Below are 57,671 nucleotides of genomic sequence, written 5' to 3'. Positions count from 1 at the left end.
AAATTTAAAAAGATATGAGATCTGAATAAATTATAATCAACCTTCAACTTTATAAACAATTAGATGTTAACAACCCAAAAAACAAGGTAAAACTAGCTCTAAAATTAAAATAAAAGCTTCTATTTAATCATTTTTTAAAAGATGATTAATGAGGTGGAAGAATTAAAAAATTAGCTTAAAATCAATTTATGGAAGCTGATTTTAATCTACAAAAACTATTAATTTCCATTTATCAATAGAAAACATAAATAATAAAAAAAGCGCTTATAAAAAGCGCTTTTCAATAGATTATATTGATATTATATCTTTACCATTTCCTTAAGAATTTCAATTTCTCTCTCAGAAGCATTTTTTGGAGGATTTGAAAAAGATTTCAAAATTTCGTCTTGAAACTGATTTCTTAAATCTAAATCTTCAATATCTCTTAAATTCAAAAGTGCTTTAGATCGAACATAAGTTGACTCACTTCTTAGAGACATTGTATATAATTTTTTAATATCATCTTCTTCAAAATCCTTAGATTTCAAAATTGAATATTTCAAAATAAACTGAGCAAATAACAATGAACCTTTATTATTGTTGATATTCTTCTTTAATGAATTTTGCAATAAAGAGAAACTGGAAACATTTTTGATACTCTCCCCTATTGCACTTTCGATTGCAATACGTTCCGGTTTGGTCTCAACTTTAAAATATTTGTTTATATCTTTTAAAGAATTATTGATGCTGTTTTCTTCTTTTTTACCTTTCTCTTCCCAGGCATCTTTCAATCCAACAGTTTTGTTAAATACTAATTTTGAAGCAGTTGAATCTTTATCAACAGTAAAATAACCCAAACGTTGAAATTGGAATTTATCTTCGTTTTGAGCTGTTGATAAACTTGGTTCAACAAAACCTGTGATAATTTCTAGCGAATTTGGATTTACAAAATCCAGGAAATTTTTGTCTTTATAACTGTCCGGAGCTTCATCTGTAAACAAACGATCGTACATACGAACTTCTGCTTCAACGGCATGCGAAATAGAAACCCAATGCAAAGTTCCCGATACTTTTCTTTGGCTTGCTTCTGTCCCACTTCCGCTCAAAGAATCGGTATCATAAGTTACATGAATCTCTGTAATATTTCCTTCTGTATCTTTTATAACACTTTCACCTTTAATGATATAGGCATTTTTAAGACGTACTTCTTTTCCTAAAGTCAAACGGAAAAACTTCGCCGGAGCTTCTTCAAGAAAGTCTTCTCTTTCTATGTATAATTCACGAGAAAAAGGCACTTTTCTGAAACCTGCATTTTCATCTTCCTGATTATTTTCAGCTTCCAACCACTCCTCTTTTCCTTCAGGATAATTTGTAATTACCAATTTTACAGGATCTAAAACAGCCATTACACGAGGTGCAATTTTGTTCAAATCTTCACGAATACAAAATTCTAAAACCGATACATTGATTAAATTATCACGTTTTGCAATACCAATTGTATTGGCAAAATTACGTAATGAAGCAGCCGTATAACCACGTCTTCTTAACCCTGAAATGGTAGACATTCTAGGATCGTCCCAACCGTTAACATGCTTTTCCTTAACTAGTTGCTGTAATTTTCTTTTACTAACAACGGTATGTGATAAGTTACGTCTTGCAAATTCTCTTTGCTTCGGACGCAGTTTATTTTCTTCTAAAATCTGGTCTAAAAACCAATCATATAATTCGCGGTGAGGCAAAAATTCAAGCGTACAAAATGAGTGTGAAATTTCTTCAAGATAATCACTTTGTCCGTGTGCCCAATCGTACATTGGATATATTTTCCAGGCATCTCCGGTCCTGTGATGTTCTTTATGTAAAATCCTGTACATGATAGGATCACGCATCAACATATTGGTAGATTTCATATCTATTTTAGCACGAAGAATATGAGTTCCAGCCTCAAATTCACCGTTTTTCATTCTTTCGAATAAACCTAAATTTTCTTCAACAGAACGATTTCTGTACGGACTATCTGTTCCAATTGTAGACGGCGTTCCTTTTTGAATCGCCATATCTTCAGAAGACTGACTATCAACATAGGCTTTATCTTTTTTAATTAATAAAACTGCCCAATCATACAATTGTTGAAAATAATCTGAAGCATAACGTTCTTCTGCCCAGGTATAACCCAGCCATTCAACGTCCTTTTTAATGGCGTCAACAAATTCCTGTTCTTCTTTTTCAGGATTGGTATCATCAAAACGTAAATTTACAGGTGACTGATAATCAATTCCTAAACCAAAATTTAATGCAATAGAACTTGCATGACCAATATGTAAATAACCATTTGGTTCTGGTGGAAAACGAAAATGAAGTTTACTTTGCGAAAGACCTGATTTAAGATCTTCTTCTATGATTTGTTCAATAAAATTGAGTGATTTCTCTTCTGATGCCATTATTTTATAGTAATTTTAGCAAAGATAAAAAAAAGGTTTCAGGTTTCAGGTTTAAAGTTATTTAAGTGGCGGAAAACCTGAAACTTTAAACTTGAAACAATAAGAAAATGGGAGTTATAAAATTAAAAAACATCCGTACTTTTTCGTACCACGGATGCATGATTGAAGAAGGAAAAATTGGATCTGACTATACGGTTGATCTAAAAATTAAAACTAATTTACAGCAATCAGCCGACACAGATCATCTTGCAGACACTGTTGATTATGTACATTTGAACAAAATTGTGACAGAAGAAATGGCCATTCGTTCGCATTTATTAGAGCATGTAGCCAAAAGAATCAATATTCGAGTACTTGCTGAAATAGAAACTGCAAAAAAAACTACAGTTTGGGTTTCTAAAATAAATCCTCCTATTGGTGGTGATGTTGAATCAGTTACTATAAAAATGACGGAAATGAGAAAGTAATTCTTTCAAGAAAAAAAGTAATTTTTTAAAATACTTCATTTTAAACTTTTGAAATTTAAAGATTTTAGTTACTTTTGCCATCCGTTCAACTACGGCGTCGTGGCCGAGCGGCTAGGCTGGGCTCTGCAAAAGCTCCTACTCCGGTTCGAATCCGGACGATGCCTCTAAAAGAGATACAGAAATGTGTCTCTTTTTTTTGTGCTTAATTTTTAGAAAAAATTAGATAAAGTTTACGTTCGAATCGGGAAGATCCCTTTAAAACCTTAAAAAAAATTTGAAGTTTAATTCTAATTTTCCACAATCTTGTCATTTCGACGAAGGAGAAATCCTCGTAAGTAACTCCGCAGCGAAAATCAAATCTTTGTCGAGCTTCTCGCGAGGATTTCTCCTTTTTCGAAATGACAAACTATACGTTTAATGTAACTATTAAACACAAAAAAACCTCTGAAATTCAGAGGTTTTTATATATTATATTTGAGTTATTAACAACTACTTTTCAATCTTCTCAAAAGCATTTCGAACCATTTCCTTTTCTTTTGGAAACCAACCCTGAGTTATTAACACAAGACCAAAAACCATTAAAACAATACTAATCGCTTTTTTGATTTTAAGAATATTGGTTGGAGTCATTTTTGTTTTTAACTGTTTGGCTAATAATATTTTAAGACAATCAACAGCTAAATAAGTAATAATTACCGAAGCAAAAAAAGTAAACATTCGTGAGTTTTGCATTTCTAATTTTGGCCCTACAGAAATGATCACTGCTAACCAAAAACCTAATACACCAATGTTGATAACGTTGAGTAAAAAGCCTTTTACAAACAAACTGCCGTAGTTTCTTTTGATGATATCACGATCAATTTCTTCATCATCAATTTTTTCTTCATTTTTTAATCTTATGAAAGAGATTATGCCGTAAGCCAGCATAATGATTCCGCCAAAAATAAAGAGTGCCGGTTTATCTTTTAAACTCTGAATCAGTCTGTAACTTCCTAAATACGCAATTCCTATAAAAAAAATATCACCTAATACTACACCAAGATCAAAAACTATTGCAGCCCTGAATCCTTTTGTAATACTGGTTTCCAGTAGTATAAAAAATACCGGACCTACCATAAAACTTAAAAAAAGTCCCCATGGCAGTCCAGCTAAAATATCATTTATCATTCAAATACGATTTATTTTACTTCTTCTATTTTACCCCCAAAAACCGTTTTCTGATTAATTTGTTTCGGTTTTCCATAAATGTAAATAGAGCCTCCTGCGCTTACTTTAGCGTCGACAAGGGTTGATGCATTCACATCTGCTTTTCCGCCCGCAGAAACGCTTACTTTAGTCTGAGACGTGGCTAATTTACTTCCAAGGAAATATCCTCCAGCTCCTAAACTTGCATCAAGATTGGCTGCTTTACCTGTTGCAGTAATTTCACCTCCTGAAACTGAACTTACTTTTAGTTTATCAACATCTAAATCTACATTGATTTTACCGCCTTCCTGTGCACTAACTTTAAAAGAAGTTGCCTTTATAGTTCCGTCGCTTTTTACATCGGCACCTTCATTAACATCAATCAACTCTATATGTTTGTAATACAAAGTTACCTGAAGATCATTTCCTGACAAAAGTTTAGGAAAAGGCATTCTTAATTTTAATATTCCGTTTTTGTTTACAGCTTCCAGTTCTGCTTCTCTCGTTCCTTTTATAACAACTTTATTTTCAGACGACTGAACTAATTTTACGCTTAATTTATCGTAAACTTTTACAGTATCAAATTCACCTAACTCTTTGGTAACCTGACCAAAAGACATTTGAACAAATAAAATTGCCGCTCCTATAATTAACTTTTTCATACTTTTATTTTTATAATTAAACCTCTATTCTGCTCTTCTCAAAAAATGAAAATCCAGTTGTTTTTTCACTAAATCTGCATTTTTTACTTTAACGTAAATTTCATCTCCAAGTTGTAAAATACTGTTTGAAGTCGCTCCTACTAAAGCATATTGCTTTTCATCAAAAGTATAATAATCATCTTTTATCTCTCTGATTCTTACCATTCCTTCGCACTTGTTCGAAACAATTTCAACATAAATTCCCCATTCTGTAACTCCTGAAATAACTCCAAGGAATTCTTCGTCCTGGTGATCTTGCATGTATTTAACCTGCATGTATTTGATACTGTCACGTTCAGCATTTGTTGCTAAACTTTCCATGTTTGAACAATGCTGGCATTTTGTTTCATAAACTTCTTCGTCTACAGATTTACCTGCATCCAGATAAAATTGCAGCAAACGATGTACCATAACGTCAGGATAACGACGAATTGGCGAAGTAAAATGACTGTAATAATCAAAAGCTAAACCGTAATGACCAATATTTTCTGTCGAATATTTGGCTTTACTCATACTTCTAATCGCAAGAGTATCAATTAAATTTTGCTCTTTTTTACCGTTTACTTCTTCCATCAATGCATTCAAAGACTTCGAAATATCGCCTTTGTTACGGAAATCTATTTTATAACCAAATTTAGCAATTACGGTTTGCATCGCAATCAATTTATCTTCATTTGGTTCATCGTGAATTCTGTAAATAAATGTTTTCTTCTGTTTACCAATGTATTCCGCCACTTTTCTGTTGGCTAAAAGCATAAATTCTTCAATCAGATGATTGGCATCTTTTGAAACTTTGAAGTATACTCCTTCTGGTTCTCCTTGCTCATCTAAGTTGAATTTTACTTCGACTTTATCAAAAGAAATTGCACCATTTGCCATTCTTTTCTTTCTTAGAATCTTAGCTAATTCATCTAATTTTAAAGTAGCTTCGGTAATTTCATCAGAAACAACATAAGATTCTCCCGTGATCGAAATATCAACAGGAATTGTATTGTCTTTTGTTTCAATGATATATTGTGCTTCTTCGTAAGCAAAACGCTGATCTGAATAAATTACAGTTCTTCCAAACCATTGGTTGATAACTTGTGCAGTTGGAGAAACTTCGAATATTGCTGAGAATGTATATTTCTCTTCATTCGGTCTCAAAGAACACGCAAAATTAGATAAAACTTCCGGAAGCATTGGTACTACTCTATCTACCAAATAAACCGAAGTTGCACGTTGATACGCTTCATCATCCAGGATTGTTCCTTCTTCAAGATAATACGAAACATCGGCAATATGAATACCAATTTCGTAATTACCATTTTCTAACTTTTTGAAAGACAAGGCATCATCAAAATCTTTTGCATCTTTCGGGTCAATCGTAAACGTTAGCGTATCACGCATATCACGACGTTTTGCAATTTCAGATTCCTGAATGGATGTATCTATTTTTTGTGCATAAACCTCTACTTCTACCGGAAAATCTGATGGTAAACCATATTCAGCCAAAATAGCGTGAATCTCAGTATTGTGTTCTCCTGGTTTTCCTAAAACTCTAATCACAGATCCAAACGGACTATCTGCTCTTTTTGGCCAGTCTTCAATTGTAACCAAAACAACATCACCGTTTTCTGCTTCTCCAATTTTATCTTTTGGAATAAAAATATCGGTATACATTTTAGGATTTGCAGTAGATACAAAGGCAAAATTGGCCTGAATATCAATAACTCCAACAAACTCTGTTTTATTTCTTTCTACAACTTCAATTACTTCGCCTTCAGGTCTTTTCCCTTTTCTTCGGTTATAAACATAAACTTTTACTTTGTCTTTGTCTAAAGCACGATTCAGATTATTGGTTGGGATAAACACATCTTCACTAAAATCCGGACAAACAAAATAAGCCGTTTTTCTACTGGTCATGTCTATTGTTCCTTCGTAATAATCCTGACTCTCTGCTTTTACTAAATATTTACCAGGTTCAGATTCTATAATTTTTTTTGAAGCAGCCAGAATTTTTAAATCTTTTATAATCTGGTTTCTGCTTTTTGTATCATCAAGTTCGAGCTTTGCTCCTATCTGTTTGTAATTAAATGCTTTATTAGGACTTTGCGATAAAATTTTTATTATTTTACTAGAGAAATCTTTCTCATTTTTTATCGGCTTTCTAATTTTCTTACTCATATATCTTTTCTTAAAAAGTTAAAATTACAAATAAGATATCAGATTATAGATTTTAACAAATAAATTATTAAAAATATAACTTTCAAAGAGGAGATTTTATACTGATTTTTAGAGGTCATTTTGTAATTCGAATTTTCAAAATTATTTGCGAACGACAAATTTTTAGTAAAGCTCATTTCGTATATTTACAAAAAGACCCTTTATGGAAAGCTTTAAAACTATTGCCGTTTTCAATTATCAGCACGAAACAATCGTTCTAAAGCACTTATTAGAGCAAGAACAGATTCCGTATTACTTTGAGAACGAAATAACCTTATCTGTCGTCCCAATGTACACCACAGCGTTGGGCGGAATCAAACTGAAAGTTCATCCCAACGATTTCGACGAAGTTCAGCAAATTCTTGACAATCTTAATAACCCACTTAAAATTGTTTAAACTCATCTAATTTTTCAATTTCAAGATTTTTTTTCTTTTAAAATTTTCAAAGTTGTCAACATATATTAAATACAACAAAAAGAAAAATTTAAATTAAATTAATTTTTGTTTGTTATTATAGCTTGTTAATATGTGCTATAAATTTATTTTTAAAAGCATTGAAATGAAGTTTCTCTTAGTTATCTTGAGTTATCAACATACTTATATTTCGTTAAAGGATTCATTTATAAGACTTTTTGTATTTTAATTAACAATGGTTGACAACCTAAAATCGATTCATTTTGTAGATAAGTTCACATGTTGATATTTGTTGAAAATGGCATTTTTGATATTGATAACTTTTCTAAAAATTCATCAAACTTTATTAGGTTATTTCATCCCGGTTTTGGATTAGGTTTTTTTTCGACACAACCAAAAAAAACTTCTAATTTTCTATCCGAACTTATTAACAAATAATGTTAATTTAAAGTTAACTGAATATCAACGAATTACGTTTTGGTATTAACAATATAAAATTTTAACAAAATACATGAATATTATTTATTGATTATGAGGTACTTACATAGTTGTTAATAATGTTGATAAGTGTTAAGTTTCTGATATTATGGAAGTTCTGATTGAGTTTGTTTTTTATTCGATTCTATTTAAATTTTGAGGAATCTCATTTTGTTTATACTCTCCTAGTTTTCGATAAAATTTTCCATTAGTTTTTATAATAATGTAATTTCCACAATCAAAGTGATATTTAAAAAGAGTCTTTCTTATTAAATCATTTGTATCTTGGTAAACCTGCTTGTCTTTATATTTATAATCTTTCTGGGTGATAAAAAACTGATTTATAGTATTATTTTTATCTAAGAATTTTTTGTAGGCTTTATCATTAACATAATAGTCAATACAACTTCCGTTTGGTTCCGGATTATCTTTGTAAAAAAAATTAATTATTATAGTTTTTGAAGTATCAATTTTTTTACCCGTTAGTTTTTCCAGCTCTATTTGAATTTTTACTTTTTCAGATGGCGATAAAACACCAAAATCATCTTTTCTTAAAAATCTTCCTATATAAGCAGTATCAACCTGATAAGTAATTATTTCTAATTTTTTATCCTTTAATTTATTATTGAATTGGTCTTGCGTTATTGATTGATCATTTTCATCAAATAGAAACTGCGGTTTAGAATTCTCTTGTGAAAAACAATTTAAACTAAATAGAATAAAGATGATATATTTCATTTTTAATGTTTTTAAAATAGGGTTACACTTATTATATGTTTTTGAAAATCAAAATATTATATTTTTTAAAAATAGTAAAAAACTTATATATAAATGGTAAAAAAAGATTTATACATTGTAAATTATCAATTCTCATTATTTTTAATTTTAAGTAAAAAATAAACAAATCTATAGTAAAGTATATATCATATACTTTAAGTAAATTTGCAAAACACAACTTAATAGTATTTAAATGAAAATTTCGATAGGAAACGACCACGCAGGACCAGATTATAAAAAAGCAATCGTTGCAATGCTTAAAGCAAAAGGATATGAAGTAACCAATTATGGTACAGATTCTGAAGATTCTGTTGATTATCCTGATTTTGGACACCCGGTTGCCAATGATGTATCTGAAGGTAAAGCTGATTTTGGAATCGTGATCTGCGGAAGCGGAAACGGAATTGCAATGACTGTTAATAAACATCCTAAAGTAAGAGCCGGTTTATGCTGGACCAAAGAAATTGCTTATTTAACGCGTTTACATAACGATGCTAATATTGTGAGTATTCCGGCACGTTTTACATCGATCCCGCAAGCGGTAGAAATTGTTGAAACGTTCCTGGCAACTGCTTTTGAGGGTGGAAGACACCAAAACAGAGTGAATAAAATCGCTTGTCAATAAAAGTCAAAAAATTGAGTGCTTCGCACTAATATAAATATCAAGCCGGGCGGATTTTTAAATTCATCCGGCTTTTTTTGTATTCAAATATCTTAAATTCAGATAATTATAAGGTTATTAACATTGTTAATTATCTATCATTAGTCAAAAATAAAGCAATATTAAAGACATCTACATTGTAGATAAACAAAAGGGCAGCAGTCAAGATCTGAATAATAACAATAGCCGAAAATTTTAAAATAAAAGAAGGTTTACTGGTTTTATGTCTAAAGATGATCATTGCCAATAGCAAACCTATAGAACCTCCAAAAGCTGCAAGTGCAAAAAGTGTATTTTCAGAAATTCTTCTTTTATGATTGACAGCCAAATACTTATCATATCCGGAAAAAATAAAAGCAGCACTGTTTATAAGTAGAAAATAAAGTAATAGAATATTCATTGGCTTAAAAAATAAAAAGCAAAGATATTATTTTAAGAAGCTAATGCAGTAAATGGCTGTATTTTCGCAAATAAGTTTATTTTTGTTAAAATTTAACTCCCCATATATTATATCAAAAACCTAATGAAAAGAATATTTTATCTGGCATTTTTCGCGTGTCATTTTTTGTGCGCGCAAGAAAAATCAAAAGTACTTTATCGGAATGAAATTGTTTATTTATCGAATAAAAGCAAATTAGAAATCGAATCTTTTATCGAAGAACAAAGAGAAATTGCGAAAAGTAAAAACGTAAATGAATACTCTATAAACATTCCGTACGATAATTTTAGTGAAATTTCGAGTATAAAAGGTGTTGCAATAAATGCGAAAACCAATAAAAAAAGTAAACTTTCGCAGTACGATATTAGTACAAATGAGTTGAAACAAAGGGATATTTTTTATAGCGATAATAAATACAAACACTTTGGTTTTAATAATGTTGAAGATAAATCGAAAGTTGAATTCTCGTATAAAGTAAAGCAAAACGAACCAAGATTATTATCTTTTTTTGCTTTTCAGCATGAATTGCAGACCGTTGCTTCACAATTTCAGATAAAATCAGATCCATCTATCGAAATTGGTTATAAACTTTTTGGCGATCATCAGGATAAAATTGTTTTCGAAAAAACGAAAGAAGGAAACCTGGATGTTTATACCTGGAAAGTGGCAGATATGCCCGCTTTTGAAGAGGAAAACAGAGCGCCAAATTTTACTTATTTCCTGCCTCATATTGTGTATTACATCAAAAATTATACTAAAGATAACAAGAAAGAAGCTCTTTTTCCGGATGTTGAGCATTTGTACAAATGGTATTATTCGTTGTTAAAAGATATCAACAAATTAGACCAAACAGCTCTTAAAACTAAAACCGCAGAATTAATAAAAGACAAAACGAATCCTAAAGACAAAGCAAAAGCAATTTACAATTGGGTTCAGGAAAACATTCACTATGTGGCTTTTGAGTACGAAATGGGAGGTTTTATTCCGCGTGATGCGGCATCTGTTTTTGATAAAAAATACGGGGATTGTAAAGACATTTCGAACTTATTAAATGAAATGTTTAAAACTGCGGGATTAGAGTCAAATCTAGTCTGGATTGGTACAAGAGATAAACCGTATAGTTTTACAGATGTTCCAACGCCTTTGGTAAGCAATCACATGATCGCGTCTGTAAAAATCGATAAACAGCGCTATTTTGTTGACGGGACCGATTCTTTTTGTCCGTTTACATTTCCGTCTGCCATGATTCAGGGCAAAGAAGGACTTATAGGAATATCTGAAACTGAATTTGTTATTGAAAAAGTTCCTGTTGTAGACAAAAAAGAAAATCATCTAAAAGTGGATATGAAGTTGAAAATCAATGATGATGGAGTTCAGGGCGCAGCAAAATTATTGCTTTCCGGTTATGAAAAAAGTGACTTTTTAAATGTTTTAGCTTCTAATAAACAAAAGCAGGACGAAATCTTAAAAAGTGGTCTGACCCGATACAATCAAAAACTCGAAATAGAAAGCACCGAAGTTAAAAAGAATGAGTATGACAACAAAGATGCGGAACTATTGTACAATTTTAAACTGGAATCCTGGACAAAAAAAATAGGGGACAAGATAATTGTAAAGCCTATTTTGTTAGCGCCTTTTAAAGAATATATCATTGATACTAAAGAACGAAAACTTTCTATTGAAAATGACAATGTATTTACAAATGAGTTTACTTATGTTTATGAAATCCCCGAAAATTATCAGCTTGATTTTATTCCGGAAAACAGTAAGAAAGAAAATGAGGTTTTAAGTTATGATATATCGTATAAAAAAGATAAAAAAAGCCTGATCGTATCTCAAAAAATTGCACTTAAAAAATTAGTTATCGAAACCAAAGATTTCGACAGCTGGAATGCATTAGTAACCGAATTAAACAGCCAATACAACCAATCTATCATCTTAATAAAAAAATAATGAAAAAAACATTACTAATCCTACTATTTACTTTTTTTATAAAAGCAAACGCACAAGAAATTAAAAGTTACTCCTGGGATGCAGTTCCGGCATTTCAGGCCATTCCTGAAGAATATAAAAAAGAACCCGCTGTAATTTTATTTGATAAAAGATGGGTTCATACCAGAATTAATCCCAATTTGTATGGTTTTGCAAAATTTAAAATGGAACATTTTGCAGTAAAAATAAATGAGTCTTCAGAAATCAGTAAATACAATAAAGTTACTGCAGACGATAATACCACAATTCGTGATACAAAAGATTTTCACGCAAGAGTTATTAAACCTAACGGAGACATAAGAGTTTTATCTGAAAGCCAGATTGTAAATTCGGATTTAAAAAACGTAAAATCGATTGTTTTTGAAGGAGTTGAAAAAGGCGATATTCTGGAGTATTATTTTATTGTAAAAGAAAATCCAACATCAAACGGAATTGAAATTTATCAAAAAGATGCGCCGGTATTGCATGCTGAGTTCACACTTACAGAATCCGGATCGGCTATGTCGAGAGTATATACTTCGGGTGAATTTCATTATAACAAAGTAAAAGGCAAGACTTTTTTTACTGCAGATAATATCCAGCCGCTTGTAAACGAAAAAAGTTCAAAGAAATTTAGAAATCTGGTTAAGGTATTGTATTTAATTACCGGATCTCCTGCCGAAATGAGTAATAAAAAATGGGAAACGTATTTTAAAAATTACATTAGAAACAAACCTTATGCTTTTTCTAATGGCGATGTTAAAAAGCTTGTTCAGAAATTGGATATAAAAGATAAATCTAACGATGAAAAATTAACCATTCTGGACGAATACATCAGAACCCATTTTGAACCTTATGCCGAAGGAGAAACAATTAATACTAAAATTAAGATAACCGAAGGAAATTCGAAATTAGCCAGTAGAGATTTTATTTTTCTGTACAAATATGCTTTTGACATTCTTAAAATTCCATACGAAATCATTGCGACTGAAGATCGTTTTATTGGAGATCTTGACGACGAGATTGTAACGTTTTATGAATTTACCGATATTAATTTTTATTTTAGAGATTTAAATAAATTTATCTCACCAAATGTGGTTTATCTTGCTTACGGAAAACCAAGTTACGAATACCAGGATACAAAGGCAAAAGGATATAATGTACAAAAGAAACAGGAAAGTTATGTGTATCCGCTGGTAGTTTCATCAGATTTTACTAAAATAGCAACAGAATCAGTTGTAAGTTTAAATCCCGATTTATCAAAAGTAACCATAGATAAAAAAATGTCAAGTACTGGTTATACAGGTCAAATGCTTCGTTATTCGTATAATGATTTGTCTAATAACGAAGAAAAAAAGGAGCTTACAGATTTTGTAAAAGATGTGTTACTTGATGATATCGATGTAAAGGTTTTAGAGCAAAAAGCCGAAAATTTAGAATTTAAAAATAATTATACAAATACGCCGTTTATTATTAATTCAAAACTGGAATCGGTAGAATCATTTACTGAAAAAGCAGGAAATCTGCTTTTGGTTAATCTAGGAAAGATGATTGGAAAACAGGCGAATCTTTATCAGGAAAATACCAGAAAAACAGATATTGATTTAAAATACACAAAAGAATACCATCATAGTATTGTCTTTAACATCCCGAAAGGATATCAGGTAGATCATTACAATGATTTAGTGATAGACAAAGAAATGAAATTTGATGAAAGCAAAAACTGTTCGTTTAAATCGACTGTAAAAGTAGATGGAAATCAGGTGATCATCACAATTGATGAAAAGTACAAAGCAATAAATTATCCAAAAGAGATTTATCAGGAATATAGAAAAGTATATAATGCATCTGCAGATTTTAGTAAAGCAAGTATTGTATTAAAGCCAATTAAGAAGAAATAAAATTGGGATGAGAAGAGTCCGATATTATCGGACGGTTGAAATAAAATATTAATTTTGATATTTTAAAACAATAAAATTAAAAAACCATTGCGAACTTTGCGAAACACTTTGCAATCTTTGCGGTTAAAATAAATAAGAATGACTAATATTCAATTCATTGCCAAGACTGTTCAAACAGCAGCAATTAACATTCAAAACACGGTAAAATTATTAGAAGAAGATTGTACTATTCCGTTTATTTCGCGTTACCGAAAAGATACAACCGGAAATCTTGATGAAGTGCAGATCGAGCAAATTGCAAAACTTCAAAAAGATTATGAAGCAATTGTAAAACGTAAAGAAGCGGTTTTAAAATCGATCGAAGAACAAAAAGCGCTTACGCCGGAATTGAAACAAAAAATTGAACAAAGTTTTGACTTACAAGAAATTGAAGATTTTTACCTTCCGTACAAAAAGAAGAAAAAAACAAAGGCAGATGTTGCGCGCGAATTTGGTCTTGAACCATTGGCAAAAATAATCATGTCTGAAAATGATGTTGATATCGATTTTATTTCGACGCAATATCTGAATGAAAATGTGATTAATGAAGAAGCTGCGATGCAAGGCGCCAGAGATATTGTAGCCGAATGGATCAACGAGAATATTTATGTTCGTAAGCAATTGCGAAGATTATTTAATAGAAAAGCAACAATTGGAACCAAAGTCGTAAAAAAGAAAGCTGAAGAAGAAGGAGCGCAAAAATTCAGTCAGTATTTTGACTGGGAAGAACCGTTGACAAAAGCACCTTCACACCGATTATTGGCCATGCTTCGTGCAGAAAACGAAGGTTTTGTCAAGATGAAAGTAGATGTTGATATCGATGAAGCCTATGATATTATTGATGAAATTGTCATTAAAAAACAAAATAGTACTACAGCTCATTTGCAATTGGCGATAGAAGATAGTTACAAACGATTGTTGAATCCGGCAATTGGAAACGAAACATTGCAAGAAGCAAAAGCCAAGGCTGATGCAAACTCAATTCAGGTTTTTGCCAACAATTTAGGGCAACTTTTATTGGCGCCGCCTTTGGGCGAAAAACGTATTCTGGCGATCGATCCAGGATTTAGAAGCGGTTGTAAAGTAGTTTGTCTGGATGAAAAAGGTGATTTATTGTATAACGAAACGATTTATCCGCATGCGCCTCAAAATGAAGAAGCAATGGCAATCAAGAAAATCCGTTCGATGGTAAACGCCTATCAAATTGATGCGATTTCTATCGGGAATGGAACGGCTTCGAGAGAAACTGAATTCTTCATAAAAAAAATTGCGTTCGACAAACCGCTGCAGGTTTTTATCGTTTCTGAGGCTGGAGCTTCGGTATATTCTGCGTCAAAAATTGCGCGAGAAGAATTCCCAAATTATGACGTTACGGTTCGTGGATCGGTTTCTATTGGCAGACGACTTTCAGATCCTTTGGCCGAATTGGTAAAAATCGACCCGAAAGCCATTGGCGTAGGCCAATACCAACACGACGTTGACCAAACCAAGCTAAAAGAAGAATTAGATAACACTGTAATTCGTTGCGTGAACTCGGTTGGAATCAATATCAACACGGCAAGTAAACATTTACTAAGTTATGTGAGTGGAATAGGAGAGAAGCTTGCTGAAAATATTGTACAATATCGTTCAGAAAATGGTCCGTTTGAAGACAGAAAGCAATTGAAAAAAGTGCCTCGTTTAGGCGAGAAAGCGTATCAACAAGGCGCAGCTTTTATTAGAATTTCGAATGCTAAAAATCCGCTGGATAATTCGGCAGTACACCCGGAAGCTTATCCGGTTGTCGAGAAAATGGCGAAAGATTTAAAACTTTCGGTAAACGACTTAATTGCAAACAAAGAGAAAACAGCCCTAATTAAGGCCGAAAACTATATTACACCTGAAATTGGTTTACTTACATTAAAAGATATCATAAAAGAGCTTGAAAAACCCGGATTAGACCCAAGAAAGTCGGCTAAGGTTTTTGAGTTTGATGCCAATGTAAAATCAATCAAAGATTTGAAAACGGGAATGATCTTACCTGGAATTGTGAATAACATCACCAATTTCGGTTGTTTTGTTGACATCGGAATCAAAGAAAGCGGTTTGGTTCATATTTCTCAATTGAAAGCGGGATTTGTGAGTGACGTAAACGAAGTGGTAAAATTGCATCAGCATGTTGATGTGAAGGTAACTGAGGTTGATGAGGACAGAAAGAGGATTCAGTTGACGATGGTACTTTAATAAATTCCAAATTCCAAAACTGGAGTAATAAATAAAAAACTCCCAAATTACAATTGTAATTTGGGAGTTTTTCTATTTTAAGCTTATTTCAAAATCACTTTTTTAGTAATACTTTTAAAATCATCATTGGATATTTTTATTAAATAAATTCCGGACGATTGATTAGCCAAATTAATCTCGGTATTTTCAGAACTTGTTTTTTGTTGATGAATAACAATCCCGGAAGGAGAAATTACTGAAATAGTCGATTGCTGAGGCGCTTTCACAGTAAATCGATCAGGACTTGGATTTGGGAAAAGCGTGACAGTAGATTTCTCGATATCAAAATCACCAGTAGATAAATTGGCAGTTGGAGGGAGATAAAAATTACCCGTTAGTAAAAAGGAATATAATGTTTTTAGAGTATGATTAAAGTAGCTGTTAGGCTCGTTTAAGTTATTTAAGTCATTATAAGAAGCATCTAAATGTGCCTGATTTTCGCCCGCCATTGCAGCGCAGGCAAAAGCCCCAACAAAAGTAGCGTTGTGCCATTGACCTATTGCATTTCCATTTTGGTTATACCCATCTTTTATATTTGTAGATCCACCAAGATTTACGCGCACAAAATCCGATGATTTTTTAGCATACAGTTTAGCATCGGGATTTCCAAACCACAAATAATCAACTGCTATTCTCCATGGCGTTCTTGCAGCATCATAAGTATAGGTTTTTCCTGCGTTATTATATCCTCCGGCTTGAGAAGAATACGCTCCGGATTCTGAACACCAGTCCGAAACTAATCCGCCAACAGCATTATTTACATTTAAGTTATTGTTGATAATTGTATACGATTTTGCAGCAACAGCATTCCAGAAAGAAATATCATTAGTAAAAGTTCCAAAAACCCTGTAATAAGCAGGAGAAAAATAAGAAGGATTGGTAATTTGGCTTCCGCCGAATTGATCTCCGGGTTTTAAAACAAAAGTATTGGCTTCGATTTCATGAGCTTTAACGGCTGCAATCAATGTTTTAGCATCATTTTTATAATTTATAGCGCCGGTACTTGCCCATTGATAATCGGCAACAATAAGAGCAAAAGCAGCGTCAAGTTCGGCATCTGTTGCACCATTGGCACCATTAATTCCGGAACAGCCGTTGATTTTCCAGTTCATCACGCCATTAGCATTTACATTGTCCTTATAATATAACCAAAGACCGTCAAATAAGGTTTTATCGCCTGAATAAGCTGCAAGCAGCATTCCGTAACCAATTCCTTCGGATACAGTTTCAGAAGGATTATCAAATTTTATTCTAAAACGGTTATTAGAACATGAAGTAACAAAATTGTCTTTCCAGATTTTATAATTGTTTTGGGCGTCGAGACTATTTCTTGTCGATGCCATAAGACCAGTTGTAAATACAAAATTTGCTGGAAAGGGCTGCTTTTGTGCATTACTTTTAAAGCACAACAAAGCAACAGTAATCAGAAGTAGGTTTTTCATAATTATTGTTATTTGATTTAGGGACTATAAAAGTAAGTTTTTTTATATAAAACAAAAACCCCAAACTACAATTGTAATTTGGGGTTTATAATAAGGGGTTAAATTCTTATTTAATTTCTTCTTCTTCTTTTTTAACAGAAGGTGCAGGTGGAGTTTGATCGTCTTTAGCAGCGTTCTTAAATTCCTTAATTCCGCTTCCTAAACCTTTCATTAATTCCGGAATTTTTTTACCTCCAAAAAGTAATATAACGATACCTACTATTACGAGGATTTCTGTAAGACCTAATCTTCCCATGGTTTGTATATTTAATGCCTAAGCAAATTGTTTTCTAATTGAACCGCAAATGTATATAGAATATACGAAGAACAACAAGATTTGGATTAAAATATTTGTTTCTGATAGCGTTAAATATTTTATAAATTACTGAAATAACGGTATTCGATACTTTCTGTCAGGCATCAACAACGCGATTAATTATTATATTTGCTCGTATAAATAACCATAATGACTAAGAAAAAATTCAATTTCAGAAAAAATTTATTCATCAAAAACCGATTGGTAATTTTGAATGAAGATACTTTCGAAGAAATTTTTTCATTCAAACTAAACTTAATGAATGTTTTTGTAACGTTCATGTTAGGAGGAATATTTTTAATTTTAATTACTACTTTTATCATTGCTTTTACGCCTTTACGCGAATTAATTCCCGGATATTCTTCGACTGAATTAAAAAAGAATGCGACTGAACTGGCGATCAAATCAGATTCGTTAGAAACCGCTTTAAAGAAAAATGAAGCCTATATAAAAGGAATTCAGAAAGTTTTAAAAGGCGAATTAGAATATGCAAAATTCAATAAAGATTCGATTTTAGCAGATGCTGATGAACCTTCACAAGTAAATATGAAAGCTTCTGAAGAAGAAATTAAACTAAGAGATGAGGTTGCAAAGATGGAGAAGGAGTCGGGCGAAAAAACTCGAAGTAAAAACAAAAGTGACAAGAAATAATACCATAACAAATGTCGATTAAGTCAGTAGCGGCAAAACTATTTGCCAGCAAAATATATTATAAAACACAGGCTTGGGCCAATAAACCGGTCGAAACTCAACAAGCGGTATTTAAGAGTTTAATAAATAGTGCCAAAGAAACCCAGTTTGGTACAGATCATCATTTTGATAAAATAAAAACGGTTCATGATTTCAGGAAACGTGTCCCGATTCGTGATTACGAAGATTTAAAGCCCTATATCGACAAAGTTCGAATGGGAGAAAAAAATATTCTCTGGAAAGGGAAACCGCTTTATTTTGCTAAAACATCAGGCACAACCTCCGGCGCAAAATATATTCCGCTGACCAAAGAATCAATGCCGTATCATATTGAAGCTTCAAGAAATGCAATTCTTCATTATATATACGAAACCGGCAATGCAGATTTTGTTGATGGAAAAATGATCTTCTTGCAGGGAAGCCCTATTTTGATTGAAAAATACGGAATCAAATTTGGAAGATTATCCGGAATAGGAGCGCATTTTGTACCCAAATATCTTCAAAAAAACAGAATGCCTTCTTGGGAAACCAACTGTATCGAAGATTGGGATACCAAAGTAAATGCCATTGTAGAGGAAACTATCGATCAGAATATGACCATAATTTCAGGAATTCCGTCCTGGGTTCAAATGTATTTTGAACGTTTGCAGGAAAAAAGCGGAGGAAAGAAAATTGGTGATTTGTTTAAAAACTTCAATCTGTTTATTTACGGAGGAGTTAATTACGAACCTTATCGCGCCAAGTTCGAAAAAATGATTGGGCGTAAAGTAGACAGCATTGAGTTGTTTCCGGCTTCAGAAGGTTTCTTTGCGTATCAGGATTCTCAAAAATCAAAAGGAATGCTGTTATTGCTGAATTCAGGAATTTTTTACGAGTTTATAAAAGCAGATGAATTCTTTACAGAAAGTCCAAAAAGCTACACTATTGGTGAAGTAGAAATGGGTGTGAATTATGCCTTGATTGTTTCTACCAATGCAGGACTTTGGCGTTATAATATTGGCGATACGGTTCAGTTTACTTCGTTATTTCCGCACAGAGTTATCGTTTCCGGCCGAATCAAGCATTATATTTCTGCTTTTGGAGAACATGTTATTGCAAAAGAAGTCGAAAGTGCCATGAAAGAAGCCACAGCCGGAACGAAAATTGTAATTAACGAATTTACTGTTGCACCGCAAATAAATCCGTCAAGCGGATTACCGTATCACGAATGGTTGGTAGAATTTGAAAATGAACCTGAAAATATTGAAGCTTTCGCCGAAGCAATTGATGATTCGATGCGAAAACAAAATATTTATTACGACGATTTAATTACAGGAAATGTATTGCGAAAAGTAGTTGTAACCAAAGTTTCTAAAAACGGATTTCAGGAATACATGAAATCGCAGGGAAAATTAGGCGGACAGAATAAAATTCCGAGGTTGTCGAATAATAGGGATATTGCGGATAATTTGAAGTAGAGAAAATTGGAAAATCATATAGCATACGAGAAGGTTAGAAATCGAGAATGTGATTTTATAGTCGAATATCGTTTTTTTTCTCCAGAAGAAGGAGGCAGAAAAACTGGAAATCCTATTCAGGGTTATCGTTCCGATTTTATGTATTCAGATGATGAAAATCTAAAAAAGTTATGGATGATCTGGCCAGAATTTTTAGATCATGAAAATAATATCATTTTAGATAAATCTATAAGTGTTCCAACTTCAGGAAAAGCAAAAATGTGGGTAATAAATGAAGCAAATCATGAATTGCACAAATCAAGAATAAAAATGGGATTAAAAGGATTTTTTATGGAAGGGCCTCATAAAGTAGCCGAATGTGAGGTAATTCGAATTGTAAATCTTAGTTTAAAATAAATGTTATTAAATAATGACATGAATAGATTTGAAGTGAATTGACATTTTAAATTCCTAATTTCGCTTAATAATATACATATTACATCTTCTCAAACAGAGGATTTTTTAAATAAAATAGCATGAAAGAAACCAAAAATATATCAAGATCAAGAGCGCAGGAATCATCTGCAGCCATCGAAAAAATGTACATTACAATGCGTCACCTATTCAATCGTGGTTTTTATAAACCAATGGGAGTTTCGGGTGATAGTTTACGTGAATCATTATTGGCATTACGTCCGGAAATTTACGGAAACATAGGCGAAGAAAAAGTAGAACTAAACGGACTTTTGTACGTTATAGAACGTTTACCAATAGGAATCGAACAATGCCGATTCATCAATTTAACTTCAGACGAAGGATATTCTAAATCGCATTTTCAGGCAATCGTTCCTCCAAAAAGGCGACGTAATTGTTACAGAATCGATGAGGAACAAATGAATGTTGAAATCACTCGCGGGAGATCAGATATTTATGATATCCTGACGCATTTGACATTTATTTTTATTGAATCTCATAAAATCAAAAACAGAGTTTTATTAGACGATGGTGGCGAAGTTTCGCGCGATTGGTTAAAATTAGAACAAGCCGTTTTACAAACCAAAAAGCTTTCTCAAATAGAAAAAGAAAAAGCAATTTCGCATGTTGCGAATATCTTAGCCCGAACTTTTGAGGAGGTTTTGGATATTTATGATGCTTTTGGTTCAGAAAATGCTCCTGATCGTTTCCTGCACGTTATTTATTGGTTAGGAAAATTAGCCATCGAAGAAGTTATCGAGAACAATAAGCGTACTATAACTTTTAGTCCTGTATTGAGAGAGCGTTTAGGACACCATATTCACGGTGAAATCTGGGCAACCAACATCAAGGAAGTGCTTAAGGCAAACAACCTGTTAAAGCGTCCAATTCACGTAATAAGTGCTAATATGCATAGCGTGATGAATTCTATTTTTGCAACACCGTTGTTGAAAACGAAATTCAAGGATAAGTCAGATTTTTATATCTATGAAGAATTAAGCAAATCAGGTGCAAAAGAAACCAGAAGCATTGTCGAGGAATTAGCCTTAAAAAATGGTATGATTTCACTACCTGATAGTTCAGGAACGAATATCGATGTTCAGATTTTTGATACTGCCAAAATTGACTGGGCAAAAACAGCATTTCCAAAAACTGTTGTTGATGAAGCAGCTCCTGTTATTATTGTAATGGATTATGCTTTTGGTGAGCAGGCTTACGAAACGATCGATGAACTTTTAAAACCATACAAAAAAGAAACTTTACTAAATGTAAAATCAGTTTCGATAATGGGTAAAGCAGGAATCCTTGAAGGCGGAAAAGGCGATATCATGATCCCTACAGCGCATATAAACGAAGGAACGGCGGATAATTATTTCTTCGAAAATGAATTAACTGGCGCTATGTTCGAAGGAAATGACATTGCCGTTTTTGAAGGTGCCATGGTTACCGTTTTAGGAACATCATTACAAAATAGAGATTTACTGAAATTCTTTCACGAATCGACCTGGGGAGTAATTGGTCTTGAAATGGAAGGATCTTACTATCAGAAAGCCATTCAATCGGCATCAAAAATCAGAAAAAGTGTTCCGCACGATATCAAAGTTCGTTATGCGTATTATGCCTCAGATAATCCTCTTGAAACCGGAAGTACATTAGCTTCAGGCGGATTAGGAACCACAGGTGTAAAGCCAACGTATTTGATTACTATTAAAATTTTGGAACAAATTTTCAACGTAAAATAAAAAAATAAATGAGTACAAAAGTACCCCAAAACAATGAAGATCAAGAAATTGATTTAGGTGTGATTTCAAAAAAAATAAATAATTTTTTTCTGGGAATTGGCACTTCTATTTTTAGAATAATTCAGTTTTTTATTCGAAACTGGATCATTGTTTTGATTTTAGTTCTGGCCGGATTTGTTTTGGGGTGGTTTTTAGATAGTACTCAAAAGAGTTATGAACATGAGATTATTGTAGCACCTAATTTTGGAAGCACAGATTATTTGTATGCGAAAATTGATTTAATCAATTCTAAGATTAAAGAAGTTGACACTCTTTTTTTAAAGAATAATGTGGGGATTCAGCAACCCAAAAATTTAAATATTATAGAAGTTAAACCAGTAGCTGATGTTTATAATTTCATTAAAAATAAGCCGGAAAATTTCGAATTAATAAAGTTGATGGCTGAAGATGGTGATATAAAAAAGGTGCTGGAAGACAATATGACCAGTAAAAATTACACCTATCAAACTATTATTTTATCGACTAAAAAGAAAATATCTGAAGATAATTTGATAAAACCACTTTTAAAGTATTTGAACACAACAGATTACTATAATAAAATTCAAAAAGAGGTTTATAAAAATATAGAAGTCAAAATGAAACAAAATGATTCTATAATAAAACAGATTGATGGCATATTAAGTAATTTTTCAAACTCCACAAGTGGAGCCCGGAAAAATGAAAAACTGATGTATTATAATGAAAACACACAGTTAAATGATATTTTAAAAACCAAAAAAGATTTGATTAATGAACAAGCAAATCATAGGATAGATTTAATTGGCTATGATAAGATTATAAAAGAAAATAGTGTTACTACCAATTTAGAATCTATTAAATATGTGAAAGGTTATTTAAAGTTTATATTGCCTATTTTATTTATTGTTCTATTTGGTTTTGTATATCTTTTTAAAGCTTTTTATAATAGGCAAAAGGAGTTAACTACTTTCTAATTCTTTTTAATATTAAAATTATATTTTTGTCAAAAAATTGAATATGAATATAAAAATAATAATTATAGCTTTTATTTTTGGATTGTTTTTCTCTTCTTGTAAAGAAGAAAAAAAAACTGTGGTAAAGAATGATTACTCTGTTACTATTGAGGGGGTCTTTTTGAAAAATGATAAACTGCAAGTTTTTTATTTAATAGATGGTAGCGATTGGAAAGATGAAAATTCTGTTTCGCAACCTATATATGCATCGAATGAAATGCAAAAAATTGTATTACATTTTCCTGAAAAAATAGTTCCTGTAAATATAAGGGTTGACTTAGGTTTTAATTCTACACAATCAAATATTACTATTAAAAATATTTCGGTTAAACATAAATCAAAAGTAATTAATGGTGATTTTGAAAAGTATACAAAATATTTTTATCCAAATGAATTTGTAACTTGGGACCCCAATTATTTTGGATATAAACTAAGTGTTGTTAATGAGAAGTATGACCCATTTTTAATGGGAAATGATGAACTGGTGATTCAATTAGTTAAAATAAGTGATGATTATAACTTGTAGACCAAAAAATAACTTTTTTAGCTGCAAATAGTCATGATTGACTTTCGATCTCTTTATTAATAAAGTAATGAATTTAAAAAAAATAAAAATTAAAGAGATTCGAAATTATATAATCTACGGCTCAGGTCAGTTTATTAATTTATTATCGCCTTTATTAATAGCTCCCTATGTAATTTCAGTTTGTGGAATCGAGCAATGGGGAAAAATTGGTGCTGCAACTTCTGTTTATATAATTCTGGGAATATTTATTGATTTTGGTTCTCAGCTTTTAGGTGTTAAAGAAATAAGCTCAAATAAAAACAACCAGGAGAATGTTCGAAACTATTTAAGTATAACTTATGCCTTCCGTTTAATCGTTCTATTGCTTATTTCTACAGGATGTATTTTGTTTTTTATTACGTTTCGAAATCTTGATTTCAAACTCTATTCTTGGGGTTTATGGGCTCTGATTGCGCAATTTTTTAATCCGATTTGGTTTTATATAGGAGTAGAAAATTTTAAACGAATTAATAAAATAATCATCGTATCTAAGACTGTTTACATACTCTTTGTGTATTTAATTGTAAAGCAAAAATCAGATTATATTTATGTTGTTTTTTTACTGGGATTATCAAATACACTTGTTTATTCTTATTATTACTTTAAGATATTTAAGACTTATGATATGTCATTGTTATCAGTTTCTAAGAGTAAATTGATCAGTAATGTGAAAAAAGAATTTCCTATTGTCATCTCAAATTTATCAATATCAGTTTATACAAATTTCCCCATTTTAATTATAAAATTTGTGCTAGGAGATTTTTATGCCGGAATTTATAAAATTGGAGACATGTTTTTGAATATCCTAAGAAGTTATTTAGTTGTTTTTTTTAATGTAAGTTTTCCTAAATTTTGTAACCTCTATGGGATAAATAAAAATGAAGCAATTTTGTATTTAAAGAGAATAAACATTGTTAATATTACCTTTTTACTATTAATGATTATTGTTTTATACTTTGTTTCATTTTTCTTAATTAATACATTTGAAATAGACCAAAAGCTTAAAGATTCTTTTTTATTTTGCACGAACTTTTTATTTATTTCATTGATAATTGCGTTAAATGTGCCTTTTTATCAAATACTATTATTGAAAAACCGTCAAAAAAATATTGCCAGAATATCCTTTTTTGGCGCAATGCTAATGTTTGTTAGCTGCTATTTTTTATCATTAAATTTCAATTTAAAAGGAAGTATAATTTCAATATATGTTGTAGAAACCTTTATTACAATTTGTATTATAATGGCTAGTATATCACTTAAAAGAAATGAATAAGTCACTAAATGTTCCGGCAGAATTAGATGCAGCTCTTTTGAATTGTAAAGTGTACATTGTACTTCTAAATTATAACGGATCTGCTGATACGATAGAATGTTTAGAAAGTTTACAAAATTTAAATTACTCAAATTATCAGGTTTTAATTATTGATAATAGTCAGGTAGATTCACCTTTTATAACTTTATTAAATTGGGCAATTCTTAAGAATATTAAATTTGATCAAACCACCGAGTCGGAACTTGATCTTGAAATATTTCAACAACAATTTGTTTTTGTAAAAGCACAACAAAACAATGGTTTTGCTGCCGGAAATAATATTGCTTTAATGGCGATTTTAAAGGTTTCCGGATTTGATGATTACGTTTGGTTGTTAAACAATGACACAGTTGTTGACAAAGAAGCTTTAAAAAATCAGATTTCATATGTACTAAAACCTGAGAATAAAAGAATCGGGATTTTAGGAAGTAAATTAATTTATTATTTCGATCAGGATAAAATACAGGCAATTGGAGGAAAATTTAATGAAAACTTTTATATCACAACACATGTTGGAGAAGGAGAATCAATAAAAAAAAATAAAGAAGAATTTCAGGAAATCGATTATGTAGTAGGAGCTTCAATGCTTGTATCGCGTCAGTTTTTAAAAGAAGTTGGTACATTAAATGAAGACTTTTTTCTTTATTATGAAGAATTAGATTGGGCAAATAGAGCAAAAAAACAAAACTGGACATTAGATTGGTGTGAAGATTCTATTGTTTTTCATAAAGAAGGAGCAAGTATAGGATCGTCGTATAAATCAACACAAAAGTCTTTTTTTTCTGAGATTAATATATTCAAGAGCAGAAAAATTTTCATTAAAAAATATTACAAACCTGGTCTGCGATTTTATGTCGCCAGTTTGCTATTGATTTTAAACAGAGTAAGAAAAGGCAAACTTAAATTAGGATTAGCGTTGTTAAAGATTACTTTTGAAAAATGAAAATAAGTGTAAAAACCGTAGTATTTTTTATTGTGCTATTAATGGCTATGTATCAAGATTTTCCTTTGGTAAATATCTTTGGAGAAATTGCACGATCGCCGATTGTTTTTTTTACACTTCCAATGTTACTGTATTTATTAATGCATCAAAAATTAATATTTTCTAAGTATACACGATATTTTATTTACTATTTGTTTTACCTGATTTTATTATCCGTAATATTTTTACCTATTGTTTACTTTGCTAATGGATCTTTTTTAGTCTTAAAAGAGAATATAATTATTAAAGCCATCAAATTATTAGTTTACCCAATCTCAATTTTGATTTTTTACCAGTTTGTTTATACATTGCTCATTAGCGGAAAAAACAGTTTTAATTCACTTTTTAATGCCGTTTTTAGTGTCCAGATTCTAACAGGTATTTACTTGATTTTTGAAGTATTTTTTTTAAAGAAAGCTTTAATTTTTGCTTCATTTTTGCATTCGAATAATATAAAGTATTACAGAGTCAGATTGTTTACTTATGAAGAAAGCTGGGCTGGTACAATATTGACATTTCTTATTTTTTTGCCTATCTTTTTAGTCAATTATTTAGATAAACCCAAAAAGATAAAACGCAGCGTTTACATAATTTCTGGTTTTATATTTTTGTTATATACATTGTTTAGCGAGTCAAAAGGATATTTATTACTGGTCGTTATTTCGGTTTTGCCAATGACAGTTAATTATTTGTATAAACATGAGAAATTCAAAAAATTTTTATTAGTTGGATCTCCAATTCTTATTTTAGTCATAATTTTTGTATGCATAATTTTGCAAAAAAATATTGACGAACAATTACATTCAAGTATAACATTTGGTACAAGATTTACATCGTATCTGGCCTCGATACAAGTTTTTTTAACGCATCCTTTTGGAATTGGCTGGTCAGGATTTATTTATTATTTTCCTGAAGCCATTAGAGATGTCATCAATACATCATGGGTAAGTACATTAAATTTAAACGAAATAAAAGTATACTTAACGACTACAAAAGCATTATCAACCAAGACAGATTTTTTTGATAATTTAATGTATGGAGGTGTTGCTTTTTTCATTTTTCACTATCAATTCTTTATTAAAAGATATTTTTTCTTTTCAAAATTTAATCAGCAAAATCTTTTTTTTGTAAAAGTTCCTTTATTATTTTGCATCTTGGCAGGAGTTATTTACATCACTTATTATATAAAATACGAAGTCTGGTTTTTAATGGCTTTTTTAGATGTATTGCAAAGTCGAATGAGTAATAAAAAATCAAATATTGATGAAGATAGTCGTTGTAGCTAGTTTTTTTCCTTATCCTGCTTATTTTGGTGGTGCTTATGATGTTTTAGAACGCATCAAAGGATTAAAATACTTAGGACATGATGTTGATTTGATTTGTACGTGCAAAGAAAAACCTGATGATAAAAACGTTCTTTTTATGAAGCAATTCATAAATGAGCTTATAATTGTTCCCAGAAAAAATAAATTAGGTTATATATTTTATAGTGAGCCACTTCAGGCTGTTTCCAGAAAATTGCTAAAAAAAATAACGTTGCAACGGGAATATGATTATGCAATTTTGGAATCTGAAAGCGTCGGAAAAATACTTGAGAACAATAGTTTAAAAGCAAAAAATATTATAATAAGAGTACATAACAATGAAGCTAATTATTTTAATGAATTATCAAAAAGCACAAAAAACTTCAAAAATAAAATATACTATTATCTTGAATCATTAAAATTTAAAAGTTATTCCAGAAATATTTTTAAGCAATCAGATCGATTATGGTTTATTTCGAATAAAGAAATAAACAACACAAAAGATTTAAATTTATCTAATAAGTCGATCCATCTTCCGGCATCTGTTAATAGTAAATTTGTAAAACAGGAACTATCTACAAAAAATGTACTTTATGTAGGCGCTTTATTTGTCCCAAATAATATGGAAGCTATTATTTGGTATTTAAAAAATGTACATTCTTTGTTAGTTGACGAACATAATTACAAACTGACAATCGTGGGAAGTACGGGAGAATTTGAATCTGAAACATATCAAAAAATATTGGCTGGTTATTCTAATGTTGAGATTTACTTAAATCAAAAAGATTTAAGTAATCATTATTCCAATGCAACAGTTTTTATAAATCCAATGTTACATGGAGCAGGGGTAAAGTTAAAATCGATAAATGCAATTCAAAATGGACTGGTTTTGGTTTCTTCAAAAACCGGAGCCGAAGGTATTGGTTTAATAAAAAATGAAATGTATCTGGAGGCAATGAGCCCAAACGATTTTGTAAAGGCGATTTTAAAAGTGTTTAAGATGAAAATAGAAGACAGACAAGAAATGGTTGGAAACGCACAGCAGTTTTTAAATCAAAACAACTATTTGTCTATTTTAAAAAATGAATTTCAGGATGAGCAAAAGTAAAATAGGCTTTTATAATTATGCAACGATATTTTTAGCATCGTTTCCAATACTCGGACTTAAAAAAACGACTTTGGCGGTTATTTTGTGGTCGTTTTTTTCGCTTATTATTTTACTTTCTGAAAAAACATATCGATCAGTTCTAAAAATGGACAAAATTAATATGTTGGTTTTATCAGCGTATTATTTGGCATTTGTAATTGGTTTTTTCTTTATCGAGGATAAAATTTTAGCAACTAAATTTTTAGAAAAAAACATCGCTTTTTTGATTTTTCCGGTTTTTATGATTGTAAATAAAAATTTGATTTATAACGATACTTTAAAAAAAACAATACAGGTTTTTATACTTTCCAATATTATCTTAGCCGCCTATATCTGGATTGTCATTTTATCTAATGGATATTTAAAAGTAATGCAATCAGATACTTATTACAATCCAATTATCAGAAATTTTTTTAGTGATATATCCGAAATTCACCTTCCTTATTTGGGTATTTTATTTGTGTTTTCAAGTTTAATGCTGCTGCAGGATATTTTTTCAAGTAAAATAAAAATTACGAATTTAAATATTTTGAGATGTTTAGGTATTGGTTTATTGGTTTTCTCCGTGATTAGTTTTGCGGCAAGATTAGCTCTTGTTTTATTTTTATTGATTTCGCTTTTTTTACTATTTAAAATAACTACTTCTATCTGGAGCAAAATTATTTTTGTTAGTGTTTTACTTTCAGTGGTTTTTTTAACTTTTGTAATTCCATCTTCTAAGAAGAGAATCGATGAGATTTACAACACGAAACTTATATTACCGAACAAAAATCAAAAATCAGAAGAGGTTAATTTTAGATATGGAATCTACCATTGTACAAGTTTAATTTTAAAAGATAATTGGATAACAGGCGTTGGTCCCGGAAACGTTCAAAAGGATTTAAATAGCTGTTATAGTGATTATACATATAAAAATTACGATGATTACTCCAAAATAGATTATAACTCACACAATCAGTATTTGGACATCTTGCTTAAATATGGTATTTTTGGTTTAGTCTTGTTTTTAGTTTTTTTATTTTGGGGAATAGCAAACACCAATTTGTCATATAGAATTTTTTTATTTTTAATATTGATGGCAATGCTAACCGAAAACATATTGGATAGACAAGTTGGAATTATATTTTTCACTTTCTTCAATTCTCTTTTTTTTATAAACCCAACAAATTATTTTGAAAAAAGCACTAATTAGCGATTGGTATTATGTAAACGGAGGTGCTGAAAAAGTAATACATTCGATAAATTCAATCTGGGAAGATTTTGATAATTTTGCCCTTATTGATTTTTTGAATGACGAAGATCGAGCCTATATTTTAAATGGAAAAAAAGCCAAAACAAGTTTTATTCAAAAGCTGCCAACTGCAAAACAAAATCATAGAAAGTTTTTACAATTATTTCCAATTGCAATTGAGCAGTTTGATTTAACAGATTATGAATTAATTATAAGTTCCTCATCATCTGTGGCAAAAGGGGTTAGGACTCATAAAAACCAATTACATATTTGTTACTGTCATTCTCCAATGCGATATGCCTGGGATTTGGAGGATCAATATTTAAAAGATTCAGGCTTAGACAAAGGTTTAAAGGGATTTTATGCAAAATATGTTTTGAATAAGATCAGAGAATGGGATGTTACAAATTCAGAAAATGTAGATTATTTTATTGCTAATTCCAATCATATCGCCCAAAGAATAAAGAAAATTTACAATCGTGAATCAACGGTCATTTATCCTCCCGTTGATATTGATTTTTTTACTTTAGAAGAACAAAAAAAGGATTATTATTTTACGGCATCAAGATTAGTTTCATATAAAAAAACACAATTAATTGTTGAAGCTTTTAATGAATTGCCTCATTTAAAACTGATTGTTGCAGGTAATGGACCAGAATTTGAAAAACTTCAAAAGATAGCCAAAAGCAACATAGAATTTGTTGGTTTTGTAGATATTTCGATATTAAAAGATTACATGCAAAAAGCTAAAGCATTTGTTTTTGCAGCCGAAGAAGATTTTGGAATTATTCCTGTAGAAGCACAAGCTTGCGGAACACCTGTAATCGCTTTTGGAAAGGGAGGAACATTAGAAACAGTTGTTGAAAATAAGACGGGTATTTTTTTTCAGGAACAATCAGCTAAAAGTATAAAAGAAGCAATAATTCTTTTTGAAAAGATAAAATTCGATCCAAAAATTATTAGAGAGCAGGCTTTGAAATTTTCGAAGCAACGTTTTGAAGATGAAATTAAAGACTTTGTTGAAGAAAAATTTAAAGTTTTCAGAGTTTTTTAATTTAGAAAAGATCACCCAAATACATTCCTATAATTTTCAAATCAGTTACATTTGCGATGTATAAATAATTACTATGAAAAGAATACTTATTACCGGAGCTGCAGGATTTTTAGGATCGCATTTGTGCGACCGTTTTATCAAAGAAGGATATTATGTTATCGGGATGGATAATTTGATCACTGGAGATCTTAAAAACATAGAACATTTATTCAAACTAGAGCATTTTGAATTTTACCATCATGATATCACCAAGTTTGTACACATTCCGGGTGATTTAGATTATATTTTGCATTTTGCTTCGCCAGCAAGTCCGATAGATTACTTGAAAATTCCAATTCAGACCTTGAAAGTTGGGTCTTTGGGAACACATAATTTATTAGGATTAGCGCGCGTAAAAAAAGCCAGAATTTTGATTGCTTCAACTTCTGAAGTTTACGGAGATCCATTGGTTCACCCACAAACAGAAGAATATTACGGAAACGTAAATACAATTGGGCCACGCGGCGTTTATGACGAGGCAAAACGTTTTCAGGAATCCATAACAATGGCGTATCATACATTTCACGGAGTAGAAACCAGAATCGTGCGTATTTTTAATACTTACGGACCAAGAATGCGTTTAAACGACGGACGTGTAATTCCGGCATTTATTGGCCAGGCTTTGCGCGGAGAAGATTTAACGATTTTTGGAGACGGAATGCAAACACGTTCTTTTTGTTACGTGGACGATCAGGTCGAAGGTATTTTCAGGTTATTGCACTCAGATTATGTATATCCGGTAAATATTGGAAATCCGGACGAAATCACCATTAAAGATTTTGCAGAAGAGATCATCAAACTAACAGGAACGAACCAAAAGGTAGTCTATCATCCATTACCAATAAATGATCCGTTACAACGCCAGCCGGACACTACAAAAGCAAAAGAGTTGTTGGGTTGGGAAGCAAAAGTGAGTCGTTCTGAAGGAATGAAAATTACTTACGATTATTTCAGGTCACTTTCTAAAGAAGAACTTTCAAAAGAAGAACACAAAGATTTTTCGAGTTATATAAAATAAAAAAACGGGCAAATATTCAATTAGATATTTGCCCGTTTTCATTTTATTGAAGTTGCTTAAAAAGCATTATTTTCGATTAATTCTTTCATTTGTCGATCAAGGTTAAAGTTTTCTTTTGCATGAAGAAAAATATCTTTTTTCATCTTTTGAATTTCAACTTTACCTAATTCGGAAATTTGTATTAAAGTCGCATTTAATTGCTGAAAATCTTCTACAGGAACAACCCAACCCAGATTATTTTCTTCGACAATATTTTCACCTTCGCCTCCTCCAAAATAAAAAACAGGAAAACCCAAAGCACTATATTCAAATATTTTTGAAGGAACAGAACCGTAAATTCTCGTTTTAAGCGGAACCAAAGCAATATCTAAATCCTTCAATTTCTCATGTAAAACATTGCGTTCTAACATGCCGTGAAAAATTATCTTTTTAGTGGGATTTTGATTGAGGTAATTCAAAATTTGAGTTTTCTCAGCACCATCACCAAAAATATGCAATTCGACATTTAAATTCTCCAAATTCAATTGCTGAATAAGTTCAAAAACTCCTTGCGCAACGCCCAATAATCCTGCGTAAAACAGTTTTATTGGTTCGGCAGAATTTTCTTTTCCTTCTGGAAAATCTTCCAAAAAATGATCCGGATAATTTCGATACAAAAAGCATTTTTTCTCAGGAAAAATCGAATGAATATGTGTAATAATTTCATTGGACTGACCAAAAATATGAGTAGCTTTTTTATAGATAAACCTTTCTATAAAAAGTAGGATTTTATGCGAAACACTGTTTTTCTTTAGCACTTCAAGTTCAATAGCAGCTGTTGGCCAAAGGTCGGAAACATTCAGTATAATTGTCTTTCGTTTTAACCAAAGCGTAAAAACAGAGACAAAAGAAAGCAATAAGGGCGGCGATTGCACAATTACTTTTTTGGGCGTTTTGGCAAATAATAAATAGAAAAATAAAGTTGTCGAAAACGAAAGCGTCGAAACAATTCGTTTAAAAATATTCGAACTATTACTCGGATAAATCCAGAGGCGTTTTAGTATAATATTCTGAACCTTTTCTGTAACAGAAAATTTGCCTTTATATTCCGGAAATAATTTGCCTTTTGGATAATTGGGCAACGGAGAAATCACCGAAACTTCATAGCCGTTTTGATTTAATTTCAAGGCAAGTTGTTCGATTCTATTGGCAGCGGCACCTTTTTCGGGTGGATAATAATTGGATATGATTAAAATGTCCTTCATTATTTTTTATCCAATAAAATTGAAATAATTCTTTCAGATGCTTTTCCGTCCCATAATTCCGGAATGCCACTTTTTCTTGCGCCATTTTTCAGGAACTCACCAAATACTTTTTGTAAATTTTCTAAAGAAGTTCCCACAATAGTATTCGACCCCACGGTTTCTGTTTCAGGGCGTTCGGTATTATTTCGCATGGTAAAACAAGGAATTCCAAGAACAGTTGTTTCTTCGGATATTCCTCCGCTATCGGTAATAACCGCAAAACTATTTTTGATCAAATACATAAAATTTAAATAACCTTGCGGTGAAACAAAAATGATGTTTTTGAATTTGATTTCGCTTTCGCCTAAAATTGCCTGAGTTCTTGGATGAATCGGAAATAGTATTTTTTTGTTGTCGACTAAAGTATCGATTCCGTGCAGAAGTTCGATCAAAGAAGAAACTTCATCGACATTTCCAGGACGATGTAAGGTTAGAATAATATAATTTTTTTCGTTTAATTGATGTTCATCCCAAAAATCAGGAGCAGCAATACGATTTAAATTTTGGTATAAAGTATCGATCATCACATTTCCCACAAAGTGAATGTGATCAGGATCAGATCCTAGCTTTAATAAATTTTCTGAGGCAGAAGTTGAGGTTGTAAAAAAGTAATCGGTAATACTATCCGTCAGCATTCTATTGATTTCTTCCGGCATTGATAAGTCGCCAGAACGAATTCCCGCTTCGACATGCGCTACTTTTGTGTTACATTTTTTAGACACAATCGAACACGCCATAGTCGAATTGACATCGCCAACAACCAAAACCAAATCACAAGGATTTTGAATCAGTTCTTTCTCAAAAGCAATCATGATCGCAGCAGTTTGTTCGGCCTGAGAACCACTTTTTACTTCGAGATTTACGTTTGGCTTCGGAATATTTAATTCTTCAAAAAAAGTATCGCTGAGGTTTTTATCATAATGCTGACCTGTGTGAACCAATCGAAATGAAACATCAAAACCTTGATTTTGCTTGTTTTTTATAGCATTAATAATGGGGGCAATTTTTATAAAATTAGGTCTCGCACCCGCGATTATGGTGATTTTCATAAGTAGATTGGATTCGGTCTAAAAACTTTCTTCTGGCAAAAGTAAAGTTTAAATTGGAATCTGGAGAGATTGAGATGTTTTCTTCAAAGTTTAATGGATTTTTTGAAGCAAATCTTAAAACTGTTTAGAATTGGAGGTCACAATTTGTGACCTCCAATTATTCATTAATTTTTTAAGGTCGCAAACTTCGACCTTAGAGAATTGTTATTTTTTATAGCCAATTTTTACTCTTTCGCTTTCTTCTTCTTTTTTCTCTGTTAATTCATCTAAATAAGAAAAAACCAATTCGATATTCTTATCATGGTTTTCTAACTTCTTCTGAATCTGCAGAATATCAACTTTAATTTCAGTTGTATCCAAAAGCATTTGTCTCACTTTCATGAAAATTCGCATGATTTGAATATTGGTTTGAATTGCTTTGTCACTTTTTAATATGCTTGAGAGCATTAAAATGCCATGTTCTGTAAAAGCAAAAGGTAAATATTTTTGATGTTCTCCTCGTCCTTTCTTTAAGGTCACAATTTATGACCTTAAAGAATCATATTCTATTTTATTAAGTTCAAACATGAAATCTTCAGGAAATCTTGATATATTTCGTTTTACAGCTTGTTTTAAAACCTTTGTTTCTACTTCGTAAAGAGATGCTAAGTCAGTATCAAGCATCACTTTTTGGCCACGTATAAAATATATTTTGTCTGAAATAGTTTCTTCAGAAAGTAAAGATTGATCGTCCATAAGTTTTTAATTAAAAAAAACAAATGTAAGATTTTATTTATATTATAAATAAGACTTGAATTGTTTTAGCTTTCCACTTTTACTTCTTTCCAAAACTGTTTTTTGTGAAAAAGTAAAGTTTAAATTGGGTTCAAGATATAAAGTAATTGCCTTTTCTATTTTTTGAATTTGATCTTTATCTAATGTTGTATCTGAAACATATTCAATTTCAAAGCAATCTATTTGCGTTTGTTTGATGATAAATTCCTTTACATTTCCGTCATCTTCAACGATGCTTTTGGTCACGTAATAAAAGGTTAATCCAGGCGATTTTTTTCCGCTTGGGAGAATTGCAATATCATTAGTTCTGCCAATTAGTTTTTTTAAGATTGGCTTTTGAGGAGAACTTTTTTCGTCTAAAATACCAATATCGCCAATTTCATATCTTATAAAAGGGTGCGCTTTATTAAAAAGAGAAGTAATCACAATCCGGCCTTCTTCCCCGTAAGGGAGAACATTATTATTCTCATCTAATATTTCGACGAATAACGTTTCAGCATTGACTTGCCATTCTCCGTTTGGATTTTCAAAAGCTATCAAATCTAGTTCCGAAGCGCCGTATTCATTGATAACCGGAACTCCGAATTGCTTTTCCAACAGTTTTTTATCCGATTCAAAAAGCATTTCAGATGTCACAAAACAAGCTTTTAAAGTCGGACAAATTTCATTTAAAATAATATTCTTTTGTTCTAAATATTTAGCAAATAAAACAATCGAACTCGTATAACCGTTGATATAATCGAATTTTTTAGTTTTAAATTTTCGAAAGAATTGCTCCAGAATTTCATCAGATAAATCGAAAACCGGAAAACGAAAACGATGCGTTAAAAAATCTTTAAATCGTTCTTTTTTGTATCCAATAAAATCCATCGGAATGCCATAAAAACGAGCCTGATATGAACGATTAAAATCGATTTTGTACCAGCCAAAACGCATAAAAATAGATCTCCAGGTTAAAGCGTGACAATACTTATCTTTAGCAAAAACAAACGGAGTTCCGCTGGCTCCGGATGTTTTGTTGAGGTAAATATTTTTTCGCGAGTAGCCTTTTGACAGTCTTTCGTCAAGAGGTTTTTGTAGATTTTGTTTGTTCAGAATAGGTAAGTCTTCCCATTTCAAATCCGTTTTATTCCCTACTAATTGTTGATAAAATGAATTGTTTTGAAGATGAAAATCAACAATTTCTTCTTTTTTATTTTGAAGAAAAACAGCATATTCCTCTTGAGATAAATTCACGATTTTATCCATTTCAGCTTTGGCTTTCTTTATAGGAAAACCATTTAGTTGAAGCGAAATATCAAAAATAGAAATCATTTGGGACTGAATTTTCATCAAAAATAATATTATCAAATTACTAACAGAGAAGAATCAACAACTTTTTAAGATTTAATTATTTTTTACGTACAAAAGCAATTATTTTTGCACCACAACTAAATACAACTACACATGACAATTTTACTATTGGGATCAGGCGGAAGAGAACATGCTTTTGCGTGGAAAATGATTCAGAGTCCGCTTTGCGAAAAACTTTTTGTTGCACCGGGAAATGCGGGAACGGCTGCAATTGCTACAAACGTGGCAATGTCTCCAACAGATTTTGATGCCATAAAAGCATTCGTAATTCAGGAAAATGTAAAAATGGTGGTCGTAGGGCCGGAAGATCCTTTGGTAAAAGGGATTTACGATTATTTTAAAAACGATGAAAGTTTACAGCATATTCCGGTTATCGGACCATCAAAATTAGGAGCTCAACTTGAAGGAAGCAAAGAGTTTGCTAAAGAATTCCTGATGAAACACAACATTCCAACAGCAGCTTATGATAGTTTTACTGCCGAAACTGTAGAAAAAGGATGTGCATTCTTAGAAACATTACAACCTCCGTACGTTTTAAAAGCAGATGGTTTAGCTGCAGGAAAAGGAGTTTTGATTATTCAGGATCTTGAAGAAGCAAAAACAGAATTAAGAAACATGTTGGTTCACGAAAAATTTGGAGCAGCAAGTTCAAAAGTAGTGATCGAAGAATTCCTGGACGGAATCGAGTTAAGCTGTTTTGTTCTGACAGATGGAAAAAGCTATAAAATTCTTCCAACAGCAAAAGATTACAAACGTATTGGCGAAGGCGATACAGGATTAAATACAGGCGGAATGGGAGCAGTTTCTCCAGTTCCTTATGTTGATGCTGTTTTGATGGAAAAAATCGAAACCCGTATCGTTAAACCAACAATTGAAGGTTTCCAAAAAGATGGAATCGAATATAAAGGCTTTGTATTTATTGGTTTAATCAATGTAAAAAACGAACCAATTGTTATTGAATACAACGTGAGAATGGGTGATCCTGAAACTGAAGTTGTGGTTCCAAGATTAAAATCTGATTTAGTAGCATTGTTTCAGTCTGTTGCAGATCAAAAATTAGATACTTTCGAATTAGAAGTTGATCCAAGAAGTGCGACTACAATTATGGTAGTTTCCGGTGGATATCCTGAAGATTTTGAAAAAGGAAAAGTAATTACGGGATTAGAAAATATTACAGATTCTATAGTTTTTCACGCAGGTACAAAATTAGATGGCGAAAATGTCGTTAGTAATGGAGGACGTGTATTGACTGTAACATCTTACGGAGACGATTTTCAACAGGCCATAAAAAAATCTTACCAAAATATAGATAAACTAAATTTTGATAAGATGTATTTTAGAAAAGATATTGGCTTCGACTTACTTTAAAAAAGAGTGAGCTGTAGTATCTTGATTTTCTGTTCCGGCGTCATCAAAAATGCGTAATTGTTTAATCCAGTAAACGATTGCGCATGCGCAGATGATCATAAAAATCCAGTTAATAGTATTAGCACCAAACCAAGTAACAAGTTCTAGGTGACGTAAAAAGTCAAGTGGAGCAAATAAAATGTTAACGAATAAGTATTGTATTCCTTCGAAAAAAGCTGTCATAATTTATAAAATTATATGTTATTTATTGTTGTGTAACGCATTGAAGTTAAAATTCAAATAATAGAATCTTTTTTCAACTTGTTGGGTTTTCCTTTTTAAACAAGTATTATATTTACAATCACAAAAGTATAAAATATCCTTATGATAACAAGTGTTTTTAAAAAATCTACGCCATTAAATTATTCATTGGTCGTAATTTTAATACTGGTTTTCTTTTTTATTTTTCAAATTAAAGATCCATCATGGGTGAGTTCTTATTTTTTGGCGTTTCAAAAAGTAAGTTTACTACTCTTTATTTTAGCCTCTTTTTTCCTGGTTAATTTTATCGTAAAAAAGAACGGACTCAGTAAAGACAATGGTTACGCGATACTTTTCTATTTATTGTTTATATTATTCTTTCCCACGATTTTTAATAATGCCAATGTCATATATGCTAACTTTTTTATTCTCTTAGCGCTTCGAAGATTAATTTCGTTACAGTCATTAAAAGCTTCAAAAGAAAAAATATTCGATGCTTCTTTTTGGATTTTAATAGCTGCTTTATTTCAATTTTGGTGTGTTCTTTTCCTAATTTTGGTATTTATATCGATTGTTTTTCATGCCTCGAGAGATTATCGAAACTGGATTTTACCTTTTATTGCGCTTTTGGCAGTATCAATAATTTTTTTATTGATCTCCTTAATCTTCCATATTAACATAATAGAGTTTTTTCAGAAACGTGCTGTAATCGATTTTAATATTACTTATTTCAAGAGTAATTACGAGAATGGAGCACTTTCAATATATGTTGCAGTTGCCTTATTTTTTGTCACATCAATGTTGATGACTTTGTCAAACAGACCACAAATTGTACATTCATCTTACAAAAAAATAGTAGCCTGTTTTTTTATTGCAGCCCTTGTTTATATTATTTCACCGGATAAAAGCAATGATTTACTGTTATTAAGTATTGCTCCATTGACCATTATGGCGGCAAGTCACGTAGAATATATGCAGCAAAAACTCAACAACGAAATTGTTTTTTATGTACTTATTGCGTGTAGTTTATTTACGTATTTCTCTCAACTATAATTTACTTCCGTAAGCAAGATCACCCGCGTCTCCAAGGCCCGGAATAATGTAATTTTTATCGTTCAATTTCTCGTCGAGAGCAGCCACCCACAAATGGCAGTTTTCAGGTAAGCTTTTTTCAAGAAAAGCAATTCCTTCAGGAGCGGCGATAACCACCACAATATGAATTTCTTTTGGAGTCGCATTCTGAATTAGTTTTTCATGCACCGCCACAATAGACTGACCTGTTGCCAACATTGGGTCAAGCAATAAAACCGTTTTATCATTAATGTTAGAAACAGCCTGATATTCAACCCGAATTTCGAATTCATGATCATTATTAGGATGGTACCTGCAAGCCGAAACAAAGCTGTTTTCAGCATGGTCAAAATAGTTTAAAAAACCATTATGAAGTGGTAAACCGGCTCTAAGAATAGAACATAAAACCAGATCACTTTCTATTTCGGTTGTTTTTTTAATGCCAAGCGGAGTCTCAATTTCAACCTCTTTATACGATAAATCTTTGCTCAGTTCATAAGCCATAATTTCGCCAATTCGCTCAATATTTCTTCTAAAACGCATACTGTCGTTCTGAACGTTTATGTTTCTGATTTGACCTAAAAAATGATTTAATACGCTATTATTTTCAGAAATATAATGGATTTTCATAATAAAAATTTAGAATTATCAATGGTTTACAGTACGATAACGAAAAATTCATCGTTTTATTCGCACGATAAAAGTATAAAAAGTATCTTTGTAACTCTAACAAATAAACACATGTTTTCAAAATTAGCCTATTCAGTTTTCGAACAAAGCATCAAAGATTATCACCAGTTTGATAATGTAGATCAACCTATAAATAATCCTTATCCGAAGGATAAATTCGAACATTTATTATATCTAAAAAACTGGATTGACACTGTTCAATGGCATTTTGAAGATATAATTCGTGATCCGCAAATTGATCCGGTAGCAGCGCTTACTTTAAAAAGAAGAATCGATGCCTCTAATCAGGAGCGTACTGATATGGTAGAATATATCGATAGCTACTTTTTGCAAAAATACAGCGATGTAAAAGCAAAAGACGGAGCAAAAATCAATTCTGAAAGTCCTGCATGGGCTTTTGACAGATTGTCTATCCTGGCCTTAAAAATTTATCACATGCAGGAAGAAGCGACTCGTGCAGAGGCTTCGCAAGAGCACAGAGATAAATGTCAGGAAAAATTAAACATCCTTTTAGAACAAAGAAGCGACTTATCAACAGCAATTGATGATTTGCTTGCTGATATCGAAAATGGAGATAAATTCATGAAAGTGTACAAACAAATGAAAATGTACAATGACGATGAATTGAATCCTGTTTTATACCAAAATAAGAAATAATTGGCAAAATTGTCCAATAAAATTAAGCATATAGCCGTCATGAGACTTTCCGCAATGGGAGATGTCGCCATGACGGTTCCTGTTTTACGTGCCTTTGTAAAACAGTATCCAGAGGTAAAAGTGACCGTAATTTCACGTCCGTTTTTTAAGCCATTTTTTGACGGAATTCCAAATCTTGACTTTTTTGCTTTTGATGAAAAAGAACGTCATAAAGGTTTTTCAGGACTCTTGAGATTATATCGCGATGTCAAAAAACTAAAAATTGATGCTTTTGCGGATCTCCATAATGTTTTAAGATCTAAAATCGTGAGTTTACTTTTCGCTTTAAGCGGAAAAAAAAGAGCAACGGTTGATAAAGGCAGAGAAGGCAAAAAGGAATTAACCCGAGCCGACAACAAAATTTTCAAACAATTGCCAACAATGTTCGAAAGACACGCAAAAGTGTTCGAAGAACTTGGTTTTCCTTTAGATTTATCAAATCCAACCTTCCCTGAAAAGGCAAAATTAAGTTCAGATATAGTAGAAATTATTGGCAATCAACACCAAAACTTAATTGGTATTGCACCTTTTGCACAATACGATTCTAAGGTTTATCCGCAGGATTTAATGCAGGAAGTTATTGCAAAACTAGCAGAAAATAAAAATAATAAAATATTACTTTTTGGAGGAGGCAAGAAAGAAATTGAAATTCTGGATTCACTTTCTCAACCTTATGAAAATGTAATCAATATGGCCGGAAAAATAAAATTCCAGCAAGAATTACAATTAATAAGTAATCTGGATGTAATGCTTTCTATGGATTCTGGAAATGCGCATATCGCAGCAATGTTAGGCGTAAAAGTGGTTACGCTTTGGGGCGCCACACATCCTTACGCAGGATTTTTGCCATTCAATCAAACGTTAGAAAACTCCTTAACATCTGATAGAAATCAATATCCAAAATTACCAACTTCTGTCTATGGAAATAAAATAGTTGAGGGTTACGAAGATGCGATGAGAAGTATTTCTCCAGAGAAAGTAGTTTTCAGTATTCAGTCACAGTTGTAGTAGAAAATTCCAATAAAAAAAATTCCAAATTCCAACTTTTACAATTGGGATTTGGAATTTTTTTTATGGAATTTAATTTCTCATAAATCAAGAAAAAGATAGCCCATTGCTTTCTTTTTGTTTCTATCAACTACCACTTTTACAAAATGATTTTCTTTTTCAGTAGCGAGTAAAATGTGTTCAAAATCTTGGGTTGAATTTCTGTAAACTTTATGAATCAAATCAGATTCTTTAATTTTTTTCGATAAAATTTCAGCTGCTTTCAATTCACTCACGTAAGGCCAAATATTAAAAAAATGATCATTAGAGATTGATATTTCGGTCATTCCATCGGTAATAAACGAATTGTATTTTTCTTCTGAAAGTAGTTTAGGCCCTTTTCTGTTTCTTCTTTTTTTAATTATGAAGTAGATACAAAAGCAGGATGTTATTACAAAAAGTAGAATAAAAGAGAGGCGGAGATAATGATGCATTGCCATAATATTTAAATTTTAGGTTGACAATCAGATATAGCTTTACAAATCTATCTTAGATAAAGAAAAATGATCAGCTTTAGTAATGTACTAATATACTAAATTTTAAGCGCTTTTTTTGAAAAATCGACAAAAACTTATGGGTTTATTTATGCATCTTAGCGGTATTTTTTAAGTTGAAAACTATAATTTAAATAAAAATTCAAATCCCAATTTTAGTTGGAATTTGGAATTTTGATTTTTTATTGGAATTTATCAAAGCCATATCTTCTCATCACGACATCTGCTATAAATATAATTTTTAAGATTCGAAATCGTAGCTTCATAATTAGGAGCTTCAAAACCAAATCTTTCGTGCTCCATTTGTTCTTTTTCGATGGCAGTGCAGCCTTTTATAACTTCTTTGAGCATGTCCAGCATCGCGATTTCTTTACTGTTCGTTTTCTGATATTTAAACTCGACAATTTCATCTTGAAGTTCTTCGCAATATTCTACAAGTTTCTCAACTTCAGGTTCATCTAAAAGATATTCCTTGCTTTTAAAAATTTCTCGTACTGATCTCATAAAAAAATAAATTACAATTTTAAAAATTCCAAATTCCAATTTTGGAAGGTGTAAATTGGATTTCGTCTTTGTTAAAGCTAGCTGCACATTTTTTGTCACCAAAGGAACGAGGGATCACCACAAGAAACTTCGCAATCAAAATCGCCAATCTTTGTAGAGCTACTTGCGGAGATCCCTCGTTCCTCGGGATGACAATAATTGAGGGTTATTTTGTGTGAAATATTTTAAACTTTGACAAAGATTAAAAAAAGTAATAATCAAACAAAAAAAAATCCAAATCCCAATTGTAAGTTTGGAATTTGGAATTTGAATATTTTGGAATTTTAACTATCTAGACATCATCATAATCTACATAAATAGACTCAGATGTTGGGTGCGCCTGACACGTTAAAATTAATCCTGAAGCGATTTCTTTATCGGTCAAGATTGAATTTTTAGTCATTTCGGCACTTCCGGAAGTTACACGAGCAAGACAGCTGCTGCAAATTCCGCCCTGACAAGAATATGGTGCGTCGATTCCTTGTTTTAGCGCAGCGTCTAATATGGTTTGTTTTTGAGACATTTCGAATGAAACTTCGTCATCATCTACTAAAACAGTAATTTTTGTATGTCCTTCTAATGAAGCTTTTATTTCGTTTTCCTGAGATGAAGAAGTAAAAAGTTCGAACTTAATCGCTGATTCTTTTACGTTTTTCTCTTTCAAAATGGCAGAAACCGTATTGATCATTTCTTCTGGTCCGCACAAGAAAAATTTATCAAATTGTAATTCTTTGTGTTTGTTATTCAAAACAAAATTTACAGATGATTTCTCGATTCTTCCAAACAAAGCGTTTTCGGCTTTAGCCTGACTAAAAACATAATGCACGAAAAAACGACCTACATATTGCAATTGCAAATCATGTAACTCCTGGTAAAAAATAGTTTCGTCAGGAGTTTTATTTCCGTAAACCAATACAAATGAGCTTTTTGGCTCACTTTTCAAAACCGATTTTATGATCGAAAGCACAGGAGTAATTCCGCTTCCGGCAACAAAAGCTGCGTAATTTTTTTGTCTTTCAGCATCTGGTTCAAAAGTAAATACCCCTTCCGGATGACCAACTTCAAGAACATCGCCTGCTTTAAGTCTCGTATTTGCAAACTGAGAAAACAAACCGTTTTTTACTGCTTTTACTGCAATTCGCAATTCGCCGCTTTCTGGTGCAGAACAAATAGAATATGCACGACGAATTTCTTGATTATCAAGAGTTAATTTTAAATTTATGTATTGCCCGGCTATAAATTTATAGTCTGGTTTTAGTTCTTCGGGAACATTAAAAAGTACAGAAACCGCGTCATTTGTTTCGCGTTTTACCTCTTTAATTATAAGTTTTAAGAATGAAGGCATGATTGTATATTTTATGCAAAAGTAGCAAACGGAGATTAAATGTCAGGCACGAAATAATTATTTTTAACTTTTTTTGTAACGTTTCCCTACATTTGATCTCTTACTACAAAACTGAAAACCAAATAACCATGATTAAAAAGTTTATTTATCTCGAATGGAAGGCCTTTACCAGATCTGCATCCTTTGGTGCAAATGTGGCAATGAAAATTTTAATGGGTTTTTTGATGGTCTATTTCTCGGTACTTTTTATCGGGATGGGCGTTGGAGCATTTTATGTATTACGAAAAATGAATCTCGAACCCTTATCGACTATCAATCAATTTCTAATTTATTATTTTCTGTTTGATCTTGTAGTGCGCTTGTTAATGCAGGCAATTCCGGTATTGAATATAAAACCATTATTGGTTTTACCTTTCAAAAAACCAACCATTGTTCATTTCTCTTTAGGCAAAACAGCTTTGTCTTTTTTTAATTGGGTTCATGCCCTTTTCTTCATTCCTTTTTCGATTGTGCTAGCCATGGAAGGTTATGATGTTACAGGAATTATTTTTTGGCTTTTAGCGGCATTTTCTTTAGTCTATATCAACAATTTCCTGAATATTATTTTAAGTAACATCGATAAATTGTTCGTTGTTTTTATTGGAGTTATTATGGCTTTGGGAGCAGCGCAATATTATAAAGTATTTGATATTACGAGTTTTACAACGCCTGTTTTTCAGGGATTCTATGAAACAAAAGGATTATTTATAATTCCAATTTTGGCATTAGCCGGATTGTATATATTTACCGTTAAGTATTTCAAAAACAATTTGTTTTTAGATGCCGGACTTTCTAAAAAAGAAGATATTGCTACAACCGAAAATCTTTCCTGGCTCAATCAGTTTGGAACTTTAGGAACCTTTCTAAAAAATGATATCAAACTGATTAAGAGGAACAAAAGGTCAAAAACGACTATATTTATGAGTGTTTTCTTTTTGTTCTACGGATTCATCTTTTTCGGAAACACACATCAGCCTGAGGTAATGCACATTTTTGCAGGGATTTTTGTTTCGGGAGGATTTTTATTTGTCTTTGGTCAGTTTGTGCCAAGTTGGGACAGTTCGTATTATCAATTAATGATGACACAAAATATCCCGTATCGCGGTTATATTACTTCAAAATGGTGGCTTATTGTTATTGGTACCATTATTTCAACGATTATCGCTTCGTTTTATCTTTTTTTCGGATGGGAAATTTATTTAACTATCGTTATTGGAGCCATTTATAATATTGGCGTAAACTCGCACTTAGTACTTTTAGGCGGAGCATTTACAAAAACGCCTATCGATTTAAGTTCGGCAGGTGGTGCTTTTGGAGATAAAAAAGCCTTTAATGTTAGTGCGATGTTATTGACTTTACCAAAGTTATTATTGCCATTAGGACTTTTTGCAATTGGTCTTTATTTAGGAAACAAAACCATCGGATTAGCGTTAGTTGCCGGAGCCGGAGTTTTAGGTTTTATCTTAAAAGACAAGGTATTTTCATTAATCGAAAAAAGATATAAAATCGAAAAATACAGTACCATAAGTGCTTATAAACAAAAGAACTAATTCGAGAATGTGCCAATTTGATAATGAAAATTTTATCCAATTGAAATCAAACTTAAACAACAAGCAAGAGATTTTTTAATCTAAAATCAACCATCTAAAATCTAAAATCATCATGATACAAGTAAATCAACTTTCAAAACAATATAACGGAACAACAGTTTTAAATATTAATAATCTTGAAATTCCAAAAGGACAAAGCTTTGGCTTAGTGGGCAATAACGGTGCAGGAAAAACGACTTTCTTTAGTTTGTTATTAGATCTTATTCAGCCTTCGACAGGAAATATCACAAGCAATTCTATTCAGGTAAATACTAGTGAAAACTGGAAATCTTTTACAGGATCTTTTCTTGATGAAAGTTTTTTGATAGGTTATTTAACCCCAGAAGAATATTTTTATTTTATTGGAGATTTACGCCATCAAAATAAAGCCGATATCGATGCTTTATTGAAGCAGCATGAAGAATTTTTTAATGGAGAGATACTGAATAATAAAAAATATTTAAGAGATTTATCAAAAGGGAATCAGAAAAAAGTGGGGATAATTGCCACACTTATAGGTAATCCTGAAGTGGTAATCTTAGACGAACCTTTTGCGAATTTAGATCCAACAACGGTAAGCCGACTTAAAAAAATAATAAAAGATTTAGCCGATAATCCAAATGTTACTGTATTGGTTTCCAGTCATGATTTGCAGCATACAGTAGAGGTTTGCGATAGAATTGTGGCTCTTAATAAAGGCGAAGTAGTAAAAGATATTCAAACTTCAAAAGAAACCTTACAAGAACTGGAATCGTTTTTTGCGGTTTAAATTTCTATATTTCAAAAAGAAGCGTATTTTTACAAGTCAATATACTAAAAAACCTTTTTAGAAGTTAATTGATTTAAACTCTTTTCTATTGAAAAAGAATACTCTTAAATATAGTTTTTTTCTGGTCTTTTTGTTTCTTTTGATAGCCTGTTCTACCAAGAAAAATACTTTTTTATCCAGAAACTCACATGCCTTAAGTACAAAATACAACATTTTGTACAACGGTGGCATTGGCCTTGACAAGGGGTTAAAGTCCATACAGGCCAATGATCAGGATAATTTCTGGAAGACTTTGCCTATAGAAAAAATGCAAGTCGATGAAAATTTTTCTGAAGAAGAAAAAGCTAAAAATCCAGACTTTGAAAAGGCAGAAACCAAGGCAACAAAAGCCATCCAGAAACACTCCATGAATATTGGAGGAAGAGAACGAAATTCACAAATTGATGAAGCTTATTTGATGCTGGGAAAAGCGCGATATTATGATCAGCGCTTTATTCCGGCTCTTGAAGCATTCAATTATATTTTGTATAAATATCCTAACAGCAGTAATATTTATACGGCAAAAATTTGGCGCGAAAAAACAAATATGCGTTTAGGGAATGAAGCTATTGTTTTAAAGAATATTAAGCTTTTATTAAAAAATATAGATTTAGACAAACAAACTTTTTCGGATGCAAATGCTTTATTAGCAGAAGCTTTTTTAAATTTAGAACAAAAAGACAGTGCAGTTGCCAAACTTAGAATTGCCGAAGAATTTACAAAAGTAAATGAAGACCGTGCGCGTTATCGTTTTATTTTAGGCCAAATGTATCAGGAAACCGGTAAAAAAGACAGTGCAAATTATTTTTATAACGGCGTAATCGACATGAATAGAAAAGCCGATCGTAAATATATGATGCACGCTTATGCCAAAAAAGCCGAAATGTTTGATTATAAAAATGATAATAAGCAAATGTTTCTTAAGGCTTATAATAATCTAGTTACAGATCGTGAAAACCGACCTTATTATGATATTTTGTTTTATCAAATGGGTGTATTTTATGATAATTATAAAGTACAGGATAGTGCTCTGATATTTTATAATAAATCATTGTTCAGGAAATCTAAAGATCCCTATTTGGTTGCTTCGACTTATCGAAATATTGGAAACATGTATTTTAAAAATACTGATTATACAATGGCAGCCAAATACTACGACAGCACATTGGTAAAATTAGACCCTAAAACCAGGGAGTATGCTTTTATTCAAAAAAACAGAAAAAATTTAGATAACGTAATTAAGTACGAAGGAATTGCAAAACGTAATGACAGTATAATTAAGGTATACGGTTTACCTGCACCCGACAGAAAATTGTATTTTGAAAATTACATTACCGAGCTTAAAAAGAAAGATGAAGCAAAACGTATTCTCGAAGAAAAAGAGAAGGAGAGATTAGCCAACATAGATCGTAATACAAATTCAGTTAATGAGCCAACGGCTATAAATCCTAATTCTATAGGTAAACCACCTTCAGATCCTGAAGGTATTTTGCCGCCATCAGGAAATAATACTGCAAGTACATTTTATTTTTATAATCCAACAACAGTTGCCTACGGAAAATTACAATTCAAGAAATTGTGGGGTAACAGAACTTTGGGCGGAAATTGGAGATTGGCTGCGGTAAAATCTGCCAATAATGCTGCAATGAATGATTCTATAAATAATGATCTGGATGCGGCGAATAAACCAAAAGATTCTATTGTTATTGAAAAATATACAACCGAATTTTACGAAAAACAACTTCCAAAAACGCAAGCTGCGATGGATAGTATTGGTATAGAACGTAATTTTGCCTACTACCAATTAGGACTTATTTATAAAGAGAAATTTAAGGAATATAATTTGGCTAGTGCTAAACTAGAACAGTTATTACAAAATAATCCGGAGGAGAAATTGATATTGCCATCGATGTATAATTTGTATAAAATATACGAGATTACAAATCCGGCAAAAGCCGAAGCTATAAAAATGGATATTAGTTCTAAATATCCAAATTCGAGGTATGCACAACTTTTAAACAATACCAACTCAGAAGATTTGGCATCTGCAGATAAAGAGTATAAAAAATGGTATAAACTATTTCAGGAAGAACAGTTTGATACCGTTTTGGATAATATTGATAATCTGATCAATCAGTATTCTGGTGACGAAATTGTTTCTAAATATGAATTACTAAAAGCAAACACTTTAGGAAAGGTAAATGGTCTTGCAGCATATAAAAATGGTTTAGAGACAGTTGCTGATAATTATCCAAATAGTGATGAAGGTAAAAACGCAAGAGAGATTTTAGAAAAGCAAATTCCTGGTTTAGAAAAACTGGATTTTACTTCAGTTGATAATAAAAACTGGAAAATTTTATATTTAGTTCCTAATAACGATTCTAAAACCCGTAAAAAAATCGAAGAGGCAATTAAAGTATTTTTGTTAGTTGAAAATTATGAGAGATTAACAACTTCTTTTGACAGATACAACAAAACAGAAAGTTTTATAGTGGTTCATGGTTTAAAATCAGAGGCTTATGCCAAAGATGTTTCAGGAGTTTTTAAGGATGATAAAAAGTATCTAATATCAAATCAGCCAATTATCATCTCGAGTGATAATTATAAGCTGATTCAAATTAAAAAGAATCTCGACGCCTACTTAGCCCCCAAAACCCCATAATCCCCATAATCATGTTTGATAAAGTTAAAAAAAACGGAACAGAACTCTTAGGTAAAACAAATAGAATTGTAGAAGGCACCTCTATAATAGGTGATATCGTTTCTAAAGCCGATTTTAGATTAGACGGTGAATTGATAGGAAATTTTACTTCGCAAGGAAAATTAGTTATAGGCGCCTCGGGTGTTGTAAGAGGAGAAATTGTTTGTAATAATGCTGATATCGAAGGAGAATTTCAGGGAAAAATTAAAGTTTTAGAAGTCCTTAATATAAAGGCATCTGCACAAATTCATGGTGAAGTTGCCGTTGGTAAACTTTCTATTGAACCCGGGGCTGATTTTACAGCTACCTGTACCATGTTAACAAATAATCCAAAAGAAGTAACGCTAAAAGATGGAAAAGGAACCGAACAAAAATAGAAGGAATAAATGGATGCCGCTTATTAATATTCCCGTTCAAATGGGAATCATTATTTTCGTGTTCTCATACTTCGGAACATGGTTAGATGAAAAGCATCCTAGTCCAAAAGTATATTACAATACAATTTTTGTAATGCTTGGTGTTGGACTTGCCTTATATAATGTAATTCGTCAGGTTAATGATATAAATAAAACAAAGTGATTTTTGTCATTAAAAACACTTGATAAAAATTGCATCTTTGCGTAAAATTATTTTCTGAATGCTTTTAAAAAATTACAAACCCATTTTATATTTATTCTTTTTTGCTATAGCAGCTTATGTGTTGCATAAAGCAGCTTTTTTAGTTTTGGATTTAAATACCAGAACCTTTTATTATGGTATTGAATTTTTGTATTTGATTTTTTTCGGATTATCAGCATTATTATACCTTATATTACTAATAGTAAAAAAGAAGAATTTTGAGATTGTGGGGATGGCATTTTTATTCGGAACTTTTACTCAAATGTTAATAGGATACTTAATTTTAAGACCGATTTTGGAAAACCATAGTGCAGAGGTCATGGTTGAAAAAATCAGTTTTTTTATAACATTTATTTTGTTTTTGTTATTTGAGACGCTTTTAACTGCCCGATTATTAAATGAAAAGCGTTAAAATAGCGATTCTGTAAAAGAAGGTTCAAAAATAATTTTTCATATCCTTTTGAATATTAATAAAAAATGTACCTTTGCACCAAATTTTAGAAACGTAAAAAATAAGATTTTTAACAGATATGGTGATTTCAAACAAACCGCTCAAATTTATTCTTGCAGCTTTAGTAGCTTGTTCTCCAGTAATGAGTTTTGCAAATTCAGAGAATGACTCAACGCATGTACAGACTGAAACTGCTCATGAAGAGAAAGTAATTTCACATAACGCTCCTGTAGAAGGTGAGCATGAAGCTCTGGATCCAAAAGCTAAAGTAGACGCTTTTATTGGTCATCACTTACAAGATTCTCATGATTTTGTTTTCTTTTCAGATGAAAAAGAAAATAAACATTATGGTTTCTCATTACCAGTTATTCTTATTGACGGAGGATTGAAAATTTTCTCTTCTTCAAAATTACACCACGGTGAAGAAGTTGCAGAAGTTGATGGAAACTTCTATAAACTAGTTCACGGTAAAATCTACAAAACAGATGCTGCCGGTACCATTACTTTTAATGAGCACGGACATCCTGAAAACGAAAAGCCATTAGATTTTTCTATTACAAAAAATGTAGTGTCAATGCTTTTTGTTGCAGTACTATTATTTATAATGTTTACTGGTTTAGCAAAATCATATAAAAAAGGACCAATCCCAACTGGATTTGGAAGAGTGTTAGAACCTCTTATTATTTTCATTAGAGACGAAATTGCTATTCCTAATATCGGAGAGAAAAAATACAGAAAATATATGGGTTACCTGTTAACTGTATTTTTCTTTGTATGGTTGTTGAACTTATTAGGTATGACTCCACTAGGAATTAACGTTACAGGAAATATTGCCATCACAGTTTGTTTGGCTGCATTTACTTTCATCATTACACAATTTAGTGCAAACAAAGATTATTGGGGACACATTTTCTGGATGCCGGGAGTTCCTGTACCAATGAAAATTATTTTAGCTCCAATTGAAATCTTAGGAACATTAACAAAACCATTTGCGTTATTAATTCGTTTGTATGCAAATATTACCGCAGGTCACGTAGTAATTATGAGTTTGATCGCAATGATCTTTGTAGGTAAAAATTTAGCTGCAGATTTGCCAATCTCTATGGGATTAACATTATTTATTTCTGTTATCGAAATTTTAGTTGCATTTTTACAGGCATTCATTTTCACAATGTTATCTTCATTGTTTATTGGTATGGCTGTTCAGGATCATGATCACGCACATCATCACGAAGATGAAACTGCAATCATTTAATTAGAAGTTTAATTTTATATATATAAATAGTTATGGGAACAATTCCAACTTTAGTAGGTGCTGGATTAGTAGTAATCGGAGCAGGTTTAGGTTTAGGTAAAATCGGTGGATCTGCTATGGACGCTATTGCTCGTCAGCCAGAAGCTGCTGGTAAAATTCAAACTGCGATGATTATTATCGCGGCTTTATTAGAAGGTTTAGCATTTGCTGCTTTAATCTTAGGAAAATAATAAAGAAAGAACTAACAACATCTTTAACGGTTGGTTAAAGGTGTTGTTACTTTTAAAAAAAGAAATTAAATATTTAATATAGTTATAAAATGGATAAGTTAATTAACGATTTTTCATTCGGTTTATTCTTTTGGCAAGCTTTAATCTTGTTGGTTTTAATTTTACTTTTAGTAAAATTTGCCTGGAAACCAATTATGGAATCTATCACCGCAAGAGAAGAAGGTATTAAAAATGCATTACTTTCTGCTGAAAATGCAAAGAGAGAAATGAAAAATTTGCAAGCTGACAATCAAAGAATTTTGAATGAAGCTCGTGCAGAACGTGACGCGATGCTTAAAGAAGCTCGTGAAATGAAAGAGAAAATGATTGCTGATTCTAAAAACGAAGCACAAGAAGCTGGTCAAAAAATGATCGCTCAGGCGAAAGCGGCTATCGAAAGTGAAAAAAATGCTGCTATGGCTGAATTGAAATTACAAGTTTCGACTTTATCATTAAGCATTGCTGAAAAATTGTTGAAAGAAGAACTATCTAACAAAGAATCTCAAACTAAATTAGTTGAGAAAATGTTAGGTGACGTAAAGTTAAACTAAGATTATGGCAAGTACAAGAGCAGCAATTCGTTATGCAAAAGCAATTCTAGACTTAGCAAACTCTAAAGGTGTTGCCGAAGCTGTCAATAACGATATGAAGTCGATTGCAACAGCAATTGATACAAATCTGGAATTGAGTACATTTATTCAAAACCCAACTACAAAAGTTGAAGTTAAAGAAAGTGCTCTTACAGAAGTTTTTGCAGATGTAAATGGAGTAACCAAAGGTTTGTTTCATTTATTATTTGAAAATAAAAGATTTGAAATTCTGGAAGCAATTGCTTTAGAATATAAAAAATTATTTGATGAAGGTAATGGAGTTGAAGTAGCAAAAGTTACAACAGCAATTCCTATGGATGAAGCTTTAGAAGCTAAAGTTTTAGCAAAAGTAGCTACACTGTCAGATAAAAAAGTAACAATAGAAAATATCGTAGATCCATCAATTATTGGGGGATTTATTTTAAGAATAGGTGATCAACAATACAATGCTTCTGTTGCAAACAGATTGCAGGTATTAAAAAGAGAGTTAAGTAATTAGTTTTATTACACATAAAAGTGTCTAAATTATAAATTAAGATGGCGGAAATCAAACCTGCTGAAATTTCAGCAATATTAAGAAAGCAAGTAGAAGGTTTTGAATCTGGTGCTACGCTAGAAGAAGTAGGAACAGTACTTCAAGTTGGAGATGGTATTGCTCGTATTTACGGGCTATCGAATGTACAATATGGTGAGTTAGTTGAATTTGACAACGGACTTGAAGCTATTGTATTGAACCTTGAAGAAGACAATGTTGGAGTGGTACTTTTAGGACCATCAACTGGAATCAAAGAAGGATCAACAGCAAAAAGAACACAACGTATCGCTTCTCTTAAAGTAGGTGAGCAAATGGTAGGACGTGTAGTAAACACTCTTGGTTTTCCAATTGATGGAAAAGGACCAATTGGTGGAGACTTATACGAGATGCCTTTAGAAAGAAAAGCTCCTGGAGTTATCTTCCGTCAGCCAGTTACTGAGCCATTACAAACAGGAGTAAAAGCAGTAGATGCTATGATCCCGGTTGGTCGTGGACAACGTGAGCTTGTTATTGGTGACCGTCAAACAGGTAAATCAACTGTTTGTATCGATACAATCTTAAATCAAAAAGAATTTTACGATGCAGGAAAACCTGTATTCTGTATATATGTTGCAATTGGGCAAAAAGCTTCAACTGTAGCAGGAATCGCTAAAATGTTAGAAGAAAAAGGTGCAATGGCTTATACAGTTATTGTTGCAGCTAACGCTTCTGATCCAGCTCCAATGCAAGTTTATGCTCCTTTCGCAGGTGCTGCAATTGGAGAGTACTTTAGAGATTCAGGTCGTCCTGCACTTATTGTGTATGATGATTTATCTAAACAAGCTGTTGCTTACCGTGAGGTTTCTCTTTTATTAAGAAGACCACCGGGACGTGAGGCATATCCTGGAGACGTTTTCTACTTACACTCTCGTTTATTAGAGCGTGCTTGTAAAGTAATTGCTGATGACGGAATTGCTAAAAACATGAATGATTTACCAGATTCTATCAAGTCTATCGTAAAAGGTGGTGGTTCATTAACTGCATTGCCAATTATCGAAACTCAGGCTGGTGACGTTTCTGCATATATCCCAACAAACGTAATTTCGATTACTGATGGTCAGATTTTCCTTGATGGAGATTTGTTCAACTCTGGAGTTCGTCCAGCGATCAACGTAGGTATTTCTGTATCTCGTGTTGGAGGTAATGCTCAGATTAAATCAATGAAAAAAGTTTCAGGAACTTTAAAATTAGACCAGGCTCAATTCCGTGAATTAGAAGCTTTCGCTAAATTTGGTTCTGACTTGGATTCAGTTACTTTAAACGTAATTGAAAAAGGTAAAAGAAACGTTGAAATCTTGAAACAAGGTTTAAATGATCCTTATACTGTAGAAAACCAAGTTGCTATTATTTATGCAGGTTCTAAAAACTTATTAAGAAACGTTCCTGTAAATAAAGTAAAAGAGTTTGAAGCTGATTTCTTAGCTTACTTAAACAGTAAACATAAAGATACGCTTAACGCTTTGAAAGCTGGTAAACTTGATGACAACATTACTGATGTTATCGAAAAAGCAGCAAAAGAAATTTCAGCAAAATATATCTAAATATTAGTTTATAGTTTTTAGTTTATTGTTGGGTGGTTCGCCCAACAATAAACTAAAAGCAACAAACAATAAACATAAAATTAATGGCAAATTTAAAGGAAATCCGTAATAGAATTACTTCCGTTTCATCGACGATGCAAATTACATCGGCAATGAAAATGGTTTCTGCTGCAAAGCTTAAGAAAGCACAAGATGCAATCACTGCAATGCGCCCTTATGCCGAGAAATTAACGGAGTTGTTGCAAAACCTTTCTGCTACACTTGATGGTGAAGTTGGAGGAGATTATACAACACAACGTGAAGTAAAAAAAGTATTGCTAGTAGCTATAACTTCAAACAGAGGTTTATGTGGTGCATTCAATTCAAATATTATTAAAGAGGTTAAAAATCGTTCTGCTTTTTATGCCGGAAAACAAGTTGATGTTTTTCCTATTGGTAAAAAAGGAAATGATGTATTAAGTAAATCTCATAAAGTTCACGGTCACCATAATGCAATTTTCGATCATTTAACTTTTGAAAATGTTGCCGGAATTGCTGATAACTTAACTCAGAAATTTTTATCTGGAGAATACGACAGAATCGAATTGATTTACAATCAGTTTAAAAATGCTGCGACACAAATCGTTCAAACAGAACAATTTTTACCGTTGGCACCAATTAAATCTGATGTACCGGCTTCTACAGGAGATTATATTTTTGAACCTTCAAAAGAAGAAATTGTGTTAACATTGATTCCTAAATCATTAAAAACGCAGCTATACAAAGGTATTCGTGATTCATTTGCTTCAGAACACGGAGCGCGTATGACAGCAATGCACAAAGCAACTGACAACGCAACTGAATTAAGAAACCAATTGAAATTGACTTACAATAAAGCACGTCAGGCATCTATTACAAACGAAATCCTTGAGATCGTTGGTGGAGCAGAAGCTTTGAACGGATAATTTATTCAAGACATACAAAAAAGAGCCGACAAGTAATTGTCGGCTCTTTTTGCTTTATATATAGTAGTTTAGTTTTTCGTGATGAAGAACTTATAAAATGGTGATTCTCAATTCATTCAAAACCGAGAATCAGTTACCATTTTATAAAATTATCGGCAGATTTATCACTCTGCGGTGCTTTGTCTTTCGTGGGAACAAACTAGCTTTATCGGTCCCAATGCTCTGTTTTTTTAAGGGTTACATATCAGCAGAATCAATCCCTTTTGCTTTGTCTTTTGTGGGAACAAACTAGCTTTATTAGTCCCAATGCTTTGCTTTTTTTTGAAAGGTTGTATTTTAGCTTTGCTCATTCCTTTGATACAAAGTTAATATAGAAGTACTTGTAGAAATTTATATAATTTTTAATCTTTATTATAGATTTCACATACGGAGTTAAGAAACACTTAAAAACGGGGCAATTAAAAAAAATAAAGTATTTTTGATATCTATTTTTTATTACAATGAAAGTACAAATAAAAGAGCTTACTACGATAGATGAAATGTTGGATCAGATAGCAACCATGCGATTTCTTTATCCTAATTTATCGATTGAAAAATATGAAGCTTACCTTTCTGAAATGGTACCTCACAATTATATTCAGATTGCAGTTTTTGATAAAGATATTTGTGTTGGAATTACCGGTTGTTGGTCAGCAACCAAATTGTGGACTGGCAAATATCTCGAAATAGATAATTTTGTTGTAAATCCGGAGCATCGGTCTAAAGGAATTGGAAAATTACTGACAGACTATGTAGAACAGAAGGCTATAAATTTAGAATGCAGCAGTATCGTGTTAGATGCTTTTACGGGAAATTTTGCTGCTCATCGCTTTTATTACAATCAGGGTTACGGACCAAAAGGTTTTCATTTTGTTAAAATTTTAGACGAAAAAAAATTAACACAATAAAATAATAGGTCAATTTTTTTATTGAACCTGTAAAAGCAATAATAAACCAAAGAATTGGTTATTTTTGTTACAAACTTTATTATAAAATTATTTTGGGATTATATAAAAATCTGTTCAAACAAACTGCTATTTACGGACTAGCAACGGTATTGCCGAGAATGCTGAGTTTTTTATTGGTAAGATTGTATACTGGTATTTTACCAACTGCAGAATATGGGGAGGTTTCGATCGTTTTGTCATGGATGGTTTTCTTTAATGTCGTTCTTTCTTACGGAATGGAAACAGCATTTTTTAGATTCTATAGTGCCGAGGATGATAAGAAAAATGTAATAGCAACTTCTACAATATCAATATTTTGGTCCTCGATTATTTTCCTATTTGCGGCTTTAATTTTTAGGAATACATTAGCGAGTCTTGCCGAAGTCGATGTACAATATATTACGTATACCGTTTGGATTTTAGTTCTCGATGCTTTGGTTTTAATACCATTTTCTAAACTAAGAGCCAATCAAAGACCAATGGTTTATGCAGCAATTAAAATAGGAAATGTAATCATCAATTTATTGCTGAATATATTCTTTTTAATGTACTTACCTAAGCTTGCGGCTTCAAATCCTAACTCTGTTTGGGACAATTTATATGTAGAGAATTTCCAGATTGCGTATATCTTTATCGCAAATCTATTAGCAAGTTTAGCCACTTTTATAGTGCTTTCACCAAATTATCTTTCTTTAGGCAGAAAATTCGATCCTGTACTTTGGAAAAAAATGATGAAATACGGTTTACCAATTTTGGTTGCCGGATTGGCGTTTGCGGTTAACGAACATTTCGATAAAATTCTTTTAGGATATTTATTACCTGAAAATTTAGCAAAATCTGAAGTTGGAGCCTATTCTGCCTGTTATAAATTAGGTTTGTTTATGGTTTTGTTTGCAACCGCTTTTAGACTAGGTATTGAACCTTTCTTTTTTAGTCATGCTAAAAATGCTAATGCACCTCAAACCTACGCCGTAATCACAAAATATTTTGTTATTCTGGGTTCCTTAATATTATTAGGAGTGATTGTTTTTGCCGATGTTTTAAAATATCTTTTATTAGACAATAAATCCTATTGGGAAGCAATGAAAGTCGTGCCTTTAATTATTTTAGCAAACTTCTTTTTAGGAATTTACAACAACTTATCGGTTTGGTACAAATTGACCGATAAAACAAAAATTGGAGCTTATATCTCAATTGTTGGAGCAATTGTAACATTGGTTTTAAATTATTTTTTAATTCCAAAATACAGCTACTACGGTTCAGCAATTGCTACGATTTCAGCTTACGGAAGCATGATGTTGATTTCCTACGTATTAGGAAACAAATATTATCCAATACCATATGATATGAACAAAATTGGAGCTTACTTAGGAATTTCAATTGTATTTTCGGCTATTTCTTTTTATGGATTTAGAGAAAATTATTTTATTGGAGTTCCGTTATTATTAGCGTTCATGTATTTTGTTTATCATAACGAAAAAGACACGATCAAAGGAATTATGAATAGAAAGTAGAATTGAGTTTTAATACATTCAATTCAATTTTTAATATTTTAAAATAAAAAATGAAAATACAAATTATCAATAAATCACAGCACGCTTTACCAAACTACGA

The 57,671-nt window shown here is 31.7% G+C and carries 56 protein-coding genes and 1 tRNA gene (1 of these 57 only partly in view); 39 read left to right on the top strand and 18 right to left on the bottom strand.

What is annotated here, in order from left to right:
• Nucleotides 1-299: 299 nt before the first annotated feature.
• Complete coding sequence (locus FLP_RS22890) at nucleotides 300-2,417, bottom strand: glutamine--tRNA ligase/YqeY domain fusion protein (RefSeq protein WP_065451800.1); 2,118 nt, start codon at nucleotides 2,415-2,417, stop codon at nucleotides 300-302.
• Between the two features lie 107 nt (nucleotides 2,418-2,524).
• On the opposite strand from FLP_RS22890, the gene folB reads away from it, so the two are divergent.
• Both folB and FLP_RS25600 read left to right on the top strand, forming a co-directional pair.
• Entirely contained in the window at nucleotides 2,525-2,884 is a 360-nt protein-coding gene (folB, locus tag FLP_RS22885; protein ID WP_065451799.1) for a dihydroneopterin aldolase, read from the top strand.
• A gap of 93 nt (nucleotides 2,885-2,977) precedes the next feature.
• Nucleotides 2,978-3,048: transfer RNA gene (locus FLP_RS25600), tRNA-Cys, on the top strand.
• Nucleotides 3,049-3,373: 325 nt separating this feature from the next.
• Here the strand turns inward: FLP_RS25600 and FLP_RS22880 are convergent.
• From FLP_RS22880 to rnr, 3 genes are read right to left on the bottom strand one after another with little or no spacing between them, the layout of a single operon-like run.
• Complete coding sequence (locus FLP_RS22880) at nucleotides 3,374-4,051, bottom strand: LysE family translocator (RefSeq protein ID WP_065451798.1); 678 nt, start codon at nucleotides 4,049-4,051, stop codon at nucleotides 3,374-3,376.
• 11 nt (nucleotides 4,052-4,062) lie between these two features.
• On the bottom strand, nucleotides 4,063-4,731 hold the full coding sequence (locus FLP_RS22875; protein WP_065451797.1) for a head GIN domain-containing protein: 669 nt from the start codon (nucleotides 4,729-4,731) through the stop codon (nucleotides 4,063-4,065).
• 24 nt (nucleotides 4,732-4,755) lie between these two features.
• Nucleotides 4,756-6,936: a ribonuclease R gene (gene rnr, locus FLP_RS22870; RefSeq protein WP_065451796.1), complete on the bottom strand. Its 2,181-nt coding sequence runs from the start codon at nucleotides 6,934-6,936 to the stop codon at nucleotides 4,756-4,758.
• Between the two features lie 202 nt (nucleotides 6,937-7,138).
• Here rnr and FLP_RS22865 point away from each other — a divergent pair, with 202 nt between their 5' ends.
• Nucleotides 7,139-7,372, top strand: coding sequence for a DUF2007 domain-containing protein (locus FLP_RS22865; protein ID WP_065451795.1), 234 nt, complete (start codon nucleotides 7,139-7,141; stop codon nucleotides 7,370-7,372).
• A gap of 630 nt (nucleotides 7,373-8,002) precedes the next feature.
• On the opposite strand, the gene FLP_RS22860 is transcribed toward FLP_RS22865, so the two are convergent.
• Entirely contained in the window at nucleotides 8,003-8,605 is a 603-nt protein-coding gene (locus FLP_RS22860) for a hypothetical protein (RefSeq protein ID WP_065451794.1), read from the bottom strand.
• A 232-nt stretch (nucleotides 8,606-8,837) separates the two neighbouring features.
• On the opposite strand from FLP_RS22860, the gene rpiB reads away from it, so the two are divergent.
• A complete protein-coding gene (rpiB, locus tag FLP_RS22855; RefSeq protein ID WP_065451793.1) occupies nucleotides 8,838-9,269 on the top strand; it encodes a ribose 5-phosphate isomerase B in 432 nt (143 codons plus the stop codon).
• A 127-nt stretch (nucleotides 9,270-9,396) separates the two neighbouring features.
• Here rpiB and FLP_RS22850 read toward each other — a convergent pair whose 3' ends face one another.
• Nucleotides 9,397-9,705: a DUF1294 domain-containing protein gene (locus tag FLP_RS22850; protein ID WP_065451792.1), complete on the bottom strand. Its 309-nt coding sequence runs from the start codon at nucleotides 9,703-9,705 to the stop codon at nucleotides 9,397-9,399.
• A 123-nt stretch (nucleotides 9,706-9,828) separates the two neighbouring features.
• On the opposite strand from FLP_RS22850, the gene FLP_RS22845 reads away from it, so the two are divergent.
• The 3 genes from FLP_RS22845 to FLP_RS22835 all read left to right on the top strand — a co-directional run bounded on the left by FLP_RS22845 (nucleotide 9,829) and on the right by FLP_RS22835 (nucleotide 15,878).
• Nucleotides 9,829-11,697, top strand: coding sequence for a DUF3857 domain-containing protein (locus FLP_RS22845; RefSeq protein ID WP_083195931.1), 1,869 nt, complete (start codon nucleotides 9,829-9,831; stop codon nucleotides 11,695-11,697).
• Nucleotides 11,697-13,616 carry a DUF3857 domain-containing protein gene (locus FLP_RS22840; RefSeq protein ID WP_065451790.1) on the top strand — a complete coding sequence of 640 codons (1,920 nt, stop codon included), beginning with the start codon at nucleotides 11,697-11,699 and terminating at the stop codon, nucleotides 13,614-13,616. Before FLP_RS22845 ends, FLP_RS22840 begins: the two co-directional genes overlap by 1 nt.
• 138 nt (nucleotides 13,617-13,754) lie before the next feature.
• Nucleotides 13,755-15,878 carry a Tex family protein gene (locus FLP_RS22835; RefSeq protein WP_065451789.1) on the top strand — a complete coding sequence of 708 codons (2,124 nt, stop codon included), beginning with the start codon at nucleotides 13,755-13,757 and terminating at the stop codon, nucleotides 15,876-15,878.
• Between the two features lie 83 nt (nucleotides 15,879-15,961).
• Here FLP_RS22835 and FLP_RS22830 read toward each other — a convergent pair whose 3' ends face one another.
• Complete coding sequence (locus FLP_RS22830; RefSeq protein WP_065451788.1) at nucleotides 15,962-17,359, bottom strand: glycosyl hydrolase family 8; 1,398 nt, start codon at nucleotides 17,357-17,359, stop codon at nucleotides 15,962-15,964.
• Nucleotides 17,360-17,465: 106 nt separating this feature from the next.
• On the bottom strand, nucleotides 17,466-17,654 hold the full coding sequence (locus tag FLP_RS22825) for a Sec-independent protein translocase subunit TatA/TatB (RefSeq protein ID WP_055096778.1): 189 nt from the start codon (nucleotides 17,652-17,654) through the stop codon (nucleotides 17,466-17,468).
• Nucleotides 17,655-17,864: 210 nt separating this feature from the next.
• Between FLP_RS22825 and FLP_RS22820 the strand changes: the two genes are divergently transcribed.
• The 13 genes from FLP_RS22820 (at nucleotide 17,865) to FLP_RS22760 (ending at nucleotide 31,739) form a co-directional block, all read left to right on the top strand.
• Nucleotides 17,865-18,365 carry a peptidase gene (locus FLP_RS22820; protein WP_065451787.1) on the top strand — a complete coding sequence of 167 codons (501 nt, stop codon included), beginning with the start codon at nucleotides 17,865-17,867 and terminating at the stop codon, nucleotides 18,363-18,365.
• A gap of 11 nt (nucleotides 18,366-18,376) precedes the next feature.
• Complete coding sequence (locus FLP_RS22815) at nucleotides 18,377-19,861, top strand: GH3 auxin-responsive promoter family protein (protein WP_065451786.1); 1,485 nt, start codon at nucleotides 18,377-18,379, stop codon at nucleotides 19,859-19,861.
• 6 nt (nucleotides 19,862-19,867) lie between these two features.
• On the top strand, nucleotides 19,868-20,257 hold the full coding sequence (locus tag FLP_RS22810; protein WP_207797852.1) for a hypothetical protein: 390 nt from the start codon (nucleotides 19,868-19,870) through the stop codon (nucleotides 20,255-20,257).
• A 119-nt stretch (nucleotides 20,258-20,376) separates the two neighbouring features.
• Complete coding sequence (locus FLP_RS22805) at nucleotides 20,377-22,056, top strand: DUF6909 family protein (protein ID WP_065451785.1); 1,680 nt, start codon at nucleotides 20,377-20,379, stop codon at nucleotides 22,054-22,056.
• A gap of 152 nt (nucleotides 22,057-22,208) precedes the next feature.
• The gene (locus FLP_RS22800; protein ID WP_243397616.1) at nucleotides 22,209-23,048 is read left to right on the top strand and encodes a hypothetical protein; all 840 of its coding nucleotides are present in this window, start codon (nucleotides 22,209-22,211) and stop codon (nucleotides 23,046-23,048) included.
• Nucleotides 23,049-23,091: 43 nt separating this feature from the next.
• On the top strand, nucleotides 23,092-23,613 hold the full coding sequence (locus FLP_RS22795) for a hypothetical protein (protein WP_065451783.1): 522 nt from the start codon (nucleotides 23,092-23,094) through the stop codon (nucleotides 23,611-23,613).
• A gap of 67 nt (nucleotides 23,614-23,680) precedes the next feature.
• Nucleotides 23,681-24,925, top strand: coding sequence for an oligosaccharide flippase family protein (locus tag FLP_RS22790; protein WP_065451782.1), 1,245 nt, complete (start codon nucleotides 23,681-23,683; stop codon nucleotides 24,923-24,925).
• A complete protein-coding gene (locus FLP_RS22785) occupies nucleotides 24,918-25,907 on the top strand; it encodes a glycosyltransferase family 2 protein (RefSeq protein ID WP_065451781.1) in 990 nt (329 codons plus the stop codon). Before FLP_RS22790 ends, FLP_RS22785 begins: the two co-directional genes overlap by 8 nt.
• On the top strand, nucleotides 25,904-27,232 hold the full coding sequence (locus FLP_RS22780; protein WP_065451780.1) for a hypothetical protein: 1,329 nt from the start codon (nucleotides 25,904-25,906) through the stop codon (nucleotides 27,230-27,232). Before FLP_RS22785 ends, FLP_RS22780 begins: the two co-directional genes overlap by 4 nt.
• Entirely contained in the window at nucleotides 27,210-28,358 is a 1,149-nt protein-coding gene (locus FLP_RS22775) for a glycosyltransferase (RefSeq protein WP_065451779.1), read from the top strand. The genes FLP_RS22780 and FLP_RS22775 overlap by 23 nt, the downstream gene beginning before the upstream one ends.
• Nucleotides 28,345-29,589 (top strand): O-antigen ligase family protein, encoded by a 1,245-nt coding sequence (locus FLP_RS22770; protein ID WP_065451778.1) that lies wholly within the window; start codon nucleotides 28,345-28,347, stop codon nucleotides 29,587-29,589. Before FLP_RS22775 ends, FLP_RS22770 begins: the two co-directional genes overlap by 14 nt.
• Nucleotides 29,570-30,682, top strand: coding sequence for a glycosyltransferase (locus tag FLP_RS22765; RefSeq protein WP_065451777.1), 1,113 nt, complete (start codon nucleotides 29,570-29,572; stop codon nucleotides 30,680-30,682). Before FLP_RS22770 ends, FLP_RS22765 begins: the two co-directional genes overlap by 20 nt.
• Before the next feature lie 73 nt (nucleotides 30,683-30,755).
• Nucleotides 30,756-31,739: a UDP-glucuronic acid decarboxylase family protein gene (locus FLP_RS22760; protein ID WP_041519840.1), complete on the top strand. Its 984-nt coding sequence runs from the start codon at nucleotides 30,756-30,758 to the stop codon at nucleotides 31,737-31,739.
• Nucleotides 31,740-31,795: 56 nt separating this feature from the next.
• Here the strand turns inward: FLP_RS22760 and FLP_RS22755 are convergent, their stop codons facing one another.
• The 5 genes from FLP_RS22755 to FLP_RS22740 form a co-directional block, all read right to left on the bottom strand.
• On the bottom strand, nucleotides 31,796-32,983 hold the full coding sequence (locus tag FLP_RS22755; protein ID WP_065451776.1) for a glycosyltransferase family 4 protein: 1,188 nt from the start codon (nucleotides 32,981-32,983) through the stop codon (nucleotides 31,796-31,798).
• The gene (gene wecB / locus FLP_RS22750) at nucleotides 32,983-34,071 is read right to left on the bottom strand and encodes a non-hydrolyzing UDP-N-acetylglucosamine 2-epimerase (RefSeq protein WP_065451775.1); all 1,089 of its coding nucleotides are present in this window, start codon (nucleotides 34,069-34,071) and stop codon (nucleotides 32,983-32,985) included. The genes FLP_RS22755 and wecB overlap by 1 nt, the downstream gene beginning before the upstream one ends.
• Before the next feature lie 204 nt (nucleotides 34,072-34,275).
• A complete protein-coding gene (locus FLP_RS25805; protein ID WP_243397582.1) occupies nucleotides 34,276-34,590 on the bottom strand; it encodes an ORF6N domain-containing protein in 315 nt (104 codons plus the stop codon).
• Nucleotides 34,591-34,593: 3 nt separating this feature from the next.
• On the bottom strand, nucleotides 34,594-34,806 hold the full coding sequence (locus tag FLP_RS25800) for an ORF6N domain-containing protein (protein ID WP_243397581.1): 213 nt from the start codon (nucleotides 34,804-34,806) through the stop codon (nucleotides 34,594-34,596).
• A gap of 42 nt (nucleotides 34,807-34,848) precedes the next feature.
• On the bottom strand, nucleotides 34,849-36,159 hold the full coding sequence (locus FLP_RS22740) for a phenylacetate--CoA ligase family protein (protein ID WP_065452015.1): 1,311 nt from the start codon (nucleotides 36,157-36,159) through the stop codon (nucleotides 34,849-34,851).
• A 132-nt stretch (nucleotides 36,160-36,291) separates the two neighbouring features.
• Here FLP_RS22740 and purD point away from each other — a divergent pair, with 132 nt between their 5' ends.
• On the top strand, nucleotides 36,292-37,566 hold the full coding sequence (purD, locus tag FLP_RS22735; RefSeq protein ID WP_065451774.1) for a phosphoribosylamine--glycine ligase: 1,275 nt from the start codon (nucleotides 36,292-36,294) through the stop codon (nucleotides 37,564-37,566).
• Here purD and FLP_RS25795 read toward each other — a convergent pair.
• Nucleotides 37,558-37,788, bottom strand: a complete 231-nt coding sequence (locus FLP_RS25795; RefSeq protein ID WP_065451773.1) for a DUF6341 family protein — start codon at nucleotides 37,786-37,788, stop codon at nucleotides 37,558-37,560. The two genes, purD and FLP_RS25795, sit on opposite strands and share 9 nt — an antisense overlap.
• Before the next feature lie 141 nt (nucleotides 37,789-37,929).
• Here FLP_RS25795 and FLP_RS22725 point away from each other — a divergent pair, with 141 nt between their 5' ends.
• A complete protein-coding gene (locus FLP_RS22725) occupies nucleotides 37,930-38,859 on the top strand; it encodes a DUF6427 family protein (RefSeq protein ID WP_065451772.1) in 930 nt (309 codons plus the stop codon).
• On the opposite strand, the gene upp is transcribed toward FLP_RS22725, so the two are convergent.
• A complete protein-coding gene (upp, locus tag FLP_RS22720) occupies nucleotides 38,854-39,507 on the bottom strand; it encodes a uracil phosphoribosyltransferase (RefSeq protein WP_065451771.1) in 654 nt (217 codons plus the stop codon). The two genes, FLP_RS22725 and upp, sit on opposite strands and share 6 nt — an antisense overlap.
• Before the next feature lie 111 nt (nucleotides 39,508-39,618).
• Between upp and FLP_RS22715 the strand changes: the two genes are divergently transcribed.
• Together FLP_RS22715 and FLP_RS22710 are read left to right on the top strand one after the other, a co-directional pair.
• On the top strand, nucleotides 39,619-40,224 hold the full coding sequence (locus tag FLP_RS22715; RefSeq protein WP_065452014.1) for a DUF4254 domain-containing protein: 606 nt from the start codon (nucleotides 39,619-39,621) through the stop codon (nucleotides 40,222-40,224).
• Between the two features lie 39 nt (nucleotides 40,225-40,263).
• Entirely contained in the window at nucleotides 40,264-41,271 is a 1,008-nt protein-coding gene (locus FLP_RS22710) for a glycosyltransferase family 9 protein (RefSeq protein WP_065451770.1), read from the top strand.
• 80 nt (nucleotides 41,272-41,351) lie between these two features.
• Here the strand turns inward: FLP_RS22710 and FLP_RS22705 are convergent, their stop codons facing one another.
• From FLP_RS22705 to FLP_RS22695, 3 genes are all read right to left on the bottom strand, one after another.
• A complete protein-coding gene (locus FLP_RS22705; protein WP_243397580.1) occupies nucleotides 41,352-41,744 on the bottom strand; it encodes a hypothetical protein in 393 nt (130 codons plus the stop codon).
• Nucleotides 41,745-41,999: 255 nt separating this feature from the next.
• On the bottom strand, nucleotides 42,000-42,308 hold the full coding sequence (locus FLP_RS22700; protein WP_065452013.1) for a hypothetical protein: 309 nt from the start codon (nucleotides 42,306-42,308) through the stop codon (nucleotides 42,000-42,002).
• Between the two features lie 331 nt (nucleotides 42,309-42,639).
• Complete coding sequence (locus FLP_RS22695; RefSeq protein ID WP_065451768.1) at nucleotides 42,640-43,692, bottom strand: ferredoxin--NADP reductase; 1,053 nt, start codon at nucleotides 43,690-43,692, stop codon at nucleotides 42,640-42,642.
• Nucleotides 43,693-43,820: 128 nt separating this feature from the next.
• On the opposite strand from FLP_RS22695, the gene FLP_RS22690 reads away from it, so the two are divergent.
• From FLP_RS22690 to dut, 15 genes are all read left to right on the top strand, one after another.
• Nucleotides 43,821-45,281, top strand: a complete 1,461-nt coding sequence (locus tag FLP_RS22690) for a DUF5687 family protein (protein WP_065451767.1) — start codon at nucleotides 43,821-43,823, stop codon at nucleotides 45,279-45,281.
• 112 nt (nucleotides 45,282-45,393) lie between these two features.
• Nucleotides 45,394-46,089 carry an ABC transporter ATP-binding protein gene (locus tag FLP_RS22685; protein ID WP_065451766.1) on the top strand — a complete coding sequence of 232 codons (696 nt, stop codon included), beginning with the start codon at nucleotides 45,394-45,396 and terminating at the stop codon, nucleotides 46,087-46,089.
• Nucleotides 46,090-46,177: 88 nt separating this feature from the next.
• Complete coding sequence (gene porW / locus FLP_RS22680; protein ID WP_065451765.1) at nucleotides 46,178-48,790, top strand: type IX secretion system periplasmic lipoprotein PorW/SprE; 2,613 nt, start codon at nucleotides 46,178-46,180, stop codon at nucleotides 48,788-48,790.
• A gap of 11 nt (nucleotides 48,791-48,801) precedes the next feature.
• A complete protein-coding gene (locus FLP_RS22675; RefSeq protein WP_065451764.1) occupies nucleotides 48,802-49,206 on the top strand; it encodes a bactofilin family protein in 405 nt (134 codons plus the stop codon).
• On the top strand, nucleotides 49,181-49,408 hold the full coding sequence (locus FLP_RS22670) for an AtpZ/AtpI family protein (protein ID WP_065451763.1): 228 nt from the start codon (nucleotides 49,181-49,183) through the stop codon (nucleotides 49,406-49,408). The genes FLP_RS22675 and FLP_RS22670 overlap by 26 nt, the downstream gene beginning before the upstream one ends.
• A 58-nt stretch (nucleotides 49,409-49,466) precedes the next feature.
• Complete coding sequence (locus tag FLP_RS22665; RefSeq protein WP_065451762.1) at nucleotides 49,467-49,859, top strand: hypothetical protein; 393 nt, start codon at nucleotides 49,467-49,469, stop codon at nucleotides 49,857-49,859.
• A 118-nt stretch (nucleotides 49,860-49,977) separates the two neighbouring features.
• Complete coding sequence (gene atpB / locus FLP_RS22660; RefSeq protein ID WP_065451761.1) at nucleotides 49,978-51,153, top strand: F0F1 ATP synthase subunit A; 1,176 nt, start codon at nucleotides 49,978-49,980, stop codon at nucleotides 51,151-51,153.
• Between the two features lie 32 nt (nucleotides 51,154-51,185).
• A complete protein-coding gene (gene atpE, locus FLP_RS22655; RefSeq protein ID WP_008465835.1) occupies nucleotides 51,186-51,383 on the top strand; it encodes an ATP synthase F0 subunit C in 198 nt (65 codons plus the stop codon).
• Nucleotides 51,384-51,472: 89 nt separating this feature from the next.
• Nucleotides 51,473-51,973 (top strand): F0F1 ATP synthase subunit B, encoded by a 501-nt coding sequence (locus FLP_RS22650; RefSeq protein WP_065451760.1) that lies wholly within the window; start codon nucleotides 51,473-51,475, stop codon nucleotides 51,971-51,973.
• 4 nt (nucleotides 51,974-51,977) lie between these two features.
• Nucleotides 51,978-52,511, top strand: coding sequence for an ATP synthase F1 subunit delta (gene atpH, locus FLP_RS22645; RefSeq protein ID WP_065451759.1), 534 nt, complete (start codon nucleotides 51,978-51,980; stop codon nucleotides 52,509-52,511).
• 38 nt (nucleotides 52,512-52,549) lie between these two features.
• Complete coding sequence (atpA, locus tag FLP_RS22640) at nucleotides 52,550-54,127, top strand: F0F1 ATP synthase subunit alpha (RefSeq protein WP_065451758.1); 1,578 nt, start codon at nucleotides 52,550-52,552, stop codon at nucleotides 54,125-54,127.
• Nucleotides 54,128-54,210: 83 nt separating this feature from the next.
• The gene (gene atpG, locus FLP_RS22635) at nucleotides 54,211-55,071 is read left to right on the top strand and encodes an ATP synthase F1 subunit gamma (protein ID WP_065451757.1); all 861 of its coding nucleotides are present in this window, start codon (nucleotides 54,211-54,213) and stop codon (nucleotides 55,069-55,071) included.
• 500 nt (nucleotides 55,072-55,571) lie between these two features.
• A complete protein-coding gene (locus FLP_RS22630; protein WP_065451756.1) occupies nucleotides 55,572-56,018 on the top strand; it encodes a GNAT family N-acetyltransferase in 447 nt (148 codons plus the stop codon).
• A gap of 92 nt (nucleotides 56,019-56,110) precedes the next feature.
• Nucleotides 56,111-57,571: a lipopolysaccharide biosynthesis protein gene (locus FLP_RS22625; protein WP_065451755.1), complete on the top strand. Its 1,461-nt coding sequence runs from the start codon at nucleotides 56,111-56,113 to the stop codon at nucleotides 57,569-57,571.
• Nucleotides 57,572-57,621: 50 nt separating this feature from the next.
• On the top strand, nucleotides 57,622-57,671 hold the start of the coding sequence (gene dut / locus FLP_RS22620) for a dUTP diphosphatase (protein WP_056243741.1). Its footprint extends 385 nt past the window's final position; 50 of the gene's 435 nt are visible here — the first part of the coding sequence; it begins with the start codon at nucleotides 57,622-57,624; its stop codon lies beyond the right edge, outside the window.

The organism is Flavobacterium piscis (assembly GCF_001686925.1).
In the GTDB taxonomy this organism is placed as follows: Bacteria; Bacteroidota; Bacteroidia; order Flavobacteriales; family Flavobacteriaceae; genus Flavobacterium; species Flavobacterium piscis.
This window is presented reverse-complemented; position numbering and strand designations above follow the sequence as displayed.

Excerpts from the sequence above, each read along its gene's own strand:
- FLP_RS22890 (WP_065451800.1), bottom strand. The coding sequence starts at position 2,417 with ATGGCATCAGAAGAGAAATCACTCAATTTTATTGAACAAATCATAGAA.
- folB (WP_065451799.1), top strand. The coding sequence starts at position 2,525 with ATGGGAGTTATAAAATTAAAAAACATCCGTACTTTTTCGTACCACGGA.
- FLP_RS22880 (WP_065451798.1), bottom strand. The coding sequence starts at position 4,051 with ATGATAAATGATATTTTAGCTGGACTGCCATGGGGACTTTTTTTAAGT.
- FLP_RS22875 (WP_065451797.1), bottom strand. The coding sequence starts at position 4,731 with ATGAAAAAGTTAATTATAGGAGCGGCAATTTTATTTGTTCAAATGTCT.
- rnr (WP_065451796.1), bottom strand. The coding sequence starts at position 6,936 with ATGAGTAAGAAAATTAGAAAGCCGATAAAAAATGAGAAAGATTTCTCT.
- FLP_RS22865 (WP_065451795.1), top strand. The coding sequence starts at position 7,139 with ATGGAAAGCTTTAAAACTATTGCCGTTTTCAATTATCAGCACGAAACA.
- FLP_RS22860 (WP_065451794.1), bottom strand. The coding sequence starts at position 8,605 with ATGAAATATATCATCTTTATTCTATTTAGTTTAAATTGTTTTTCACAA.
- rpiB (WP_065451793.1), top strand. The coding sequence starts at position 8,838 with ATGAAAATTTCGATAGGAAACGACCACGCAGGACCAGATTATAAAAAA.
- FLP_RS22850 (WP_065451792.1), bottom strand. The coding sequence starts at position 9,705 with ATGAATATTCTATTACTTTATTTTCTACTTATAAACAGTGCTGCTTTT.
- FLP_RS22845 (WP_083195931.1), top strand. The coding sequence starts at position 9,829 with ATGAAAAGAATATTTTATCTGGCATTTTTCGCGTGTCATTTTTTGTGC.
- FLP_RS22840 (WP_065451790.1), top strand. The coding sequence starts at position 11,697 with ATGAAAAAAACATTACTAATCCTACTATTTACTTTTTTTATAAAAGCA.
- FLP_RS22835 (WP_065451789.1), top strand. The coding sequence starts at position 13,755 with ATGACTAATATTCAATTCATTGCCAAGACTGTTCAAACAGCAGCAATT.
- FLP_RS22830 (WP_065451788.1), bottom strand. The coding sequence starts at position 17,359 with ATGAAAAACCTACTTCTGATTACTGTTGCTTTGTTGTGCTTTAAAAGT.
- FLP_RS22825 (WP_055096778.1), bottom strand. The coding sequence starts at position 17,654 with ATGGGAAGATTAGGTCTTACAGAAATCCTCGTAATAGTAGGTATCGTT.
- FLP_RS22820 (WP_065451787.1), top strand. The coding sequence starts at position 17,865 with ATGACTAAGAAAAAATTCAATTTCAGAAAAAATTTATTCATCAAAAAC.
- FLP_RS22815 (WP_065451786.1), top strand. The coding sequence starts at position 18,377 with ATGTCGATTAAGTCAGTAGCGGCAAAACTATTTGCCAGCAAAATATAT.
- FLP_RS22805 (WP_065451785.1), top strand. The coding sequence starts at position 20,377 with ATGAAAGAAACCAAAAATATATCAAGATCAAGAGCGCAGGAATCATCT.
- FLP_RS22795 (WP_065451783.1), top strand. The coding sequence starts at position 23,092 with ATGAATATAAAAATAATAATTATAGCTTTTATTTTTGGATTGTTTTTC.
- FLP_RS22790 (WP_065451782.1), top strand. The coding sequence starts at position 23,681 with ATGAATTTAAAAAAAATAAAAATTAAAGAGATTCGAAATTATATAATC.
- FLP_RS22785 (WP_065451781.1), top strand. The coding sequence starts at position 24,918 with ATGAATAAGTCACTAAATGTTCCGGCAGAATTAGATGCAGCTCTTTTG.
- FLP_RS22780 (WP_065451780.1), top strand. The coding sequence starts at position 25,904 with ATGAAAATAAGTGTAAAAACCGTAGTATTTTTTATTGTGCTATTAATG.
- FLP_RS22775 (WP_065451779.1), top strand. The coding sequence starts at position 27,210 with ATGAAGATAGTCGTTGTAGCTAGTTTTTTTCCTTATCCTGCTTATTTT.
- FLP_RS22770 (WP_065451778.1), top strand. The coding sequence starts at position 28,345 with ATGAGCAAAAGTAAAATAGGCTTTTATAATTATGCAACGATATTTTTA.
- FLP_RS22760 (WP_041519840.1), top strand. The coding sequence starts at position 30,756 with ATGAAAAGAATACTTATTACCGGAGCTGCAGGATTTTTAGGATCGCAT.
- FLP_RS22755 (WP_065451776.1), bottom strand. The coding sequence starts at position 32,983 with ATGAAGGACATTTTAATCATATCCAATTATTATCCACCCGAAAAAGGT.
- wecB (WP_065451775.1), bottom strand. The coding sequence starts at position 34,071 with ATGAAAATCACCATAATCGCGGGTGCGAGACCTAATTTTATAAAAATT.
- FLP_RS25800 (WP_243397581.1), bottom strand. The coding sequence starts at position 34,806 with ATGGACGATCAATCTTTACTTTCTGAAGAAACTATTTCAGACAAAATA.
- FLP_RS22740 (WP_065452015.1), bottom strand. The coding sequence starts at position 36,159 with ATGATTTCTATTTTTGATATTTCGCTTCAACTAAATGGTTTTCCTATA.
- purD (WP_065451774.1), top strand. The coding sequence starts at position 36,292 with ATGACAATTTTACTATTGGGATCAGGCGGAAGAGAACATGCTTTTGCG.
- FLP_RS25795 (WP_065451773.1), bottom strand. The coding sequence starts at position 37,788 with ATGACAGCTTTTTTCGAAGGAATACAATACTTATTCGTTAACATTTTA.
- FLP_RS22725 (WP_065451772.1), top strand. The coding sequence starts at position 37,930 with ATGATAACAAGTGTTTTTAAAAAATCTACGCCATTAAATTATTCATTG.
- upp (WP_065451771.1), bottom strand. The coding sequence starts at position 39,507 with ATGAAAATCCATTATATTTCTGAAAATAATAGCGTATTAAATCATTTT.
- FLP_RS22715 (WP_065452014.1), top strand. The coding sequence starts at position 39,619 with ATGTTTTCAAAATTAGCCTATTCAGTTTTCGAACAAAGCATCAAAGAT.
- FLP_RS22710 (WP_065451770.1), top strand. The coding sequence starts at position 40,264 with ATGAGACTTTCCGCAATGGGAGATGTCGCCATGACGGTTCCTGTTTTA.
- FLP_RS22705 (WP_243397580.1), bottom strand. The coding sequence starts at position 41,744 with ATGCATCATTATCTCCGCCTCTCTTTTATTCTACTTTTTGTAATAACA.
- FLP_RS22700 (WP_065452013.1), bottom strand. The coding sequence starts at position 42,308 with ATGAGATCAGTACGAGAAATTTTTAAAAGCAAGGAATATCTTTTAGAT.
- FLP_RS22695 (WP_065451768.1), bottom strand. The coding sequence starts at position 43,692 with ATGCCTTCATTCTTAAAACTTATAATTAAAGAGGTAAAACGCGAAACA.
- FLP_RS22690 (WP_065451767.1), top strand. The coding sequence starts at position 43,821 with ATGATTAAAAAGTTTATTTATCTCGAATGGAAGGCCTTTACCAGATCT.
- FLP_RS22685 (WP_065451766.1), top strand. The coding sequence starts at position 45,394 with ATGATACAAGTAAATCAACTTTCAAAACAATATAACGGAACAACAGTT.
- FLP_RS22675 (WP_065451764.1), top strand. The coding sequence starts at position 48,802 with ATGTTTGATAAAGTTAAAAAAAACGGAACAGAACTCTTAGGTAAAACA.
- FLP_RS22670 (WP_065451763.1), top strand. The coding sequence starts at position 49,181 with ATGGAAAAGGAACCGAACAAAAATAGAAGGAATAAATGGATGCCGCTT.
- FLP_RS22665 (WP_065451762.1), top strand. The coding sequence starts at position 49,467 with ATGCTTTTAAAAAATTACAAACCCATTTTATATTTATTCTTTTTTGCT.
- atpB (WP_065451761.1), top strand. The coding sequence starts at position 49,978 with ATGGTGATTTCAAACAAACCGCTCAAATTTATTCTTGCAGCTTTAGTA.
- atpE (WP_008465835.1), top strand. The coding sequence starts at position 51,186 with ATGGGAACAATTCCAACTTTAGTAGGTGCTGGATTAGTAGTAATCGGA.
- FLP_RS22650 (WP_065451760.1), top strand. The coding sequence starts at position 51,473 with ATGGATAAGTTAATTAACGATTTTTCATTCGGTTTATTCTTTTGGCAA.
- atpH (WP_065451759.1), top strand. The coding sequence starts at position 51,978 with ATGGCAAGTACAAGAGCAGCAATTCGTTATGCAAAAGCAATTCTAGAC.
- atpA (WP_065451758.1), top strand. The coding sequence starts at position 52,550 with ATGGCGGAAATCAAACCTGCTGAAATTTCAGCAATATTAAGAAAGCAA.
- atpG (WP_065451757.1), top strand. The coding sequence starts at position 54,211 with ATGGCAAATTTAAAGGAAATCCGTAATAGAATTACTTCCGTTTCATCG.
- FLP_RS22630 (WP_065451756.1), top strand. The coding sequence starts at position 55,572 with ATGAAAGTACAAATAAAAGAGCTTACTACGATAGATGAAATGTTGGAT.